Origin of the sequence: Paenibacillus sp. LHD-38, assembly GCF_031157315.1 — a bacterium.
In the GTDB taxonomy this organism is placed as follows: Bacteria; Bacillota; Bacilli; order Paenibacillales; family Paenibacillaceae; genus Pristimantibacillus.
Genome location: NZ_JAVIFU010000004.1, coordinates 173015 through 230685, shown reverse-complemented (window position 1 = coordinate 230685; position 57671 = coordinate 173015). Strand labels below are relative to the sequence as shown.

Annotated in this window: 44 protein-coding genes and 2 pseudogenes (1 of these 46 cut by a window edge); 3 read left to right on the top strand and 43 right to left on the bottom strand. The window is 48.2% G+C overall.

Annotated elements, in window-relative coordinates:
- Window positions 1-261 precede the first annotated feature (261 nt).
- A complete protein-coding gene (locus tag RCO25_RS34775; RefSeq protein ID WP_374992066.1) occupies window positions 262-420 on the top strand; it encodes a helix-turn-helix domain-containing protein in 159 nt (52 codons plus the stop codon).
- A gap of 652 nt (window positions 421-1072) precedes the next feature.
- Here the strand turns inward: RCO25_RS34775 and RCO25_RS05610 are convergent.
- From RCO25_RS05610 to RCO25_RS05495, 24 genes and pseudogenes are all read right to left on the bottom strand, one after another.
- Entirely contained in the window at window positions 1073-1333 is a 261-nt protein-coding gene (locus RCO25_RS05610) for a hypothetical protein (RefSeq protein WP_308995141.1), read from the bottom strand.
- A 273-nt stretch (window positions 1334-1606) separates the two neighbouring features.
- A complete protein-coding gene (gntK, locus tag RCO25_RS05605; protein WP_308995140.1) occupies window positions 1607-3148 on the bottom strand; it encodes a gluconokinase in 1542 nt (513 codons plus the stop codon).
- Window positions 3149-3178: 30 nt separating this feature from the next.
- Entirely contained in the window at window positions 3179-4525 is a 1347-nt protein-coding gene (locus tag RCO25_RS05600; protein WP_308995139.1) for a GntP family permease, read from the bottom strand.
- 77 nt (window positions 4526-4602) lie between these two features.
- A complete protein-coding gene (locus RCO25_RS05595) occupies window positions 4603-6219 on the bottom strand; it encodes a response regulator (RefSeq protein ID WP_308995138.1) in 1617 nt (538 codons plus the stop codon).
- Entirely contained in the window at window positions 6194-8029 is a 1836-nt protein-coding gene (locus RCO25_RS05590) for a sensor histidine kinase (RefSeq protein WP_308995137.1), read from the bottom strand. The genes RCO25_RS05595 and RCO25_RS05590 overlap by 26 nt, the downstream gene beginning before the upstream one ends.
- Window positions 7989-9308, bottom strand: a complete 1320-nt coding sequence (locus RCO25_RS05585; protein ID WP_308995136.1) for an ABC transporter substrate-binding protein — start codon at window positions 9306-9308, stop codon at window positions 7989-7991. Before RCO25_RS05585 ends, RCO25_RS05590 begins: the two co-directional genes overlap by 41 nt.
- 216 nt (window positions 9309-9524) lie before the next feature.
- Window positions 9525-10343: a carbohydrate ABC transporter permease gene (locus RCO25_RS05580; protein WP_308995135.1), complete on the bottom strand. Its 819-nt coding sequence runs from the start codon at window positions 10341-10343 to the stop codon at window positions 9525-9527.
- Window positions 10336-11220 carry a carbohydrate ABC transporter permease gene (locus tag RCO25_RS05575; RefSeq protein ID WP_308995134.1) on the bottom strand — a complete coding sequence of 295 codons (885 nt, stop codon included), beginning with the start codon at window positions 11218-11220 and terminating at the stop codon, window positions 10336-10338. Before RCO25_RS05575 ends, RCO25_RS05580 begins: the two co-directional genes overlap by 8 nt.
- Before the next feature lie 86 nt (window positions 11221-11306).
- On the bottom strand, window positions 11307-12665 hold the full coding sequence (locus RCO25_RS05570) for an ABC transporter substrate-binding protein (protein ID WP_374992065.1): 1359 nt from the start codon (window positions 12663-12665) through the stop codon (window positions 11307-11309).
- A 487-nt stretch (window positions 12666-13152) separates the two neighbouring features.
- Window positions 13153-14289 (bottom strand): DUF6155 family protein, encoded by a 1137-nt coding sequence (locus tag RCO25_RS05565; RefSeq protein ID WP_308995132.1) that lies wholly within the window; start codon window positions 14287-14289, stop codon window positions 13153-13155.
- Window positions 14286-14513: a hypothetical protein gene (locus tag RCO25_RS05560; RefSeq protein ID WP_308995131.1), complete on the bottom strand. Its 228-nt coding sequence runs from the start codon at window positions 14511-14513 to the stop codon at window positions 14286-14288. The genes RCO25_RS05565 and RCO25_RS05560 overlap by 4 nt, the downstream gene beginning before the upstream one ends.
- Window positions 14514-14536: 23 nt before the next feature.
- Complete coding sequence (locus tag RCO25_RS05555; protein WP_308995130.1) at window positions 14537-14980, bottom strand: hypothetical protein; 444 nt, start codon at window positions 14978-14980, stop codon at window positions 14537-14539.
- Between the two features lie 365 nt (window positions 14981-15345).
- Window positions 15346-15867 carry a DUF6933 domain-containing protein gene (locus RCO25_RS05550; RefSeq protein WP_308995129.1) on the bottom strand — a complete coding sequence of 174 codons (522 nt, stop codon included), beginning with the start codon at window positions 15865-15867 and terminating at the stop codon, window positions 15346-15348.
- A 328-nt stretch (window positions 15868-16195) separates the two neighbouring features.
- Window positions 16196-16867, bottom strand: a pseudogene (locus tag RCO25_RS05545) (glycerophosphodiester phosphodiesterase); the annotation flags it as partial.
- 507 nt (window positions 16868-17374) lie between these two features.
- Window positions 17375-17608 carry an SHOCT domain-containing protein gene (locus RCO25_RS05540; RefSeq protein WP_308995128.1) on the bottom strand — a complete coding sequence of 78 codons (234 nt, stop codon included), beginning with the start codon at window positions 17606-17608 and terminating at the stop codon, window positions 17375-17377.
- Between the two features lie 13 nt (window positions 17609-17621).
- Window positions 17622-17789: a hypothetical protein gene (locus RCO25_RS05535; RefSeq protein WP_308995127.1), complete on the bottom strand. Its 168-nt coding sequence runs from the start codon at window positions 17787-17789 to the stop codon at window positions 17622-17624.
- 357 nt (window positions 17790-18146) lie between these two features.
- Window positions 18147-19787: a mercury(II) reductase gene (merA, locus tag RCO25_RS05530; protein WP_308995126.1), complete on the bottom strand. Its 1641-nt coding sequence runs from the start codon at window positions 19785-19787 to the stop codon at window positions 18147-18149.
- A 268-nt stretch (window positions 19788-20055) separates the two neighbouring features.
- Window positions 20056-20472, bottom strand: coding sequence for a mercury resistance transcriptional regulator MerR (merR, locus tag RCO25_RS05525; protein WP_308995125.1), 417 nt, complete (start codon window positions 20470-20472; stop codon window positions 20056-20058).
- Window positions 20473-20726: 254 nt separating this feature from the next.
- A complete protein-coding gene (locus RCO25_RS05520) occupies window positions 20727-21014 on the bottom strand; it encodes a hypothetical protein (RefSeq protein ID WP_308995167.1) in 288 nt (95 codons plus the stop codon).
- Between the two features lie 69 nt (window positions 21015-21083).
- A complete protein-coding gene (locus RCO25_RS05515) occupies window positions 21084-22229 on the bottom strand; it encodes a DEAD/DEAH box helicase (RefSeq protein ID WP_483874704.1) in 1146 nt (381 codons plus the stop codon).
- A gap of 57 nt (window positions 22230-22286) precedes the next feature.
- Complete coding sequence (locus RCO25_RS05510; protein WP_308995124.1) at window positions 22287-22763, bottom strand: GCN5 family acetyltransferase; 477 nt, start codon at window positions 22761-22763, stop codon at window positions 22287-22289.
- A gap of 435 nt (window positions 22764-23198) precedes the next feature.
- Entirely contained in the window at window positions 23199-23756 is a 558-nt protein-coding gene (locus tag RCO25_RS05505; RefSeq protein ID WP_308995123.1) for a GNAT family N-acetyltransferase, read from the bottom strand.
- A 416-nt stretch (window positions 23757-24172) separates the two neighbouring features.
- Window positions 24173-25198 carry an ABC transporter substrate-binding protein gene (locus tag RCO25_RS05500; RefSeq protein ID WP_308995122.1) on the bottom strand — a complete coding sequence of 342 codons (1026 nt, stop codon included), beginning with the start codon at window positions 25196-25198 and terminating at the stop codon, window positions 24173-24175.
- Window positions 25199-25303: 105 nt separating this feature from the next.
- On the bottom strand, window positions 25304-26134 hold the full coding sequence (locus RCO25_RS05495) for a helix-turn-helix transcriptional regulator (protein WP_308995121.1): 831 nt from the start codon (window positions 26132-26134) through the stop codon (window positions 25304-25306).
- Between the two features lie 247 nt (window positions 26135-26381).
- Between RCO25_RS05495 and RCO25_RS05490 the strand changes: the two genes are divergently transcribed.
- Window positions 26382-28265 carry a family 43 glycosylhydrolase gene (locus tag RCO25_RS05490; RefSeq protein WP_308995120.1) on the top strand — a complete coding sequence of 628 codons (1884 nt, stop codon included), beginning with the start codon at window positions 26382-26384 and terminating at the stop codon, window positions 28263-28265.
- Window positions 28266-28357: 92 nt separating this feature from the next.
- On the opposite strand, the gene RCO25_RS05485 is transcribed toward RCO25_RS05490, so the two are convergent.
- The 11 genes and pseudogenes from RCO25_RS05485 to RCO25_RS05435 all read right to left on the bottom strand — a co-directional run bounded on the left by RCO25_RS05485 (window position 28358) and on the right by RCO25_RS05435 (window position 45438).
- The gene (locus tag RCO25_RS05485) at window positions 28358-29590 is read right to left on the bottom strand and encodes an MFS transporter (protein ID WP_308995119.1); all 1233 of its coding nucleotides are present in this window, start codon (window positions 29588-29590) and stop codon (window positions 28358-28360) included.
- 170 nt (window positions 29591-29760) lie between these two features.
- Entirely contained in the window at window positions 29761-29949 is a 189-nt protein-coding gene (locus RCO25_RS05480; RefSeq protein ID WP_308995118.1) for a hypothetical protein, read from the bottom strand.
- Window positions 29950-30078: 129 nt separating this feature from the next.
- Window positions 30079-30732 carry a M48 family metallopeptidase gene (locus RCO25_RS05475; protein ID WP_308995166.1) on the bottom strand — a complete coding sequence of 218 codons (654 nt, stop codon included), beginning with the start codon at window positions 30730-30732 and terminating at the stop codon, window positions 30079-30081.
- Window positions 30733-30836: 104 nt separating this feature from the next.
- Window positions 30837-34283, bottom strand: a complete 3447-nt coding sequence (locus RCO25_RS05470) for a glycoside hydrolase family 2 TIM barrel-domain containing protein (protein ID WP_308995117.1) — start codon at window positions 34281-34283, stop codon at window positions 30837-30839.
- Window positions 34284-34415: 132 nt separating this feature from the next.
- Window positions 34416-36488: pseudogene (locus RCO25_RS05465) on the bottom strand (alpha-glucuronidase family glycosyl hydrolase).
- 214 nt (window positions 36489-36702) lie between these two features.
- On the bottom strand, window positions 36703-38373 hold the full coding sequence (locus RCO25_RS05460; protein WP_308995116.1) for an ABC transporter substrate-binding protein: 1671 nt from the start codon (window positions 38371-38373) through the stop codon (window positions 36703-36705).
- Window positions 38374-38458: 85 nt separating this feature from the next.
- A complete protein-coding gene (locus RCO25_RS05455; protein WP_308995115.1) occupies window positions 38459-39331 on the bottom strand; it encodes a carbohydrate ABC transporter permease in 873 nt (290 codons plus the stop codon).
- Window positions 39332-39347: 16 nt separating this feature from the next.
- Entirely contained in the window at window positions 39348-40286 is a 939-nt protein-coding gene (locus RCO25_RS05450) for an ABC transporter permease (RefSeq protein WP_308995114.1), read from the bottom strand.
- A 204-nt stretch (window positions 40287-40490) separates the two neighbouring features.
- Window positions 40491-41258, bottom strand: a complete 768-nt coding sequence (locus RCO25_RS05445) for a hydroxypyruvate isomerase family protein (RefSeq protein WP_308995113.1) — start codon at window positions 41256-41258, stop codon at window positions 40491-40493.
- Window positions 41259-41489: 231 nt separating this feature from the next.
- Window positions 41490-43115 carry an extracellular solute-binding protein gene (locus RCO25_RS05440; RefSeq protein ID WP_308995112.1) on the bottom strand — a complete coding sequence of 542 codons (1626 nt, stop codon included), beginning with the start codon at window positions 43113-43115 and terminating at the stop codon, window positions 41490-41492.
- 43 nt (window positions 43116-43158) lie between these two features.
- Window positions 43159-45438, bottom strand: coding sequence for an AraC family transcriptional regulator (locus RCO25_RS05435; protein WP_308995111.1), 2280 nt, complete (start codon window positions 45436-45438; stop codon window positions 43159-43161).
- A 253-nt stretch (window positions 45439-45691) separates the two neighbouring features.
- Between RCO25_RS05435 and RCO25_RS05430 the strand changes: the two genes are divergently transcribed.
- Window positions 45692-46228, top strand: coding sequence for a hypothetical protein (locus tag RCO25_RS05430; RefSeq protein ID WP_308995110.1), 537 nt, complete (start codon window positions 45692-45694; stop codon window positions 46226-46228).
- Window positions 46229-46318: 90 nt separating this feature from the next.
- On the opposite strand, the gene RCO25_RS05425 is transcribed toward RCO25_RS05430, so the two are convergent.
- The 8 genes from RCO25_RS05425 to RCO25_RS05390 form a co-directional block, all read right to left on the bottom strand.
- Window positions 46319-47896 carry a SagB family peptide dehydrogenase gene (locus RCO25_RS05425; protein ID WP_308995109.1) on the bottom strand — a complete coding sequence of 526 codons (1578 nt, stop codon included), beginning with the start codon at window positions 47894-47896 and terminating at the stop codon, window positions 46319-46321.
- 59 nt (window positions 47897-47955) lie between these two features.
- Window positions 47956-49899, bottom strand: coding sequence for a TOMM precursor leader peptide-binding protein (locus RCO25_RS05420; RefSeq protein WP_308995108.1), 1944 nt, complete (start codon window positions 49897-49899; stop codon window positions 47956-47958).
- Complete coding sequence (locus tag RCO25_RS05415; RefSeq protein ID WP_308995107.1) at window positions 49896-51848, bottom strand: putative thiazole-containing bacteriocin maturation protein; 1953 nt, start codon at window positions 51846-51848, stop codon at window positions 49896-49898. The genes RCO25_RS05420 and RCO25_RS05415 overlap by 4 nt, the downstream gene beginning before the upstream one ends.
- 169 nt (window positions 51849-52017) lie before the next feature.
- On the bottom strand, window positions 52018-52236 hold the full coding sequence (locus RCO25_RS05410; protein WP_308995165.1) for a hypothetical protein: 219 nt from the start codon (window positions 52234-52236) through the stop codon (window positions 52018-52020).
- Window positions 52237-52762: 526 nt separating this feature from the next.
- Window positions 52763-53629 carry an SDR family oxidoreductase gene (locus tag RCO25_RS05405; protein WP_308995164.1) on the bottom strand — a complete coding sequence of 289 codons (867 nt, stop codon included), beginning with the start codon at window positions 53627-53629 and terminating at the stop codon, window positions 52763-52765.
- 95 nt (window positions 53630-53724) lie between these two features.
- A complete protein-coding gene (locus tag RCO25_RS05400) occupies window positions 53725-54144 on the bottom strand; it encodes an Rrf2 family transcriptional regulator (protein WP_308995106.1) in 420 nt (139 codons plus the stop codon).
- Between the two features lie 519 nt (window positions 54145-54663).
- A complete protein-coding gene (locus tag RCO25_RS05395) occupies window positions 54664-56280 on the bottom strand; it encodes a response regulator transcription factor (protein ID WP_308995105.1) in 1617 nt (538 codons plus the stop codon).
- On the bottom strand, window positions 56255-57671 hold the 3' portion of the coding sequence (locus tag RCO25_RS05390) for a sensor histidine kinase (RefSeq protein ID WP_308995104.1). It continues 365 nt past the right edge of the window; the window shows 1417 of its 1782 coding nt (coding positions 366-1782); its start codon lies off the right edge, out of view — the gene reads right to left on this strand; the stop codon is at window positions 56255-56257. The genes RCO25_RS05395 and RCO25_RS05390 overlap by 26 nt, the downstream gene beginning before the upstream one ends.

The window sequence follows — 57671 nt, the reverse complement described above, 5'->3', positions numbered from 1 at the left end:
CTAGCACCATTATAGTACTAACAGCCCAGGTTGAATATACAGAGTCTGACAAAAAACCTTATGTTTCACTACAACACTCAGAATGTGCACTTCAGCTTATACAAACAGATTTCCTTTGTCCAAGCGTGCAGTATCCCTAGGTACCCCTTTCTTGGTCTTGCCCCGAATAGATGGACACGAAGAAAACCTCTAAAATAAATCATGGAGGGGTTCTATGGGACAACGGAAGAAATTTGACAAGGCATTTAAGGGGCAGATTTTCTGCGTGTATTAGCTGAAGAATCAACAGCTTCTGAAACAGCCAGAGAACTGGGCGTGCATTATACGACGGTTATGGACTGGGTAAAGTTGTATAAACAAGACTGCGAACAATCATTTCCAGGAAGTGGAAATATTAGGTGGTCACTTTTACTCAATTGATCAGTAACGAACTAAGAAGCCTTCTTGCTGAAGGCAAGCGGAGCTCCTTCCATGGAGCCGCTGCGGTCAAGCACCAACGACACATTCATAGGTGCTCGATCTGTAGACACTCCTGGCGTATTTCCTTTTAGCTCGAGCAGTAGAAATGCCTGTCCGCCCCTCCCGTTTGCCAGAACTCTTTATTCCATGTAGCTGTCGTTAGAATGGTTGTACTCATATGTAGCATCCTCTCCTATTGGACTATTGATAAGAATGTAACATATCGTTTGGACACAGCTGTGTCAGGGAGTGGTTTTTCGTATAAAGTAAAAAAACTTAGCACCATAACGGGCTAAGTTTTCATTAAGCGTCTATTTAACTGCTGGAAATAACTTCAGGTGAGTAAAATTACTTCGGTATATAAGATTTTTTAGGAATTTCCACCATGTTTACATATGGAATAGCAAGGCCGTTTATATGCTGCAAGTATGATCGATTAAAAGGCGTTAAATAATTATAAATCTCAGATGGATAATTTAGGGGTTTTATATTTTGTAATAAAAGATCGCAAGATTGGTCAACATTTGTCAGTGATCCGACAGGTGGAATCATAAAATTATCACGTGCTACAGAGAGTTCCTGTACGGTATTCCGATATTCTACCATCGATGGGTCAATTTTTTCTGCCTCGCAAAGAATATATTTTATCAATCCATTTTTCAGGTGTGTATCCCTCTTCGTATGCTTCAAAAAATTGCTCAGCATATAAAGATTCATTCTCTAAGTAACCTTCTTCAAGAAGCTTCAAAACCGGCAGGTATAGATTATAGATACGAAGAGCTTCATCACGGTCTTTTGTAAGACTCTCCAACTCATCAATAACGTTCTTACTAAAGTCATTTAGTTCGTCATACAACAAATTCCGGGTACTCATAATGTATCTCCCACCCTCCGGCTATTTCGTTATAGGTATAATATCTAAAGATTCATTATATTGCTGTCTTAAATAAGAAAATTATAACATCTAAACTATCAAATGGAATGTTTTTCTTTTGAGGAGTCTTTTTCGACATTACGATCTAACAATGTTCGCGTACTATGCTAACTAGACCTCAGCCCATAAAAAAAGAAGCCATGCTTTCGCAAAGCTTCAAATGTTTACTATGCTTTCTACTGTTGATGTTTTACAAAATATTACAATACAAGTCTATAACCATTTTTTCTGAAATTCTGCAATATGCCTATACTCCTCAGTAAGCAACCGTGACAGACGTACATACATACGGCTCAATTCCTGATAAACCGGCCTGTTATCTTTATTTGGCATATGACGATGGGAGCCCCCTACCATGTTCGACACGGCATGGAGCGAATCGATTTCACCAAGGCTGTACAGCCCTAGAATAGCCGCCCCCAAACATGAGCTTTCCACGCTGATCGGGACATGCACCTCTTGGTCGAAAATATCCGCCATCATTTGACGCCACAATTCCGATTTGGCAAAGCCGCCTGTAGCCTGTATTTTTGTCGGCCGGCCGATGAGCTCCTCCAGGGCCATATACACCGTGAATAAATTAATAATCACACCTTCCATGACGGAACGGATCATGTGCTCCTTCCTGTGGTGAAGACCTAGCCCGAAGAAGGAGCCGCGTGCATTGGCATCCCATAAAGGGGCTCTCTCTCCTGCCAGGTAAGGATGGAACAACAATCCTCCGGCACCGGGCTTCACACGCGAAGCGATTTCAGTAAGAAGCTCATACGGGTCCTTCCCCAGCCGGGCAGCTTCTTCCACTTCCTCGGAACAGAAATGGTCGCGAAACCACCGGAAAATCATGCCGCCATTATTGACGGGCCCTCCGATAACCCAGTGGTTCTCCGTCAGTGCGTAACAAAATGTCCTTCCTTTCGGATCCGTAACCGGCCGATCTGTAACTGTACGAATTGCGCCGCTTGTCCCTATCGTCACTGCCACTGTACCTGGATCGATCGCGTCAACGCCAAGATTGGAGAGAACGCCGTCGCTTGCGCCGACAACAAAAGGCATCGAAACGGAGAGCTGCATTTCAGCCGCCCAATGCTCATCCATTCCCGCCAAGCGGAAGGTTGTAGGCACCGGCTCCGACAGTCTATCCGGCGTAACTCCGGCAACATTCAGAGCTTCCTCATCCCAGCTCAACGTTCCGAGAGCAAACATTCCGGTTGCGGAAGCAATGGAATAATCGACTACGTACCGCTTGAACAGCTTATGGAAAACATACTCTTTGATGGATATGAATTTATATGTCCGGGCAAAAAGCTCCGGTTCCTCATGCCGTAACCACGTCAGCTTGGATAACGGAGACATCGGATGAAGCGGCGTACCGGTGCGCAGGTAAATCTGATGGCCGTTCATCTCGTTTCGAATGCGCTCCGTCCAGACCGCACTGCGGTTATCCGCCCAAGTGATGCATTTGGAGAGCGGATTTCCCTGGGTATCCACGGCGATCACGCTGTGCATAGCAGAACTGAAGGAAACGCATAGCACATTCTCCGGATCCGCACCGCTTTTCAGCAGCGTGTGCTTGATTGTGCCGATAACCGCGCGGAAGATTTCGTCAGGATCCTGCTCCGCGATCGCGGGCTTCGGCGAGTAAAGCGGATATTCAATCGAATGGGTTGAAATCAATCGGCCATCGGTGTCGAATAAGACCGCTTTGGTGCTCGTCGTTCCGATATCCACGCCTATCACGTATGTTGAAGCCACCATGCATCTATCCTTTCTGTCTCCGCTATGATATTAAACGAATAAGTCCAACGTAAGGATAAACGCAAGCGCTGCAACGGAAATAATCGTCTCTAAAGCCGTCCATGTCATAAGCGTTTCCTTGACCGTCATGCCGAAATATTCCTTAATGAGCCAAAACCCGGAGTCATTGACATGGGATAAAATGAGTGAACCAGCGCCGGTAGCTAATACAAGCAGCTCGACATTTACACCAGGCACAATGGCCGCGATTGGAGCGACAATACCTGCTGCCGTCATCATCGAGACGGTGGCCGAGCCTGTAGCGACACGGATCATGGCCGCGATTCCCCAGCCGAGAAGAATTGGCGATAGGTGTGAGGCAGTGGCAATCTCCGCGATATAATCGCCGATACCCGAATCGAGCAGCACCCGGTTAAATGCGCCGCCGGCACCGATGACGAGCAAGATCGTAGCCGTAGGCGCCAAGCAATCATTCGTAAATTTGAGAATACGGTCACGGCTCATGCCGCGGAAGAAGCCGAGACTGAAGAAGGAATAAATAGTTGCGATAAGCAGCGCGACAATCGGGTCACCGACAAATTTGAATGCCTGAAACAGGATTGTGCCTTTCTCCAGAGCCAAATCCGCGATCGAGGCGATGAGCATGAGAAATACAGGAACCAGAATCGTGAATAACGTATTGAAGAAACCAGGCAGATTCTTCGTATCACCATTCTCCGTCAGCTGATCTCCCATTTCCTTAGGGACGGACTTATGGATCCGGTTGCCGATCCATTTGCCATACAACGGACCTGCGAGAATAGCAGTCGGAAGCCCGACAATTAGGGAATACAATATTGTTCTTCCAACATCTGCGTCGAAAATACCCACCGCTGCCATCGCAGCCGGATGAGGAGGAACAAGTCCATGTACAACTGACAAGCCGGCGACTAGCGGCACACCGATTTTGACAAGCGATACGCCAGTTTGTCTGGCAATCGTAAATACAAGCGGAATGAGCAGAACGAAGCCGACTTGGAAAAATACCGGAATGCCGACGAAAAATGCGACGAACATCATTGCCCAATGGACATTTTTTTCGCCGAAAAGACGGATTAGCGTCCGGGCGATGCGTTCCGCGCCACCGGATTCCGCCATCATTTTACCCAGCATGGTGCCAAGTGCAAGCACGACGGCAAGGAAACCGAGCGTATTGCCCATACCCGTTTTGATTGAATCAATGATACCCGTATGATCTTCGGTAGTGAACAAAGGCATACCGGCAGCAAGCCCGGTACCGATCGCCGTGACGATGAGGGCGACAAAAGGATTCAGCTTCACAACTGTAATCAGAAGCAGCAGCACCACAATGGCTGCTAGAACGATAAATAATAACACAAGTAAACCTCCCAATATAGTAAGAATTATTTACAGGTACAGGCCATTACAGCCGCATACCGCCGATACAAAATGTCTTAAGAGAATCGGTCTCTGTATTCCTGAGGGGTCATGCCGAATTTTTTTTTGAAAGCATAGTTAAAGGAATGCGGACGCTGATAGCCCAGGCTTGCAGCGATTTCAAAAATTTTGTCTGCGCTGTGCTTCAAAAGATACTCCGCCTGGTCCATGCGCACACGCTGCACATATTCGCTTAAATTTTCTCCGGTTTCGAGCTTATACACCTTCGAAACATAGACCGGATGAAGATACACATGACCGGCGATCGATTGCAATGAAACATCCTGCTGAACGTTTTGTTCAATAAAAGCATGGATTTCCTGGATCAGGTTCGTCCTTGAATCCTTCGTCTCGCGATCCATGTCCTCGCGGATCCTGTGCAGCGTCCTGAGCGACCATTCGCGAAGCTGATTCACGGAACGAAACGGAAGACCCTCGGTCATTTTTCCGTACTCAGCCCCGAGCAATTCCGACAACTGCCTTCCGTTTTTATGCGCTATATACGAATACGCGGAAGCGATCGTGAAGTAAATCTCAAGGAGATGCTCCTGCGAACCGGGCTCCATATCCTCCATATCGTCAAAAATCATCCGAAGCTTCTCTTCGATGTCACTCCACCTGGCCGCCTCGAGCAAATGAATCAAGGCCGGCGGTTCGTAGAGGCTTTTCAGAGACCGGATCCCTTCTTCCGAACGATCGTCTTCCAGCCGCATAAACAGCTCCTGCTCACTTCCGATCCGTTTGCGGAATGCTCCAATTGAACGGCTGTACAACGTTGCCAAATCATAAGGGAAACGCCCGTTATGACAGACCATGACGGAGATTTTACCCTTTAAATACGTGCCCACCGCCGTTTGCAGAGCAGCCGCAGTACGCTCGAACCAAACCGTGTCGTTATCCTCAACTTCCTTTCGTTTTGCCGTCATCGCAAAAACGAGATAATCATGAGCATCCTTGGCATACCAAATTGAATATTGCCCGCCGAACAGTTCTTCGACCATATTGCCGATTGCATATTCCTTCCAGGACAGATCTTGAAGATCAGACTGGAGAAACAGTTCGTCCAAACGTACCACCATCAACGAAAAAGATTGCCATTCGTAATCGGAAAGCTCCAGCATCTTCATTTTGTCCTGTAGGGCTGCTGTCTCCAATCTTCGGCCCTGAAGCAGCTCAAGGAGCAAATTCGTCCTCAGCAAAGGGAGATTTTCTTTAAAGGTATAGGTCAGTCTCTGATTAGAGATGACTTCCTCCCATTCCAATTCCAGCTTTGCAAGAACCCGCTCGACTGTGGCCAGCAAATCCTCTTCTTTTACCGGCTTCAACAAGTAATCCTCGGTCTGGTACAGAATGGCCTCTTTGGCGTAATTGAAATCCGAGTACCCGGACAATAATATGCATTTGGTTTTGGGCCAGAGCCGGCGGATCTCCGCGATTAATTGCAAGCCCGACATGCCTGGCATTTTAATATCCGTAATGACGATATCGATGGAAAATTGCCTAAGGAACGTGAGCGCTTCAATTCCGGAATAGGCCTTAAAAACCTGCTCTACGCCAATAGCCTTCCAGTCGATCGTGGTGGAGAACCGGTCAACGACATGAGCCTCGTCATCCACGATCAATAGTTGAGTCATGCTCTCCCTCCTTCTCTAGCCTGGTTTTCGCAAAGCTGCTCGTCCGGTTCCATGTCAGAACGGCTTCCAGCCCTCCGCCTGGCGCTTGTCTGAACGATAATCCCGAGCCTTCGCCAAATTGATATTGTAAACGCCGGTGTACGTTCCACGTCCCGCATCCGAGTTCATCGGTCATCGGTTCATTAAGTTGAATCATCAGCTGGCGCAGCCTGGAGTCAGAGAGCCCCGCTCCGTTATCGGCTATGGTAATCCGGTTCCACCTGTCATTCTGCTCGCCTGTTATCGTAATAATGCCGCCCTCCACCTGATGCTCGATACCGTGTACGATGGCATTTTCAACCAATGGCTGAAGAAGGAGACGCGGTACAGGCTCATCCATCATTTCTTCAGGGACGGTTATGGTGAATGCCAGACGATGCATCCTCAAATGATGGATATTCAGGTAGTGACGTACCAAATCGAGCTCATCCCGCAGGGTAACCTGCTGATTCTCTACCCTTGAAGTGTACCGATAATACTCAGCCAAGTTTTCGGCCATTGCGATTACCGCATCGCGATCCTCCAGCATAGCGGAATTGATAACAAAGAACAGCGAATTATACAGAAAATGCGGGTTTATCTGAGACTGCAGCTGCTTTAGCGTTGCCTCGCGGGACCGCAGCTTCTCCGTATAAACATCCTCGATCAAGACCTGAATGCGGCCGGCCATTTCATTGTAAGGTCGGATTAAATCATCAAATTCGTTCTTTGCTTCATATTCAATACGCGAGGATAAATCCCCCCGGCTCATCCGCTTCACGCCTCTGATCATTTTTTGGATCGGAATCTGAACGTTACGGTAAAGCAGAAACGAAGCAATGACACCGATCATAAGCAGAAAGGCGATTGAACCGTAGAACCAATTGCGTGCCGTTGTAATGGGAGACAAGATCCTTTGAACCGGAACATAATCCACCAAATACCAGCCCAGTTGGCGTGATTTCACATAACTAACCAAATACGATTGATTGTTGATTGCAGTCGTTTCCTGACCTGCATCCGTCAAGGACCTGTTCAACACATTCTGAACAATCTGATCTTCGATCAGCAAGTCAGGCGTGCTATTCCGAATCGGCTGGTAATCCGGATGATACAGGAAGGGATCACTGAGCTTATCCTTCCGGTAAATATCCAGCAGATCCGTAATGGTCTCCACCGGGAAACGGACCTGAAATACCGCATCAGCTTGTCCTACGGCTGCCGCATTCGCGGGTTCGCTAGTCTCCCGGATAAAGGTGCCGATCGTTGAGCCACGGGAATAATCCTCATCATAGACCCATGTCTTCCGGATGGGACCGTCCCAATCCCAATTCCCGATACCGTTAACATAAATATTAGAGGACAGCACCTTCTTACCTTCCGGCATTGCGATCGTCAAATCATTGCTCCAGCTGCTGGATACGCTTTGAAGGCTCAACTTCTCCGTTATGCGGGATTGTGCCTTTAACAGGTTGCCGGCCGCCTCGCCGGTTCCCCCGATAAAATCCCGGATGTGCGGGTCGTAGCTTAAGATAACCGGAAATAGGGACAAATTTTCAATGTTCGAATCCATCCGGTTCAAGAAAAACGATAATTCATTCAAATTGGAAGAGCGGAGCTGCTCCTCTACTACACTGCCCGCAATCCGGTTGGAGTAGCTGTATAAGAACAGAACGGGGATAAGCAGCAGAATGATCGTAATGATGATCTTGCCAAATATCGATATCCTGTAACGTATGACGATCACCTTCTCATTCCGCTTCTTTATCCAAAATCGCTTGCAGCGCGGCATTTGCTTTGTCCGCCGCCTGTTGAAGATCGGGAGCACCCGTCATCACGCGTTGAACGATTTCTCCGACTGTTTCCCGTGCCTCTGCCACGTTGACGACGGTAGGACGATCGTGGTCTACACCGCCTACACCGTATTGTTTGATCACCTCGACCATCTCTTTCGGGAACCCTTCCGTACCCCCTTGCATGTTCCAAATAGAATAACGGGCACCCGGATTACCTTTGCGCTGCGTTTGAAGCACGATCTCTTTACTAGTTGCCCACCGGATAAAAGCCCACGCCGCTTCTTTGTCGACGGCTCTAGGATTCATGGCCAATCCCCAGGATGTAATATTGTAGGTCCTCGAGCCGCTTCTACCGGCAGGGAAGGACGCAAATCCGATATGCTCGGCGACATTGGAACGCGCCGGATCGCTTGCGCTTTTATAGATTGAATTTGCATCCGTATAAAAAGCGGCTTTGCCTTCGGCAAAAAATGCGCTCGCTTGCGGCCATGACATGTTGATTACGCCCGGAGGCCCGTAATCTCTTAAAAGGCTTCCATATATGCTGAAAGCTCTCATCGCTTCCGGCGTATTAATCGTCGCTTTCTGCCCGTTCGTGAAATCGCCGCCCTCGGAATACAGAAAAGACGAAACCTGAGTGACCAAAGGGGAACGCTGGCCCCTAGCGACAAAACCGTAAACCCCGTTGCCCGGATCATGCAGCTTCCGGACAGCGGATACAAGCTCCTCTATCGTATCCGGAACCGGGATTCCAGCCTTCTGCAAAAGATCTTTCCGGTAGTATAAGATTTCCTGCTCCGTAATGACCGGAATACCGGCAAGCTTTCCATCTACGGTAGCGGAGCGGATGGCTGCGTCTGAAAAATCGGTGTACGCGTACTCAGCGTCCTTTCGAGCATAGTCATCGAGCGGCTCCAGCCAACCGTTTTCATAAAAAAGCTTCCCTTCCTGCGGTGGGCGGTACATAAATACATCGGGTGTTTCGGAACCCGTCGTCAACTGCAGCGTAAGCTTCTGGGTCAATTGGTCCTCGAAAAATCCTTGAACGATCACGTTCATGCCCGTTGCGGCTTCAAATTCGGGAAGCAGCGGCCTGATCGCATCCGCCCAAGGATGATTAGCCGTTACCAGCGTAATGGTTTTACCTTGAAATGGCTGCGCTAACTCTTCCCCTTTATCTCCGGAAGAGGAAATGCCTGAACACCCTGACGCCAAAACGGAAACCAATAGAGCCCCGATCACCGTAAGCATACACAGTCTGCGAAATCGCTTCATAGATATGTCCTCCTTGTCGCGATTCGATAATCATAACATTACCTGAGCACGTATGTTTCCGCTATAACTAATCCTTAACATCAATAACCATTCGTAAAGCAAATAAACATTAGACGTTAAACTTTCGACATTGTACTTTCCTATATTTTAAAAAAAGGTTGTCCCTCCGGCAGAAAAATATGCCAAAGGGACAACCTTAATGAATTCAAACGGCGTCTAGCCCTTCACGGCGCCGGCCGCCAAACCGCTGACGACATAACGCTGTGCAAGCAGTGCGATTATGAGTACGGGAAGGGTGATAATACATGCTGCAGCCATTAGCCCGCCCCAATTGATTTCCGAATAGGACATGAAATTGAATACCGCCACCGGAAGCGGCTTCGTTTTATCGCCGGCAAGAATGATGGAAAACATAAAGTTATTCCATGAGAAAATGAACGAAAGCAGGGACGACGTAATAATACCGGGGCCGGAAATCGGTAAAATGATTCGCATAAAAACTTGATGATGCGTACAACCGTCAATCAGACCCGATTCCTCGATTTCGGTAGGAAGCGCTTCGAAGAAGGAAATCATGATCCAAATAATGAATGGCAGTCCCACGAGCATATGACTGAGAATCAAAGACGGGAATGTGTCTATCAACTCAAGCTTCGAAAATAGGATAAACCAGGGGATCAAGAAGGTGATTCCGGGAATAATCCGGGCTACGAGTATGACAAGCCCCAGCTTTTGAAGGTTATGCCTGGCGATTGCGTAAGCAGCCGGCAGCCCTAGCAGCAGAGCGAACAGCGTCGATCCTAGCGCGACCACGAAACTATTTAAGATGTATTTCAGAAAGTCATATTCCTTGAATACATCCGTGTAATTGTTCATCGTAGGCTTAAACACAAACAACTGATCCGTCGACATGATTTGCCCCTGCGTTTTGAAAGAAGCCAGAAGCATCCAGAAGAAAGGAAAAGCGAATAAAAGCAGCACGATAATGGTTAAACCGCCGAAAATCAGATTTGCTATCTTCTTATGCTTATTCATAACGCCCCTCCATTCTTTTGCGCATCCAGATCATAACGATCGTCATGCCCATGACCAACGCGAAGAATAGGACAAGAAGCGAGGAAGCCATTCCCAGCTTAAAGTATTGAAAACCTAATACATAACCGTAAATGTTCAACGTCTCGGTAGCTAGATTCGGTCCGCCCTGCGTTGTCGCATAAATAATATCAAATGTTTTTAACACATCGATCAAGCGCAGCATCGCGGCAACCATGATCGTTGGCTTTAATAGCGGAAGCGTAATCGAAATAAACTTTCTCCATCTGCCAGCCCCGTCGACGTCAGCCGCTTCATAGGGGTCAGTCGGAATCGTAGCCAGCCCCGCCATAACAATAAGGGCAAGCATCGGCGTCCACTGCCAGACATCAACGATAATAAGCGAAGAAATAGCCTGATCGGGGGAAGCGAGCCACAGCTGCGGCTTCAATCCGACCGCTTTCAATATCATGTTGGCCGCGCCGATTGTCGGTTCATAAATCAACTGCCACACCAACCCCATCGCAACCGGAGTTGACACCATTGGCAGAAGGAAGATTGTTTTCATCAGATTTTTGCCCCGAAAATCCCGGGTAAGCAGCAAGGCAATGGCAACACCTAACACGACTTCAACAGCAAGCGCCGCAACCGTAAAATACATCGTGGAGCGTACCGCTCCCCAGAACCGGGTATCATTCAAGAGCGTCATGTAGTTGTCGAGACCGACCCACTTTGGAGGCGTAATCGCTGACATACTCCACTCAAAGAAACTTATCCGTACGGTATATAGAATCGGGAATACCATCATGATCAACACGAATATCACTGCAGGCATCGTATAGATCCATTTCAAATTTCGGTCAAACCAGTTGTACTGCATATGAAACTCCCCTTTCCCCCCAGTTCAAAATCATGAATCAAAAGGGCCACGAAATGACCCTTTTGATGGTAAGACCGCCCTCGCCTTTATTTTGTTTTTTCGTTATCGATAATCACTTGCAAGGCTTCATTCGCTTTATCGGCAACCGATTGAATGTCCTTCTCTCCAGTCATGATCTGCTGAACGATCTCGCCTACCGCATCGCGAGCTTCACCGACACTAATGACGGTCGGACGGTCATGGTCGACACCGCCCTTCACGCTTTCTTTGATGACATCTACCAGCTCGGACGGAAATCCGGTTGTACCCTCAGGGTTATCCCATACCGAAGAACGGGCTCCGGGATTGCCTGCTTGCTGGGTTTTCAGGACCATTTCCTTGCCAGTCGCCCACTCTATGAATGCCCATGCCGCTTCCTTATTGACTGCATTCGCATTCATAGCCAGTCCCCAAGAAGTAATGTTATACGGTTTGGAGCCGGCCGAACCGGCCGGGAACGGCGCAAATCCAATTTTATCGGCGATTTGCGACTTTGCAGGATCCGTTGCGTTCTTATAAATCGAGTTCGCGTCCGTATAGAAAGCTACCTTGCCTTGCGCGAATATGCCGATCGCTTGCGGCCATGACATGTTAAGTACGCCTGGAGGGCCGTAATCCTTCAATAAGGTACCGTAGGTTGTAAAAGCTTTAATCGCTTCCGGCGTATTGATCGCCGCCTTATCTCCGTTCGTGAAATCTCCGCCTTCGGAATACAAGAATGAAGATACTTGCGTGACCAGCGGCGAGCGCTGTCCTCTGGCTACGAAACCGTACAATTCTTTTCCAGGGTCATGAAGCTGTTTAACCGCCGTAACCAATTCATCAATCGTTTTCGGAACCGCGATCCCTGCCGCTTCCAGCAAATCCTTACGGTAGTATAAGATTTCCTGCTCTGTAATGATTGGAATGCCGGCAACCTTTCCGTCAACGGTCGCCGATCCGACAGCTGATTTGGACAAGTCGGCGAAATCGTATTCGGGATCTTTATTCACGTAATCATCCAAAGGATGTACCCAGCCGTTCTTGAAGAACAGCTTGCCCTCTTGGAGTGGGCGATACATGAACACGTCCGGCGTATTGGAGCCCGTGGTGAACTGGACTGTAAGCTTCTGTGTCAACTGGTCTTCAAAATAACTTTCAACTTTTACTTTCATCCCCGTCTCAGCCTCGAACTCGGGAATGAAAGGTTTAATCGCATCTCCCCAAGGGTGGTTCGCGGTTACTACCGTGATACTCTTGCCTTCAAACGGTTTTGCAGCCGGCGCGGCGTTATTTACGTTATCTTTCGCTGTATTCTCTTTACCCGCTGCCGTATTGCTTGTTTGCCCGCCGTTCGAGCACGCTGCCAGCATCGTTGCAGCAAGCACAATACTTAATCCCTGACCCAGCCAGCGTTTTCTGAACATTCTCATACTTAACCCTCCCGAATAAACTTTTTTGTATGCGCTTTCAATACAAATATACAGATTCAGGATGACGGATTATATAACGAAGACTAAACATCGATAACAATACGTTAAGGTATTTATTCGCCGGCAGTCTGCCGCTTAAAACTCGCTGGACAAAATGGATAGTGCACTAACCTTGCCCCGAATAGATGGACACAGAGAAAACCTCATTAATAAATGATGGAGGAATTCAATATGGGACAAAGGAAGAAATCTAACAGGAGGAAAGTACTCAAAAAAGGGCTCAACCCCGCGTGCTGCGAGGTTGAACCCAAGATTGCATTGCCTATTTTTTTGATTGAAGTTCTGCTCAGCATTTTAGATCTCCATCAGTCCATCTTTCCGGTTACTAACCTATTAATAATTAATGGACTGCTCGGTCATGAGCAGTCCACTTTTAGCATTAAACGGCGGCAAACATCTTCTCTCGCTTTATTAAATGCCATTAAATCCATCTTATTTGAGCGTGCATATAGGACAAAGTATCGTGAAAGCCCCAACCGATTCCGTTCGTATCCAACACGATCGAGCAAATTCGTTCCTCGTATTCTTCGAACAGTTCGGCAGTATCATCAAAATTTACCGTCTGAACCACATCTGCATACATCGATTCCATGCTTTCGTAAAACCGCTCGTCGATATCGCCATAGGTAAGGGTAAAAGAAACGCCCATCTCGACGTAGAACAGCTTTAGCTCAAAACTGTATTTCTCGCTGCCCGTCAGTTTTTCGAATTCGGATATTGCCTTCTTCGCTTCCTGCAGCTTCAGCTTTCCGTGGCCGCGCTGAGGAAAAAATTCATGTTCAACTTTTTTGCGATATTCATGAAATAGCGACTCTACCGCTTCTTCCCCCAACATTTTGACGGTGAGAAACCGCTCCATGTCTTTGCTGGCGCCATAGCATTCTTTTACCAGTTCCATCAACTGTTCCTGTCCCATTCGCTTCAAATACTTGTTCAGAGACGTCTTGGTCAGCTTTACCGGTTTTTTATCTTCGGCTTGCGGAATAAGTGATTTCGGTATTAGCTTGTTTCTCCGCTCGCGAAGCTTGTCATTTACTTCGTCATAGTGAAAAGTCTCAGGATCATATCCTTCTTTCAGCCATTCTTTAAATTCGCCATGTTCCGGATGATTCGGATTAAGCAGCGCTTCCATCATATTCTGATGACCCCATACGCCGCCAACATCCTCCTGCGGACAGCTGCGCTCTCCTCCTAAACAAATGGGAGAGACATCCGCAGATGCTGACGTATCTACTTTCTCTAGCTTAATCGTATGCCGCCAATTATCGCCAAAATCATAGATGTAGGAAAATTCCGTATTTTCCTTTTGCAAATACTTGGTCACCTTTTCTCTCCGCGCATTCAGCACTTCACGTGTTTCCATATCCTCGAATGTCGGGTCGGGCAAACCAATGACTTGTCCACCGATATGAAACTCATACAAATGGTAATCCTCCCAGCCCATCATCACTTGTATGATTTTATGAAGCTGATGAAACGTAATCTCCGGATGAAACTGAAATTGACGCCATATGCTCGGAGCCATATCATCCAGTTCAATTTTGCAAATATAGATCATCCACGTTCACGCATTTTCTTGATCTCTTCGGTCAATTCTTTTGCTTGCTCCGGGGTTAAAGAACCAGCAGATTCAAGAATATCGTCTATGGAATAGTCATCTTCGATTTCTATGGTGTTATTTTCCATATTAATTTTAATTTTACTCTGAGTCACGTTCATTCTCGACAATAAGGAACGCAGTTCGTTGGCTGTTTGTTTATCCATTTTTTTCGGTATGGACATAGCAATGACAGCCTCCTTCCGATTTATAATCTTGTCAACATTATATCATAGCTGTAACAGCTAAAAAAGGAAACAAACTTGCCCCAACAGTTTGTTCCAATTATTCGCAATAAACTTCGCACAGTACAAACTCGCTCGTTTACTTCACTGGGCAAGAGAAGAATACTTCCTTCAGGCATCTGGCCGAAGCGATAGAAAGCAGCTTCGATCTGTCCGTAATCCCTTCGTTTGCATGACCATCGGATACCCGATTCACGCTTCCCTGCTCTTGACCATGCTTTACATGCTGAATGCCCTGCTGCAATCATTTTTTTTGCTTCATCAACGCCTTGCATTGCATTTTGATGGGCGAACATCGTTTGAACCTGATCATCGAAGACAACTATGCTTAATTGGTCATTCCTATCCAATTGATCCGTGGCGAACTGACAAGCCTTCTTGCTATATTCAAGCGGAGCGCCTTCCATGGAGCCTCTCCGCTCTAAAACGATAGACAAATTTATTGGCGCTCGGCTATTGAACGTTCCCTTGCTTCTCCAGTAAGCTCTATTAGCAAAAATGCCCTCTCCTCTCCTCCCGTAGGCCAAAACTTTTTATTCCATGCAGCTGTTGCTTTAAGTGCTGTACCCATATGTATCATCCTCTCTCATCCATCTATTGATAAAAATTCAACATACGATTTGGTCAATGCTCTCTCAAGGAATAATTGTTCTTATAAAAAGAAAAAGCTTAGCCATTAATTCGACTAAGCTTAATTTTTTTCGTATATTTCACTTCAAAACCATTACAGCTGCTTCATAAAATAATTCCTCCGGCTACTCTTGCACCCGAGCTATTCTCCACCCACTAACTTCCCCAACGACTCCATCATTGTCTTACCTGAATAAGTCAGCGGCAATTTCAAAAAGACATATCTGTTCATCATCCGGTTAACGCTCTCAAGCCTAGGATCATTAAAATGATACAAATTATACACCAGTTCATCCCCCGCAACCATGATCATCTCATTGATTTGGCTAATAATACTTCTATTGCTGGTTGGAGTATAGCTGAATCCTGTAATCCCGTTTATGTATGCATCTATAAGTTGTTGATCTGCCCCGTCTAGACGCAAATTCTCTTGTATGTGCTCTATAATTAATTGATCCAAACGCTTAAAATCAGCCTTCACTAATCCATAAATGACAAAGTTATATCTGGATTCATTGTTCATAATCAAAATGCATTTTTTCCGTTTGCATATAAATAAATGTGCATGCCAGCCATATATCGATTTATCAAAGCTTGGCTGCACCGCGGATAACGGTACTTGAAGCTCGGCAGCGAGTATCTTTGTGCATTGAACCACTATCATGAAAATTACCTCCAGGCAAGTTTTAAACTACTCTCACATTCGCTCTTTCAAACTTCTATAAAATTGTCCAAATCAATCTGGTAATAATCGTACCACATTCTGGAACTCACCTAAATAAAATGATTTAAGAATTGAACAACTAGGGAGTAGTAACGAAGGGGAGTTTTGGAACTGGAGGAGCGTCAGCGTTCGCCTTTGTCTCCGGATTTCAACCACAGGCAGTGGTAAAATGAAAGAAATCAGGAGACAACAGCGGCCGGAAGTCCAAACTTTCCCGAAGTTGCGACGTTAACCGCGAATTAGTCCCTTAACCTCATTTTATCCCCCATCACCCCGGATAATCCGTAATCACCCCATCCACCCCAAGCTTCTTCATCCGCTCCATATCCTCATCGCTCTGGATCGTCCATGCGATCACCTTCCGGTTCCGGTCATGGATCCTCTGGACGATCTGCTCATCAAGTAGTTCCTTCGGATAATGAATGTATGCCGTGAACGAAGCCAGCACATCGAGCGTATCGTCCGACAAAGGATGCTGATCCTCGTGAATCAGCGCTGCGACGGGAATGTTCGGCAGCAGGTTGTGAATGAGACGCGTCGATTCGAAATCATAAGGTTGGATGATGATGCCTGCGCTGTTCTCGATTTCCCCTATACCTTTCAAGTGCCTTGTGCCATCTAAATCAGTTGTGTTCAAACGCTGCTCATATCTGCGTACGACCTCAGCCACCTGCTCTTCTATGCCTGGATAGAGCTTCGAATCCTTAATCTCGATCAACATCGCCATTTTCTCGGCAAAACGGTCCATGACATCCTGTAAGGGCAAGATCTTTTCGTCCTTCTTATCGCTGTTTGAGCTTTTCCCTGCATCCATATCTTCCAGCTCGCCCAGCGTATAATCGTCAACGGCTCCTGTATGCTTCGTCGTTCGGTCTACCGTATCGTCATGGATGACGACGAGCTTTCTATCCTTGCTTAGCTGCACATCGAATTCGATGAAGTCGGAGCCTAGACGCTCGGACTAAGCTTATCTTAGCCCTCATCTTGATGACAAGGTGGGGGCTATTTAACGTTTAAAAGAATTAGGCATGGAAAAAGCCGTGGTTCTCTATAGTGAATAGAAAATCACAGCTTTTTTCAGTACCCTATTGGGCAGTTTTTTCGTTAACACATTGGACAATCCGTCATTTCAGAAAGAGACGTGGCGCATTCGGAAACTCCGCGCTTCATTTCACGAGCGCACAAGGATATGCACTCTCCTTTGCTCATCTTAGCGCAGTCTGCGACATCTGCACCATTGGCAAACACCGTTCCCCCAAAAGATAGCATGGCCACGAAAGCAAATAATGCAAGGATCCTCTTCATCTTACACCCTCCGATATATAATTTGACAAGCTTAGACTTGCCAAATCAATCATACCCGAAAGTTTTGTTGATATTGTGAAGCCAACAACGTAATACCGAAGAATCTGAAAAAATGAGGGACAGAAATTGCATCTGCCCCCTATCAATCGTTTAAAGCCATTCGCATTTCCTTATACTCGTCTACGTTGATTTCGCCCCTTGCGTAACGTTCTTTCAGAATCATCAATGGGCGATCTGTCACCCTGCTATTTCTCATCAACAAGCGAATGACCAAATAAACTGTAATACCAAGCACAACTACAAAAGCGAGTGCGGCGAATATCATCATGACGCACATCCACATCATCGATGAATAACTCATCATCCCACCCATCATATCACCCACTCCTTCAATATATACCATTACCTTTATCGGCAATTTTCGTCCAATTCAATCCTAAGTCCTTGCTCAAATAAACGTCCTTTTTAAAGGTAGCTACGGCAATTTCATTTGCATCTTTTGGATTTTGAGCCATATAGGACACAGCATCATCATTATCTAAGACTGGCAATTTCATTTCCTTTTTCTCATTCGAAGTTAAATTGGTTTTTATAAGATTCGGGTTGTTGCGCCGGTGATTAATAATTCCCCATTTTCCCTAAAGTTCAAAGAAGTAATAAATAAGCCGGGCAACAGCTATTCAAAGCGGTTACCAAAATCATTCGAAAGAAGCAGACCGCTTTTTGTTCCTATTGCAATAGACTTTTCATCTGTCGGGTGAACGGCAAGAGCGGTTGGCTCTTCGTTTAATCCCGCCGCGGCGCTTATTGTCCAAGTTTTTGCTTCGTCTGTTGAATAGAAAAGTCCAGAACGATAATCTAATACTTTATTTTACTAGTTTATCAATAGCTAGTCGGTGTTATTAACCTTTATCTTATCCCGCACAACATGATAACTTGCTTACATCTTTATCAAAAGTGATAGCTGCCAATTTAAAACCTTCAGACATTGTCAAATACGGTGCAAGGCTCTCTCGTAGGTCCTGCACTGTTAATCCGAATTTGACTGCAAGTGTTGCGGCGTAAATCACATCTCCAGCATTTTCAGCGACAATATGAACACCGAGCACCTTTAACGTCTTGGAATCAGCAATTAATTTAAAAACGCCTGTTGTTTCACGATTTACAAGCGCTCTAGGTACCGCATCCAATGGAAGAACAGAAGTTATCACCTCATACCCCTTTGCTTTGGCTTGCTCTTCCGTAAGCCCTACGGTAGCAACCGATGGTGACGTGAACGTCACTCCAGGAACAACTTCAAGATTCACTTTCCGCTCTAACCCACCAATTGCATTATCCGCCGCGATGCGCCCTTCATAAGCTGCTACGTACACAAACTGAGGCCCCATCGTAACATCGCCTGCAGCATAAATCCTAGGATTTGAGGTTTTTAAAAAATCATCGACAACGATTTCGCCTTTTGAACCTATGATTACATTCGCAGCACGAAGATTGAGTGCCTCGGTATTTGGTTTTCTACCGGTCGCAATAAGCAGCTGCTCCGCTTCGATGACGTTCTTTTCACCATTTACGGAAATATGGACTTGTTTTAGGTTGCCAGTTGCCTCAACCCGATCATACGTGACACCCGTAATCAGATGAATCCCTTGCTCTGTTACTGCTTTAGTCACCGCTTCGGAGATTTCAGGATCGTATTCTTTAAAGACTCGCGGACTTCTTTGAATTAAAGTAACTTCAGTACCTAAATTGTGAAACAGTTGACCTAATTCGATTGCAATATAACCTGAGCCAATCACGGCAAGTGTTTTGGGTAATTGTTTAAGCTCAAGTAGTGATGTACTTGTCAAATAATCAATGTTATTTAACCCTGTAATATCCGGAATAAACGGTGAAGCTCCTGTCGCGATTAAAAATCGTTTCGCCGTAAGCTTTCGTCCACCCACCTCAATGGTTTTTTCATCAACGAATTTTGCTTCTCCACGAATGAGTTCAAATCCGTACTCACCAATCAAATGTTCATACTTTTGTTCACGCATTTTGGCTACAAGTTCATTTTTTTGTTCAACCAATTGAGTCAAATCAACTGCACCAGCGGATGTAGTTAGTCCCAAGAAAGGGTTGATTTTGGCTAAATGATTGATTTCACCGGCACGAAGGAGTGTCTTAGATGGCATGCAACCAACATTTACGCAGGTTCCGCCTACCGTTCCTCGCTCAATGATCGCCACTTTTGCACCATGTTCGACTGCTTGAATCGCGGCGGAAAACGCCGCCCCACCGGAACCAATGATCAGAAAATCATAGTCGCCCTCATCCCCGAGAACCGGAGCATCATGAGATTCGATAACTTGCGCATCTTTGGATTGATATTTTGCCTTGTTGATGGCTTTTTGGGCTGTTTCGATTGGTACTTCGTTAGGTAATTCAAACGTGGCTTCTCCACGGTGAAAACTCGCCTCAATATTCGTAGCTCCAATGTTTTCAAGTGCTATTGCAACGTGTTCTTCACAGCCGGTGCAAGTCATTCCTTGAATGTTAATTAGGTATTTTTTCATTTTTTATGCTCCTTTTATACCAAATCCATATTTTGCACGCTAAGTTTGAATCTGTTTTAAATCGGTTTTCTTATCATCAAGAAAATCGCAACTTTCCCTTTGCTTCCCATAGGTTCAATGTCTGCATTGCCGACCCCTTCTACCTTTTGAATTAAATCTTGAATCACACAGTACCGTTGCCAAGCTAGTCTTTTTTTCTCTCAAAATCATTCACCTCATTTTCGTTGCGGAACCGAGCAGCAATCGCGCTTTGCATCCATTGCACTATTTACTCCTTCTCCTTTTGGTTATTATCAATCAACGCTTCGATAATCGGACATTCATGTATCGTTTTTTCATCGGGACAACGTTCTTTTAAATCTTTTAGCATACATTCGATTCGTTGAAGGTCTCTAATTTTTAACTGAACATCTTCAAGCTTTTCAACAACGAAATCATACATATTGGCGCATCTCACATCGTCTTTATCAACTACACCAAGTAATTTATCAATTTCGGATAAGGTGAAACCAAGCTCCTGTATGCGTTTAATAAACAAAATCCGGTTTACCGTATCTTCCGGATACAGCCTATAGCCCGAATCGGATCTTACCGGTTCAGGAATCAGACCTTTTCGTTCGTAATATCTTAATGTTTCTTTATTAACGTTACACAATTTAGAAATATCTCCAGAGCGATACTCCATTTTCGTCACCTCCAATTAAAATATAAACCCTGTACCATGGTACAGGGTCAAGGGTTTTATATTATTTGTATTTTTATCATGTTAAAATAAGCTTTATTTCGTCCCCCCATCCTGCCAACTCCTCTTTTAGGTTCCGTATTCATTTGTGAAATATGTAGTCCTATTAACTTAAACACGTGCGGCACTGCCCGAAACACAAAAAAGGCCAGTGCCGCCTCTTGCCAAGGCTGCTCTGACCCTCTTTTACAGGAAAGTTACTTGCTCGAATACTCCGAAGTCGCAGTATCCAGCATCGTCTGCCAGTTTGGAAAATCCGTCTCCCGAGCCACATGCCGGTCAAAAAACTCATCCGGAATGTCCTTAATATCCTCACGCGTCTTCACTTGGAAGTTGCCCTTCTCCAGAAACGCATCGAAGCTGTTAAAGCTGGAATGCTTGCTCATGAACGATTCATGAAACAACGTTTCGAGTGAGATATGGCTTGGATCCTCCTGCACATCTTTTTGACCTTGCAATTCCTTGAGCAGATCTTCAAATGACATTGGCTTTTGCTTTCTCAAATGATCACCCCTAGTTCTAATATTGTATTCCTGTGTGCCTATCGTCGTTACCTATATGGTCAGCATTGAATCAGAATGATCCACGGCTACGGGAATCGTTTTTTTAATTTTTTTCTCAATATCTCTCAAGTAAGGCCGCTCTTCTGTCTCGCAGAAAGAGATCGCGATCCCGCTTAGTCCAGCCCTGCCGGTACGCCCAATACGGTGCACGTAGGTTTCTGGAATGTTAGGCAGGTTGAAGTTGATCACATGCGACAGCTCATCGATATCGATTCCTCTTGCTGCGATATCGGTCGCTACCAGCACTCTCGTTGCGCCGCTTCTGAAATTAAGAAGTGCGTTCTGGCGGGAGTTTTGCGACTTGTTGCCATGAATGGCTTGTGCGGTAATATTCACTTTGGTCAGCCCGCGAACGACGCGGTCCGCGCCATGCTTGGTGCGGGTAAAGACAAGCGCCGACGTGATCGACTTATCCTTCAGCAGCTCATTCAATAAGCCTTGCTTGCTTGCTTTCTCTACGAAATAAACCGATTGCTCGATTCGCTCCACGGTTGTAGAAGCCGGCGTAACCTCCACCTTTACGGGATTAACCAGCAGCGTTTTGACGAGCTTGGATATTTCCGGCGGCATGGTGGCTGAGAAAAACAAGGTTTGTTTTTTGCTCGGCATTTTTGCAATGATTTTCTTCACATCGTTGATAAAGCCCATATCCAGCATCCGGTCTGCTTCATCCAGCACCAAAATTTGAACAGCTTGCAGATCAACAAACTTCTGATTAATTAAATCGATCAGTCTGCCTGGCGTAGCGATAATAATATCTGCGCCTTGCTCAAGCGCACGCTCTTGTACCTTCTGTGAAACGCCGCCCACAATGGCCAAGCAGCGCAGATCGGTAAATTGTCCGTATGCCTTGATATTATCCGCAATTTGGAGAGCCAGCTCTCTGGTTGGGGTTAAAATCAAGGAACGCGTACGGCGTACCCGCCCCGGCTTGCTTTGCTGCTCAGTTAATAATTGAACAATCGGCAGGGCGAACGCGGCCGTCTTCCCTGTTCCTGTTTGCGCGCAGCCAAATAAGTCTCTGCCTGCCAGCACTACCGGAATCGCCTGCTCCTGTATCGGTGTCGGCGCCGTATAGTTCTCTTTACCCAGCGCTTTCAAAATCGCGGGGGTAAGCTTTAAATCGTTAAAAGTCATATTGTCTCCTTCATTATAAAAAGCATAAATGATTAATCAAGCTGCTTATTCATACGGTTAATTATAAGTCATCCAAACGGTGCTGCCCAAAACCTCAAAGTCCTGCTTAAACCAGAAATTTCTAGATTTCTCTAAGGAATAGACATACATTCTTTTATTCGGGTATTTCGCTTTGAGCCAATTAATAAAGGAAGCGGCATAACCTTTGCTTTCGAACTCTTTCAGCACATCGAGCGCTTCTATAAAGATGAAGTCCTTCTTGTTTTTGATATCGATATAGAAGTCCTTTTCCAAATATTTCTCATCATCGCTAAAATAATCTTTTTCCGCCTTCTTTATCAGTTGTTTCCCGTTTTCGTATTCCCATACGACCCCGTACCCCACCATCGCATCTTCTGCCTCAATAATGTAGATTTGCTCCGGTATTTCCGTCTTTTCTCTCTTGCTGAGCTCCGGTGCATGATAAGCCGTTGCGATTTCGCCTAAGAGGGCTTGCATGTCTTGATCAAATGGTTTTGCTACAATTGTAGGCATTTATGTTCTCCCTTATTTGCTGTCTATAGCGTATATCTTCTTCAAAATAAAAGAAGCAGGGTTTTATTTCGCCCCCCACTTCTCTCATTGATTGTGTATGGTTTATTGTCCTTAGCTATCTTACCATAAATGTGAGATATCAACTAGCTTGATGCGTTGAAATTAACGTAAATCTGGCTTATCACGCAAAAAAACTGCCGGATCTTCCGGCAGTCTTTTTATTATCGATTCTTTTTCGTAAAAGATTGTATCTTATGCTTGAGCTTGTCACGGGCATCTTTGTTTTTCATCAGATAGGTGACTCCCATCCCGATTGCAGTAAACAGCATTTTTTTCTTCATGGTTACTACCTCCTTGGATCTCTTTTTATGAATGTACCCTCTTGGACGATGTTTTAAGCAGCCGAGGCAAAAGTAAGTATTGGAGGCTTTCGTTTTACGTTAGCGTGCAAAGCTTCTCGTATTTATTGAATGTACTTATTTCGTTGGACGCAGAGCCTTTAAATTCATAACCGCAGTCCAGGTAAAATTGGTTCAGCTTGGCGTTGCTTGCAATGCAGTCCAGCCGAATGCGGTCTTTCCCCGGAAAATGAATACCGGAATCGGACCAGCGTACAATCGCTTCACCCAAACCTTTGCCCGCAGCTTCACGGTTGATATTCAGACGGTGCAAATAGACCGAGGATTCATGCCCCTCATCTCCCCAGAGCCCGCGGTCCCATGCACTCTCCTGCTGCATCAGCATCACCATTCCCGCTAACATGCTGCCCTGCAAGAATATGTACACTTCCCCGCGCTTAATTGCCTCCTGCGTCTGATGGGAGTCCTCGCCATGCAGCAAGCCGCTCCACTGCTTCGAGCCTTTGCTCCGTAACCATTCCGCTGTTTGGACGAGCAATTGCAATACGGCTTCTGTATCCTCTGGCTTCGCTTGAAACACTTTGATATCCGATTGAATGATCCCGATAGAGTCCGTTCGAGTAAATGCTGACATGTTTATTAACCTCCAAATGGAAATATGGCTCCTTTAATTATACCCGTTTTTTATCTATTTTCACCCAATAGGAAGTACAGTCTCCAAAGAAAAAGAAGCAGGATGCGCTTACGCCTTCTGCTTCCTCCAGTGTACTCATTATTCGTTCATCCCTTTATTTGGACCATCGTTCAAGTTTAGGGATGTTTCTAGTAAAGAGGCCCTGCCATTAATGGAAATACGCATTGTAATCATCTCAAGGGTGAAGACTAAGAATACGTCCTTCCTTCCTGATGAATCTCTTCATAGCGAGGGATGCATCTTAAAAATCTGTGCACGCAAAAAAAAAAAAGAGGGAACAATGTCCCTCTTCATCTTGCTAACTTATTCATCATCTCATTGTGTCATGTGAGGCCCGATGCTCTCTTGAAGGTTGCTTATTTCAGCGCGTCTGCAATGGCTTTCAAACCATTAATTCTGCTGATCGGTCCGTATCCATAGGAAAGCTCTCCATTTATGGCATACACCTGATCCTGCTGAACAGCCTTCAGCTTCTTCCAAACCTCGCTTTTTTCCCATTCGTCTGAAAGAGCCGGAAGCGATTTATCCGTGTAATTAAAATAACCGAGGAACAAATGGTCCGGATCAATTGCGCTCAGCCCTTCGAGCGTGAGCTCAATGCCATCGCCAATTGCCTCTTCAGGCGCCTTCAGCCCGATCGGCTCATAATAATCGCCTGCGTAGTTTGTACCCTGCAGCCAAATCGTTTTATCCCTAACCTGAAGATAGGCAACTGTGCCTTCCACGCCGCTTAATTGCTGGTTCACTTGTTCAACCTCTGCGGAAAATTCGTCAATTGTCTGCTTCGCAAGCTCCTCTTGGCCGAGGATCTCCCCGAACTTCGTAATGACAGACTGCCAATCGGTCCAGACATTCGTTTTCTCTTCATCGATCAAAATCGTTGGAGCGATCTGCGATAATTGATCGGTTATGTCTTTGTTAGTCACGCTGCCCGCCAAAATAAGATCAGGCTCGTATTCCAGCAGCGCTTCTAAATAAACCGCCGTGTTCTCGCCAACGACGGTCACTTCATCAAACTTTTCGACATATGGCTTGTACAGCTCGGTGTCTAGGAACGACTGCTTAGCCGTGAACGGCAGCGTTACCGCAATGGACGGCAAGTCGAAGCCTAACAAGTCTTGGGTAAGTCCCCAATGTACCAATGCAATCTTTTGCGGCTTTTCGGCAATCGTAATTTCTTCGCCGTTAGCGCTTGTAACGGATCTTGGAAAGCCTTGGCTTTCAGCCGCGTCTGCATTGGCATTGCTGTCGCTAGCATTTGACGGCTTTTCTGTCGCGTTACTCGCGTTATTCGTACCTGCAGCATTTGAGCATGCGCTGACAAGCATAACGATAAACAATAGCAGGCAAGCTGCTACCATGGGCATTTTACGTATCTTCATTTCACTCTTCCCCTCAATAACTTCTCATATGATGATAACGATTATCATTATCGAGGTTAATCATACCACTGCAATTATCCTTCGCAAATAGATTATTTCCCGATCTTAGGATGGATTATTTCTACTTTCGAGGTGTTTCACGGCTGTCGGCGACATCCCGTAATGCTTTTTGAATAATCTGCTGAAATAATAGGCGTCGGAGTAGCCTACGCTTCTGGCAATCTCGCGCACCGAAAATTCAGCGCTCATCAGCAGCTCATACGCAAGGTTCATTCGGAATTGAATCAAATAATTAATAGGGCCGATGCCCGTATATTTCCGAAACAAATGCGAAAAATATTTCGCCTTCATCCGGAGCTGATCTGCTAAGCTCTCCAGCGTGATCGGTTCCATATAGTGCTGCCGAATGTATTCAATCGTCTGCTCCATCATTGGCTGGCTCTCGCTGTTTTGCTGGTACCGTTCGAACAGAAGCGCCTTATTGAGCAGTCGGTAAAATAACGTCTTTTTCTCCAGCAGCTCGATATTGCCAAGAACCGTGGACAGCCGCCTGAGCTGCTCCATCAACTGCAGCAGCGCCGCATCCATTTCAACGTGAAGTTCGCTGACCTTTTCCATTCGAGCAAGTTGTTCCTGCTCCGCGTTTGCAGTTAGATAATGCACGAGAAAATATTCAAATTCGGCAGTATGAACGACAATTTCAAAATGCCGATTAGATCCGCCAAGCAAAGCCTTTCCAGGATACAGGGGGTAGCTTGTACCGTCGTAATCAAAGACAGCCTCGCCTTTCAACGCGATAAGCAGCGCGCACTTGGTCGTAGGCTGGTATTTATGTCCCTGGTAGACACCTGCACGAAGCAAGGTTTGATACACACCAAAAACATCAATCGGCACCTGCAAGAAGTAAGCAGCCAACTCATCGTATTGACTTTCCATACCAACACCCCTTCTTATTTCGGTGGCCCTTTTACTCCCTCATTGTACTCGAGAAATACAGGCGGCTCAAATATTATCAATTGACGTAATACAGCATTTAAAGCATAATGAATTTACGAATCGAGTAATAAATATATTAAACTATTGAAAGGTTGGTATCGCTTACATTCTGCTGTAAAGAGTCACTTATCCTTTAACTAGCCGTCCACCCTGTAACCCCATTTAAAATCAGAAAGGGATGTTTACGATGTTAAAGAAAAAATCAGCCTCCTTCTTTACCCTCAAACTTGTTTTTGTTTCACTTATTGTAAGCGCTTTACTTTTTAGTAGTATAGCATCTGCTGCCATCAACCAACCCCCAAACTATCCGATGTATGATACAGCTAACATTAATAACGAGTCGGCTTGGAATATAACGAATGTGCATGACCCCGAAATCTACAAGGAAGGCAGCACGTATTATCTATTCTCGACGGATTATAATGTCGGTGGCGCAGCAACCCCAGGCATACAGATTCGAAAATCAACCGATTTGATCAACTGGACATGGGTCGGTTATGCACTGAATGGAGTACCTACAGCAGCCAAAAACTGGACTGGCGGGGTCAATGTCATCTGGGCGCCGGAAATCGTCAAGCTCGGCAGCACTTATTATTTGTACTATTGCGTTTCCGCTTTCGGCACTCGCACCTCGTACATCGGTGTCGCGACAAGCAGTTCGATTACCGGTCCATGGGCCGATCAAGGCGAGGTCTTCAAAACAAAGGAAGGCGACGCCTACACCGCTAACGCGATCGATCCTAACGTTGTCATCGATTCCGCTGGACAACCATGGATGTCGTACGGATCGTTTTTCGGCGGTATTTTTATCACAAAGCTGAATGCAACAACCGGAAAGTTCGCGGCGTCCGGACAAGGAACGTTGATCGCGGCACGCAGCACCTCGGTCGATCGTGCTGTCGAAGCACCAAATATCATTTATAATGCATCCCAGAACAAATACTACTTGTTTGTCTCTTACGATTCCTGCTGCAATACGTCAAATATGACTTATAATGTCCGGGTTGGACGTTCCTCCAGCATTACGGGACCCTACCTGGACTACAACGGTAATGCAATGACAAATACAAGCCTATCTCCGCAAACCGAGGTTGGTACTAAGATCTTAAGCGGGTACGGCTTCGCAGGCTCTGATGGGTGGTACGGCCCCGGTCATAACACGATCCTGCAGGATGGAAGCAGCTGGTACATGATCCATCACGCACGCGGCGAAGCTAATAAGGACTGGACATACTTGCATGTGCGTAAAATGCTATGGTCTGCTGATGGCTGGCCTCTCGTATCTCCAGAGCGATTTACCGGCGAAGAGCAGCGTACCCTTTCCTCCAACGTCGTTGCGGGTACCTGGGAATCGATCATACTTGACCGCTCAAATAATGGGAAGATTGGATCCAGTAATGTCACCCTTCTGGCCAGCGGCAAAATTGGAACGGAATCCAGCTCCAACTACTGGACCTTCACCGCTCCGGGCACGCTCAAGCTCTACTGGTATGCACCTGGACAAGCGCCGGGCGACTACTGGATCGATACCGTCCAAATGATCGAGGCGTGGGATTGGGAGACTAGCCGCCCTACCTACGTTTATACTGGACTAAATCAATCAGGAACGGCCATATGGGGTAAAAAAATCTCGGCACCCATTCTATCTGGAGCGACGTACAAGCTAGTCAACGTAGCCAGCTGGAAATCTCTTGACGTGGCGAATGGCGGCACTGCGGACGGTACGAACGTACAGCTTTGGGCGGATAACAATCTAGCACCGCAAATGTGGAAAGTTACAATGAACACAGACGGAACGTACAAGTTGGTTAATCCGAATAGCGGGAAGGCACTCGATGTCGCGGGCGGGGGAACAGCAAATGGTACCAACGTTCAAATTTGGACGGATAATGGCTTGAGCGCTCAAAAGTGGAATATCTCTCTTCAATCCAACGGCACCTACAAGCTAATAAATCCGGCGAGCGGCAAAGTGCTGGATGTGGCGAACGGAGGCACGGCAAACGGGTCGAACGTGCAAATTTGGGAGCAAAATTCGTTTGATGCTCAAAGGTGGGTCTTGCTTCCACTTTAAAATAACGGAATGACAGACTTATCATCTTGGACGATAAGTCTGTCATTGTTTTACAAGGGTTGACAGCTGCACCTGGACAACAGAATAACTGCTTATGGGGTAGGCGCCTTATCATCCGAACGGAAGCGAAACAAAGGCAAACTAATCAAAGCGCCGATAATAAATAACGTTCCGGAAAAAGCATACATTCCGACGACCGAAAATAATTGTTTCATCCATCCCGCCGTACTAAGCGTGAGCACGAATGACCCTAGAAATAATGGACCCAAAATACCGTTTACTCGACCTATGAACGATTCCTCTGTATTTTTTAGTATCATGGTTTGTACAGCCACTTGAAACCCAGGTGTGACCAATCCCATGCAGAACTGTGCAGCAAGCGTCAGCCACAAATAAGTTGAAACCCCTGAAACGATCATACTCGCTGCGTTAACTAGCAATCCGAATAGCAAGAGCAATGGCGGAGATATCTTTTTGCTGAACATAACGGCGAGGACCCCGCCCACGACCATTCCAATCCCGTTAGCGGCCAGGAGCCACTGGAAATAATCTTCAGGTAAAGCTAAACGCTCCGTCACCAAGAAAATGGCCATCGGATGTATAAATCCGACTCCCAGCCCCGCGGCCGCAAAACATCCGCCCAATATCAACAATACTTTTTTAGACAATATGTATTGCAAACCCAAAGCCATCTCTTCCTTGAGATTTGTTTCCTTGTGTATATCCCGCGCTTCCCGATCTGGTGGAAGTAAGGTTAACACCGCAGCAGACAGAATAAAAGCAGCACACATCACTCCGATAGCCGCTTCAATCTCGAATTGTTTATAAATAAAGGTTCCCAATATCGGCCCCAATATTATAAATACAGCCATCATTGTCTGATACATCGACATACCTGTTTGCATAAGTTCCTCGGGAATATGTACTTTAAATAACTTCATCCCTGACGGTTGGGAAAACTGTGACAGAATGGACGAAACGAGTGTAGCGAAGAATACCGCCTTCCAAGATCCAAAAGTAAGTGCAAATAACACTAGTAAAATCGAACCAGCGCTCAATAGTTCGCACCAGATCATTGTTTTCTTCGGCTTCCAGCGGTCTGCAAATGTTCCACCGATGAAAGAAAATATAAAGATTGGAGCAAACTCAGCTACGTATATCAATGAAACCGCAGTCGCATTCTTATCGGTCTGTTCCATCACGAACAGCAAGACCGCAATATTGCGTACCCAGATGCCAATCTGCAAAAATAAGCCGGATAAAATAATGGCCTGAAAAAACCGGTTTCGATAAATGGATGGCGTTTTTCTTAAATGGCCGGTCATATGTTTCTTCCTCTCTTTATTTTAGTTAAACGATTACATGTAATCGTTTACGTAAAGATTATAACACGAGATTTTCACGTTTCAATATTCTCATTATCCCAGCTCGTTTTTTCGAATGGAGCATCCATTCCTTTTGTTTCCTTCGATGGCTGCTCCTTTCGAGGCTTTTGTTATTTGCGGCGTTTCCGGGCGATTCTAGAATAAACAACGATTGCCGTGATAAGCATGCAAATAAAACCGATATTTTCTGCCGGTCCCTGTTCCATCCCGAACACCATGCAAAGATTCGTAATCAGGCTCTTAACAAGCAGCGCCATTACGATCAGCAATATCGGACGCATAAAATTATATTTTCTCAATTGATATAACACTCCTGACTGCAGCTAATATTAGACGAGCTCCCTCTAAATCCGACAATTGAAATCGCTTTACGGGAGCAATCCCGGCAAGTATACCAGTTTCCTGCCCGATCGTCCAACCTTTCTGTACTATAGCGTCATCGCCTGTCCATACCTCGCCAGAAATGCTTCCTTTTCTTTATAATCCGGCATGATACTACCAACGCGTCTCCAAAAGGATCGATCATGGTTCATATGGTGCAGATGACAGAGCTCGTGGATGACTACATAGTCGATCACTTCAATTGGAGCCATTGCTAAACGATAATTAAAGGTTAAATGCTTATCCGAGCTGCAGCTCCCCCACTTCGTTCTAGACTCTACGACCTCAATCGTTTTAGGCCTCACCTTCAGCTGTGCTTGATAGATTTTGACCCGCTCCGCGACGATCTTCTTGCAGCTTAAGAAATAAAACTTCTTCAGATTACTTTTCAGTTCATCCTCATTGAGCTCTTTCGTGTCGATTAACTCATGGAGAAAATAATATTTTCCGAGGTGAAGGAACTTTCCTTCGTCCTGATATTCCCTTGTCTTAGGCACCTGGCGGGCAGCAGCAATCGCTTGCAATTTCTCTAAAATCCTTTTCCCGTGACGCTCCACAGCGCTCATTACCGCTTCATTGTTCGTATCATTAGGCGCTTTAACGGTGATGTGACCCGTAGAGTCGATATGAATGGAAAGCTTTTTTCTAGTGCCGTAGAGGACATTAAATTCGATCGTCTGGTTTTCAAATTCGATTTTCATCATCAACATCATTTCTGTAAGGTTATTTCGAATCACATAAAAAAAGGAACGAGCCGAGGGGCAAGGATTACTCCCCGCGTCCCTCTTCTCCTTCCCCTATTGTATCAAACCCCCCGCATAAAGCGGAACCAGCCGAAGTCGAAGTTGCTCCCCGGCAGGAAGATGAATGTCACTTTTTGCAACCCTGTCACCTGTTCCAATTCAAACACCCGTTCTTCGTATCCAGCGGATTTCTCAAATTCCACGAGTTGATTGGTTTCACCGTTATCGCCGGCAAACCGGATATGAATCGTATTCTTGTCGATTGGCGATCTCCCGTTTACGACTAGCTTCGAAACACCTTCGCCGGTAAACGCCATCTGCGAAAATTCAAGTGAGACGTTATTCCCGATGCCCTCCACACGATCATCTGCGAAGGTAAACGTATCCCCATAAATCCGGTCGCAGGACGCCGCCGAATTTCGTTCGAAAGCCCGGTTCTGACGTTCAAAGGAAAATCCTTTGATGTGCACCTTCTGACGAAGCACGAAGCAGATCGACGTAATTCCGCGAAGTCTCTTGGTCAGGCGATACGTTTCTTCTTGATATACGTTCCACTTGGACGGCTTCTGATAAATCACGTCGGCAACTAAGGAGCTGGCCTCTTCGCCGGGCATCCCTTCCCAAATTTGCATCGTATATTCTTCACTGGATAACGCGAAGATTGGAATCGTGATGGTGTCGGAGCCATACGGACCGAAGTCGATATCGCGGAAGCCTACGTGCGTCTCGCCGTCTCTGCTCGTCGCTACACCTCTTTCGTTGCCGTTCCCGGCATCGCCTTTACTGTAATCGTAAAGTCCCGCCGAGATGAATCCATAGGGATCCTTGTAGGCTGTTCCTAGACCTGTTGCCTTAAACTCCAACTGGGAGATAAACTTCGTCTTGTCCGTGCCGTTCTTGGTCGTACAGCGCAGACGGAAAGCACCGTCGCCGATGGCGGAGATCTTCGCCTCAAGTCCGTTCGCTTCGACCCTGGCAATATTCGAGTCGATACCTTCATCCGTTACGGCGCGCCACTCGACGTCTCGATAGGTGGAGTTTTCCGGCCATAATTTGGCTCGAACGGTTATCTCCTTTGTAGATTCATCTAAGTCTTGTCCCGAGTCGCTGATGATTTCGATCTTACGAAGCGGAATTTCATCGCAGCCCCCTGTCACGCAGTGCAGCTCTTGATTTCTAGCGTTCGCTGAAATTCCTTGCTGAATTCCGTTTTTCACGGGATGCGACTCAAATTCCGCCGCCTCGGTTCGCATACCCTCAGAGGATACTTCGATTCGGACTTTGCCCGGCTCCAGCGTCGCGCCGATGATCACCATCAACTTACCGCTGAACAATCTTCTGCTTTTTCCCTTATACGGATCAAAATCCGTGCTGTCGCCGTTATCAAGCCCCAGCAACCGGCCTGCCCCCGTCACCTCGACATGCACGCGATTGTTCGCGTTGTCTACCGGATGACCCTCACCGTCCAACATACCGATTTCCACGAAAATCAAATCAGTACCGTCCGCCGCAAACACCTCTTTATCCGCTTGGAGACATATACTGTTCGCATCCCCGAAGGATCTTCGAGCATCGGTCACTATGACTTTGCCCGTTTCGTCATAGGCGATGGCCTTGATTTCCCCTTCCGCATAAGGAACCTTCCACCAACCAATAAGCTGCGACCCATGCTCGTGATCGATTTCGTGTGTTCCAATCGTAGTCCCATTGAACTGCAGCTCGATCTTAGGCGCGTTCGAGCATACACGAACATCGATGATTTGCCCGTCATTGAAATCCCAGTATGGGAAGACATGCACCATTGGATTCGTTCTATAATCGGTCCAAGCAGCTTGATAGATGTAATAGGAATCTTTCTTGAACGTAGCCGTATCGATCTGACCGAAATAGGAATTCTTGGTATGGTACGGCGTCGGTTCCCCGATATAGTCGAATCCGGTCCACAGGAACTGACCAAGAGAAAACGGCGTATCCCGCTCCGCCAAGATACAGGCTTCCGCCGATTTGGCTCCCCAGCTTGTCGAACTGTTCCCTAGGGCGGAGCATTGCTCGTCATCGTCGGCAAGAATCGATTTCTCGAACGGGAAATGATAAATCCCTCTGCTCTGGACGACCGAAGCAGTCTCACTGCCGTAGATGATCCAATCCGGATGCTCTTCATGATGCTTACGGTAATATTTCTCCGCGTAATTGTAGCCGGCAACCTTTACGATATCGGCGCATTTCTGCGCATTCTCCCACGGCATATAGTTCGACCCGATCGTAACCCGAGCATTCTGCTTCGGATCGAATTCCAATACATATTCCATGAGCATTCTGGTGACTTCCTGGCCTCGTTCGTCAGCATGCGTATCGTAAATCTCGTTCCCGATGCTCCACATCAGCAGGCTCGGATGATTCCGGTCTCGCAGCACCCAGCTTTTCACGTCAAGATATGCCCAATCTTTGAAAAATCTTGCGTAATCGTAAGTTGTCTTCGATCGTTCCCACATGTCGAACGCCTCCGTGACGACGAACAGTCCCATTTCGTCCGCCAAATCCATGAGCTCCGGAGCCGGCATATTATGTGCCGTGCGGATGGCGTTGACGCCCATTTCTTTCAGGATCTCGAATCTTCTTCGCAGCGCATAGATGTTAAACGCCGCTCCTAGAGCACCCAAGTCATGATGCTCGCAGACGCCATTCAATTTCAGCTTCTTCCCGTTCACCTGAAGTCCCTGCTCCGGGTCGAGAACGATGCTCCGGAAGCCTAGAGGCAAGGTGATCTTCTCTAGTTCTTCGCTGCACTGTTCCTCGGCCGATTCGGCCGCTGCTCGATGCATTCGCGTGACGATCAGGTACAGAGTCGGCTCGTCCGTGCTCCATAACATGGGATGATCTACGGTTAACGTTTGGCGGTTTTTCGTGATCGAGCCGCGGCTTGCTGTTACCCGCTCCGAAGCGGCAGCGACCGTCTGGCCCTGGCAGCTGATATTGTGCGAAAGAAAAACGTCTTCTTCGATTTGTAAGTCCGAGTCGATTTCCACCAACCAGCCGCCATCTTGCTGCTTGGATGTGACATACAGGCCATCCGTGAGAATGTGATTTTTGTCCCGTTCCTTCAACCAGACGTTCCGGTATATCCCTGCTCCCGAATACCATCGGCTGTTTGGACTCTGATGCACGACTTTCACGATGATTTCATTTTCACCTTCGATGACCGCGTCCGTAATCTCGTGTTCGAAGGAAGAGTATCCGTATTTCCATTCGCCTGCAAGCTGACCGTTTATGTATAGGGAAGAATCCATGTACACGCCGTCGAAGCAGAGCAGGAGCTCGCGATCGCGCTGTGTCCAGATAAATTTCTTACGATACCAGCCGATACCGTTCTCGTAAAGTGCCAATGTATTATAGATCAACCAATCATGAGGAAGATCCACCGGTTCGAAGTGCAGCCCGGCATGGTCCGTAACATCCAGACCGCTTTTGGAAAATTCCCATCCATCGTTGAAAAGTAATTTCGTATTCATGGTCGAACAGCTCGCTTTCGCAGGTATTGGGATAGAGCGTATTATTCGTTTACGCCTGCACCCTACTATTCCAAGATTGAAATGCGGTGCTTCGCATGATCGCGATGCCCCGCATTTCTTGTCCGTGCTGCATCAATAGATTAGGCGGCCTTGCGAGTCCGCAATGCCTGACTTCCGATAGAAATACGTATTGATCATGTCCCGCCATTCTTTGGCGTGTTCGTGCTGCTCTGATAACCGGGAGGCGACAAGCTCGAAATCCTTCTCGTTGACCTTGCCTCCGACCGATCGCCAATCGTCCAGCAAGGCCGCCGCCGCTTCCGCGCCTTCGAAATGCGTGTCGTAAATATGCTGGATCACCGTCTTGCCGCTATGCAAAACATGAGTATACGGGACATGGTGGAAGAACAGCAGCAGTTCATCGGGACAACTTTCCAATGAATTATACATCTCGCGACGAGGCGAATGGTATTGTGCAGCGTACCCGGTGCCTGTTTCCATCGTTCGATCGACCCCGATGCCTTGGTGATCCGCGAAATGGTACGTCCCCCACTTCGAATACTCGTATCCGTCTACGTTCGGGCCGTAATGATGATTCGGATTCACCATCCAACCGACGCCGAGCGGAGCGGTGTAGCTTTCGTATATGCCCCAAGACTTCATTAAGATGTTCGTGACGACTTCTTCGACCGCCCTATCGCGGCCGAGACTTAGCCGAATCCACTCCGACGTGATCCGTTCGGCGGATAACGAAGGACTCCACGTCAACCGTCCATATCCGTATAGGTTTGCTTGAGCCAGCGGATGCCCGGTCCAGCAAGCGTCGTCCCCGATGTTCGACACGGCCGCAATTCCGCCGTACGGACGGCCCCACATGGCGCCTTGCGCGATCTTGGCAATGGTCGACCCCTCACCGGCGGCATGCGTATCGGTGTCGAGAATTTCTTTCCACTGCGGCACCAGATAGCAGACATGCTTCTGCTGCCCCGTATATTCCTGGGTGATTTGCAGCTCCAGGATTTGATTCGTTTCACGGAGCCCTCCGAACAAAGGCGATACCGGTTCGCGGACTTGAAAGTCCATCGGCCCGTTCTTGATCTGCAGAATGACATTATCGGCGAAACGTCCATCGAGCGGCATAAAGTGGTCATAGGCCGCCTTGGCCCGGTCCGTCGAACGATCACGCCAATCCTGAAGACAGTTGTATACGAAGCAGCGCCAGATGACCAGCCCGCCGTGCGGCGCCAGCGCTTCGGCCAGCATGTTCGCTCCGTCCGCATGATTCCGTCCGTAAGTAAAGGGGCCGGGACGAAATTCGGAGTCGGCCTTCACCAGAAAACCGCCAAAGTCGGGAATCGCAAGATAAAGGGCGGACGCCCGTTCGGCCCACCAGTCTCTGACCGCCTGATCCAAGGGATCCGCCGTAGGCAGACCGCCAACCGCGATCGGACTCGCGAAGTTAATGCTAAGGAATAATTGAATGGCGTATTCTCCGAATACGTCCGCCACTTTCGTTAACGTCTCTTCATACTCCGCTGTAATCAATTTCGTCTCTTCCCGGTGAACGTTCACATTATTGATCGAGATCGCATTGATTCCGACGGAAGACAGCAGCCGGGCATAGTCCCGGATGCGGGTTAAGTCTTCCACGAAACCATCGTTCCGGTAAAAGATCGACTTTCCGGCATAGCCGCGTTCGATCGATCCGTCCATGTTGTCCCACTGATTGATCATCCTCAACCCGTTGGCAGGCGTCTCGACGATATGCAGCTCGCCGATCGGCTCCCTCATCTGCATCAACCGGATCAAGTGAAAGGCTCCATACAGTGCGCCGCGTTCCGACTTCCCGACGATCGCGATTCGGTTCGGCTCTCCCTCCGGGCCGTTCAGCGACCGGATCACGTACCCTTCGTCGCCGATCATTGCGGCTTAAGCTCCTACTTCGCGGTCGATCCCGGCATCCCCGCTGCCTAAGACCCCGATGATCACGCTTGGAACAAGGTGATCCCGAATCGTAACGAGATCAGGCGAGTATCCGGTCATGGCCTGTACAGCTTCCGCCAGTTCTCTTTCCGCGGTGCGCAATACCTTGGTTTGCTCCGTGATTGCAATGGCCGAGCAGCGAACCCGGTACTCCTCCCGCAGCCCTTCATCCTCAATGACATTATAACGAAGCCACGCTTCATTTTCGATTGTTTCGCTCATCTCCGTCACCTGACAATACCTCCGTTCTAAACTTAACCACGCTTATATTTCTAGAAAAGAGGGCTAGGTGCATCCTCCTTCGGAAGACCGCACACCTAGCCCCTTTTTTAATATATAAGAATTTATAAGTTTTCACTTATAAATGTGCTTATATATCTCCGCGAAACGATAGCTTTTGCTACTGAGGACGGCGACAGCCGTTTACGCTTGACCATTAATAACCCAGCAAGCTCTTGGTCTTCTCGAAAATATCATTTGCCATGTCCGTATACCGCGTGCTGCCGTTCGCTTCAACCTGAGCCTTATAGTTGTCCCATTTATCGAAGCTTTCTTGACCGGTAACAAATTTTAACGTCATCGTTTTCACGTAATCCATAAGCGGTGTCGAGATGAGATTCATCTGTTCGCTTTCCTCCGGTGAACCCATAATCGGCGGCGCCAGCTTACGCGGCTCCCGTGTCGACTGGACGCGATTCACGAAGTCCTTCTCACCTTCTGTCATCTTGGACATTCTGAGCTTTGCAGAACCCCCGTAGGCGAACACCCCTCCGGCGAAGCCGTAATCGACGTTCAGCTGCTTCGTTGCGCCTTCGTTCATCCCGTTGTAATAGATATCCGGCTTGAGCACGATATTTCCGTCTGCATTCAGATCATATGTTTCGCCTTCTACGCCCCACAAGCTGAGTGTTTGACCTTCATTGGAATACCAGAGCCAGTCGACGAAACGAAGCATCTTGATAAAGCCTCCCTCGCCCAAATCGTCAAGCGCGTTCTTGCTGATCATGACCCCGTTCTCCAATCGGGAAGTCTCGACCTGAAGCTTTCCTTTTGGTCCGCCGGGTTGTGTGATCATATACAATTCGGCATTCGGATCTTGCATTTTGCTTTTGAAATCCGCCAGTACCTGATAGATTCCGCTTATCACGTAGGTATCGCCTTTGAAGAACTTGGCTTGTGCCGCATCGTCTTCTTGCGTGAAGGATTCAGGATCCATAATGCCATCGGTAATCAGCTTATTGAAATAACCAAGGTAGTTCTTGAAATCATCCGATGCATTGGCAAAAGTGAACTGCTTCTTCTCATGGTCAAAGACCAGACCGTTCGACAGTCCCCATCCGCCGGTAACGCCATATTGAACAGCGGTAATGTTGAGCGCTGAATCACCTTTGAATTGATCAGAGAACACGTATTCCGAGCCCGTATGCTCTTTCACCTTCTTCATCGCTGCAGAGAATTCCTCGTACGTCCAGTTCCCTTGCTCACCCTCGACGTCCACGCCCGCCGCTTCGAACACATCTTTGCGGATGATATAGGAATAACCGCCGCCGGCGATCTCCCACATGCCTGGAAGGACGTAATATTTCCCGTCATTCTTCATCTTGGCCTTCAGATCCTCTTCCATTCCCCAATCTTTCACGGCTTTCATGTAGTTCGGCATATACTGCACCCAATCGCTGACCGGCACGATCTGACCGGATGCCACGAAAGCGGATTCATCGTACGTTTTCGGAATGATGTAAGGCGCATCACCGCTGTTCACCAGCAGAGATTTTTGATTCTCATATTCCGTTCTTGCCGTGATGGACAGGTCGAAGCTCACATTCGTCTTTTCTTTAATGGCGCTCCATAGTCTCCAGTCCTCTTTCGTAGGATAATTCTCATGGTCGCTGTACATCATGGAATAGGTTACCGGCTCATTGGAGTGGAAGGTCTGCTCCTCCCCGAAAGCGTAATCCTCCGCTGCATCCGCACCGCCTGTGCCTGCATTGCCCGATGCGGGCGTTTCGTTGCCCGACGCGCCTTCGTTATTAGATGAACACGCTGTCACAAACACAAGCATCAATGCCAGCATCATCATGAATGCCGCTTTACTGAATTTCTTCATACCGCTGCCTCCCTTTATTTGGTTCCTGCGATTTTTTATATAACGGAAACGGCTGCAGCCCTTCCGGTTATATCGATTACATCGATTACCCTTTGACTGCTCCGATCATCATCCCTTGTACAAAATACTTCTGCACGAAAGGATAGATGCAGATAATAGGCAGCGAGGTGAGTACCATCGCCGTCGATTTGACGCTTGCCGCGATTTGGCTGGCCTGGTCGGACGTAGCCCCGATCTCGGTCGGACTGACCGCGTTGTCGATAATTTGCTTCAAGTACAAGGCGACCGGCCACTTCTCCTTCGACTGCAAAAAGAGCGAAGGCCCAAACCAGTTATTCCACATGCCGACGATGACGAACAGCATAATCGTGACCAAAATCGGCTTCGACAGAGGAATGATAATTTTTGTAAAAATCCCGAACACGTCCAGACCGTCGACGCGTCCCGCTTCTTCCAATTCGTTCGGAATGCCGGCGAAGAACGTCTTCATTAGAATGACATTGAAGGCGCTGATCGCCCCCGGAATGACGATAGCCCAGATCGTATCCCGCATGCCGAGTGTCTTCGCGATCAGGATGTAGTTCGGAATGAGACCGCCGCCGAAATACATCGTAAACAGCACGAACGGGATAAAAAATTTATTGAGGCGCAGCCTCTCTTTTGAAAGCGGATAGGACATGACGGCCGTCGCGGTCACTGCGATGAGCGTGCCGACCACGGAATAAACAATCGTATTCCAGTAATAACGGAAAAAGTCAGGCTTGCTCAGAATGACCTCGTAGGTTTTGGTTGTAAATTCGACCGGAAAGAACGTCACCTTGCCGGCATAGATAGCAGCTTCCGAACTGAGGGACTGCGCCACGAGATAGACAAACGGGTATAAGGTGAATAAGACAACTAGAAGCATGAATAAACCGTTTACAACAGTGAATGCATTAAAGGAAGAGGTTCGATTCACTTCGTTTGGCTCCTTTCTACCATAAGCTGGATTTCGTTGTTCGCTTCGAAACTTCATTCGCGATCGTCACCAGAATCAGTCCGATGACGCCTTCGAACAAGCCTACCGCCGTCGCATAACTAAAGTTGCTGCCGGTGATACCCATCCGGTAGACGTAGGTGGAGATGACATCCGCACTTTCATAAGTCAGAGGATTGTACAAAAGCAGGATTTTCTCGAAATTCGAGCCCAAGATGCTGCCGATATCCAAGATCAGGAGCACCATGACCGTCGGCAAAATGCCAGGAATCGTGACATTCATCGCGAGCCTGAACCGATTCGCTCCATCGATTTTCGCCGCTTCATAAAGCGACGGATCGATGGCGGTCATCGCCGCCAAATAAAGAATCGTTCCCCAGCCGAGGCTTTGCCAGATGCCCGAAGTGACGTATATCGTCGGAAACCATTCCGGCAAGGAAATAAACGATATTTTACCGAGTCCCATCCAGGCCAATATATTGTTAATCGGTCCCGTCATAGAAACGATCTCCTTGATCATCCCCGCCACAATGACCATGGAAATAAAATGTGGAAGGTAAGAAACCGTTTGCACAAACTTCTTCCACTTGACTCGCCGCAATTCGTTCAGCAGCAGCGCGAACAGCAAGGTGATGGGAAATTTGACTACGAGATAGCTTACGCTTAAGGTCAGATCGTTGAAGAAGGCTCTCCAGAACGTAGGGTCCTTCATAAACATCTCGAAATACGAAAATCCGACCCATTCCGAACCGAAAAAGTTCGTTCCGCCTCTATACTTCCGGAAAGCGATGATGTTCCCGAGCATCGGCGTATACTTGAAGATGATGAAATAAATTACAGGAAGAATCAGGAACGAATACAGCTTCCATTCCTTTCTAACATGTTTCCACAGCGGACTTGTATCTACAGCCTTGTTGTCTTGCGCATGAGCTGCCATTCCGTCATCACTTCCTTAAGAAAAAATTTATCCTGGCCGGACTTGGGTGGCCTGACGTTCCATCGCTCCATCAATGTATCGGAGAAGCCCCCCGCACAGCAATGTTCAATAACGAAAATCATGTACACTTCCGAAGATATCGCGCTCAACAATTTGAATCCAATTGTTAATTTCACGAATCGTGCGTGAAGCGCTTACGATCTCCTAGCACTTCGGCAGTAAGTTCATGCAAGCGCGGAGCCCCTCTTCAGGTGTCGTCTTCGGGAAAAATTCCAAGCCTACGAATCCTTCGTATCCAAGCTCCTGAAGTTTGTTCATTAGAAAGGGATATGCAATCTCGCCCGTTCCGGGTTCATGGCGTCCCGGATGGTCGGCTGCATGAAAGTATCCGATCTCTAGGAAATGAGCTTCGATCGTTCGAGCCAAGTCTCCTTCGGTTACTTGCTGATGATAGATATCGTACAGTACCCGCACCATCGGGCTTCCGACACGCTCAACAATCTCGAATGCCTCGGACGATTCGCTCAAGAAATACCCCGGATGATTGATCTTCACGTTAAGCGGTTCCAATACAAGGTGCACATTCGCACGCTCCAGCATAGGGACACAGCGCTTCAGCCCTTCGATGGCGCTCTCCCGCTGCTTCTGTCGCGAAACGCCCTCCATTTGATTGCCCGACATGGCAATGAGGTGTCGGCAGCCCAGCCTTTTTGCCACCTGAATGCTTTCTTGAGCGCCCAGCACAAAATCGTTGCGAAGGTTCGGATCAAGCAACGATATTGGCTTCGAGCAGAACGAACCGACTTGAAGGCCAAGCTCGTACGCGACCCGCTCGATTGTTTCTATTTCTTTGTTCCACCATCCCCAAAACTCGAACGCCTGAAACCCCATCTCGTGTACCGTCCGAATCATCTGTTCAACGCTGTAACCGCTTCCGCGAAATACAGCTTCGATCGATGGCGAATATATCATGCTGCTCGCTCCCTCCGCCTTACGTCATGAACTCGGCTTCGACATTTTCAAGCACAGAACGATGTGCCGTCGCTCCAACAATGTATCGGAGAAGCCCTTCGCGCAGCAATGTTCAATAACGGAAATGATGTACGATAACAAATAAATCGCGATGAACAGCTTGAAACAAAGTGACCGTTTCCCGAATCGGGCGTTACGGAGCAAAAAAAAAGACCTCCGAGCGTTCGGAGGTCATCGATTGACATATCGTTCATATGCCGCTTGTTTAATTTCCAGGATCCGATCGATCCCGAGCCGTTTCAGCTGCTTCACCATATCCTCGTAAGCGTCAATGGCATCCATGCCCAGAATGATTCGAAGCTCCGCATCCTTAACGTACTCGCCGATCCCGTCCATCAGCGCGGACAACTCGCTGGCCTCTTCCGTCGTCGGCGTAATTGGCGGCAGCAAATAGTCTTCGTGCTTCGTCTTTCGCCATACCTCAACGGCCTGGTTCGTTTCTTCAAACTTCCACTCCAGCTGCGAGTCGCGCTGGATCATCGGGAAGTTCGTTTGGTGTGCGTACTGAAGCATCACCAGATCGCTGGATAATCCGCCTTTATTCGCCATGACCAGATCCGTGTATTCCGGTTGTCCGTTCTTCATTGTATACGTGACGCCTTCAATGCCGTACGCGTTCAGCAGGCTGCCTTCTTCCGAATAGCCGTAATCCAGCCACCGGACCGCCGCTTCCAGGTTTTTCGTCGTGGCCTTGATCGCCGCCGAGCTGGTCCCCGCATACGCGTTGTCGAGCTGCCCGAATTTCGGGATCTCTCCTTGTCTGAGCGTCGGATAGGGAGCGGCAACATAACGAGCGGCCGGGTCGCCCGAATGCGCCGCAAGATTATATTTCTCAATGTAGGAAAACCAGCCGACCGTCGCACCGCTTGTTCCGGAAGTCATCTTCTTGTCTACGGATTCCAAATCCAGAACGGCAAAGTCTTTATCGATCAACCCTTCCCGGTACCACTTGCTCATCGTCGCCAAATATTCCCGGTACTCCGGCTCCAAGTAACCGTATTTTACTTTCCCGTCTTCCACGTAGAAATTTCCCATGACGCCGAACGCCCCTGCGAAGCCTGCCGTCCGTTCGCCCATGAATAAGGTTCGGAGCGTTAACGGCGCCGTCGCCCCCTTCTTCTCCTTGAATGCCTTTAAGGTTGTATACCACTCGTCGATCGTCGTTGGGACAAGGAGTCCCAGCTCGTCAAGCCAATCCTTGCGGATGATCGGTCCGCCGTACACCTTGCCCTCCTCCGAACGAATGAACGGGAACGCATAATAGATGCCGCTGTCCGTCTTTACCATTTTATCGATCTCGGGGTTTTCTTCGAGCATCCGCTTGAAATTCGGCGCATACCGGTCGATGACATCGTTCAGAGGCAGAATATACCCCTGCTCGATCGCCTTCTCCGGCCCTCCCGGAAATTGAAGCCAGTTATTCATAAAGATGTCCGGCAGGTTTCCCGAGGCAAGGAGATATTTGAATTTATTATCCTGCATCGGAACGCCTCCGAGATGCCGAATCGCGATGCCGGTTCGTTTCTCGTATTCTTCGTCAATCGGTCCCGCATTCGGCGTCCCCATGTCGGGGAACTCCGTCATTAACGTCAGCTCCGGCGCACCCTGCATCGGATATTCGAACGGCCCTCCGGACGCTGCGGGACTGTGGCGTTCAGGGATAGCCGTCTCTGTCTGCCCATTCGTCGACAGGTTCTCTTCCGCGCTATTCCCCCCGAAGCATCCGGACGTGAATAAGGTAATGACGGCGATTGCCACCCAACCCTTCCTTAGAAAACCGAACTTTCGCGCTTCCATGTAAGCCGTCTCCTCTCAAAGCGACGTTCCGATTCTTGGCCCGTCATTGGATCGTCTTGAATTTACCGGGCGTGATGCCTTCGTATTTCTTGAATACGCGAATAAACGCATGACTGCTGGCGAATCCGACCCGGGTCGCCGTCTCCTCGATACCGGCCCCTTCCAGCAGCAGCGCCTTGGCGGCTTCTATGCGGGTCTGGCTAATATAGTCGTGCAGCCCCACCTGCCCCGTCTGTTCGCGGAACAAGCGGGATACGTACTGCGGAGTCAACCGGAAGCGGTCGCCGATCAGCGACACGCTTAAATCTTTGTCGCTGTAGTTCTCCTGCACGAACGCCATCACTTTCTCCCCGATACCGGCACTCGTCTGAACGTTCTGCTTGCTGCGGAGCACGCCGCATACCCGATCGAAAATGACGAGAAGCTCTTGTTGGAATTCCAGCTTCGTGGAGCATGACAGCAGTCTCTTGAGCGGACGCCATTCATCCCATGCGATGCCGGCCTGCTCCTGATCGGGAATCGTCTTGATCAGTGTCGTCGCTACGTCAAGCAGGACGCACTTTGCGATTTCATGCGACATATCCCGCTGGAACGCTTGCTGGATGACGTTGTCGATCATGTCCTTCGCTTTCTCGAACTCGTCGGCCTTCAGGAAATTGATCAGAATCATCTGGTCGTTAACGGTGAAGAAATAACTGCCCTCGTTCGGTTTGATGTCCCCGTACCAGATTAGCATGCCTTCCCCAAGCACCATCCTATATTCTTGGGCTTCCAAGGCTTGAAGGAATGCTTGATGAATGCCGTCCAAGCCGGTTTGCAGCTCACTTCCCACCGTCGTGAAGCGAAGCTTGTATCTAGCCGTGATGAAATCGTAAGCTTGAGCTAATTTGTCCTCTATATCGTCCTTCCAATGCTCCGCGCGATCCGGATCGACATTCACGACCGCCGCCAGCATCCCGTCCATATCCGTAAAATGAATCGTTAAGCGGTCGACAATTGAATCCGCTACGATATTGGACACAATAAACTGCGACAAGGCCAGATCCTTTGTTCCTCCCTCGTCGTTGTCGATGTAAAACAACAGCACAGCGAAACGATCGCTTGTCCAAGTCAAATTGTGAGTCTTCGCCAGCTCCGTTAACGGGATGTTCCGATCCGCCTGACCCTTCAACAGCCTTCCCAGGTAATAATCCTGCAACACCCGAAGCTGCTGAACATGTTTATTGTTCATGTCATCCCGTTCACGAATGGTCTCGAGCACACTTCTCCGGATGAACGTATATTCATCCAAGTCTGTTCCTTTTCCCTGCAGCGGACTCCGGGAAAAGACGCTGACCAACTGCTTGACCGGATCGTAGTTTTTACGGGCAAAATAATAAATAACCGCGCCGCCGATCGCAAAGCAAAGCAGCAGCCCGAATAGGTTCATCGTCCGAATGGCCCCGGCACGCTCCCAAAAGACGTCGGTCGGAAACACGCTGATGTACTTCCACCCCGTCGTATCGGACGATTCGATCGTAATCATCGACTCGATGCCTTGGAACGTGCCGGTAAAGGTGCCCGTCCCGCGGTTGTTCCATTCCTGGTACGACGAAGTCTCAATCGTCGTTTCTTTGGCGTTCTGAAACAGAATTTGGTCATTCGAATCCATAATGAACACTTGGCCTTGCTCCACCCAATCAATGGTTTCGAGCATAGTCCTCATCTTCTCGACATTGAGCGGCATGATAAGCGTGCCCTCCGGATCGGCAGCCGATTTCATCGGCAGCGACCGAATGTAGGAGGGCGTATTTTCGATCCTCCCTTGGTTCTCGACCGGAAGCAGCACATACTCCCCCGACTGAAACCGGTTTATCAACTTAAGCCAGTCCTCATAAGTGAAATTTTGCGTCTGATGCTTAATCTCGTAAAAGATCCTTTCCTTAAGATAGGTTTCATTCGAGAGTACCGACTGCAGTGGCTTCGAATAAAGGTATATTTCCTTAATAAAATCGTTCGTGGATAACAATTTATTCAGTTCTTGTTTCATTCCGTAAATATTGTAAGCGCTCTCTTCTGAAGGCGCAGTCAGCAATCTCCGGACATCCGGATGAATGGCTAGCTGCGCGGCCAGGCTCTCCGTCTGAAGCAGCTCCCCGTCCACGATATATCTCACTTGCTGCAGCATGGCGCTGCTCGCCCGTTCGATCTCGTATTTCACGATTCCCCTGGTCTGGCCATAAATGATTACACTAAGAATAACGGGTATGCATAAGATCACGGCGTACGACACGATCCACCGAAACGCCACACTTCGTGTGAAGTTTCCCCTTCCCCAATTCAATTCGAATCCCCCTACATCGTTTTTCTTTTTGTACATTTTCTATCATAACACGAACCAGATGGGGGCTTCATATGTACAATTTGAACCTCAATGTACAGTTTGTGCACTCTATGACGATTCTTAACGGATCTCGATCAGAATTACAGTCATAAAGAATGGAATATAAGCTTGATGCTTGAGCCCAATTTATAGGGATAAGTGCCCTTTTATCGATTTAGGCATATTGTAAAGTATGATAAAAAGGAGGCACACCATGATACCTAATCGGCCATTTGTGCAACAAACGGCAACGGCTGCCATGCCGGAGTATTACCAGCAAAATCTCACGAGTCCTAATCAGGCTGAAATAAATAAACCGGCCAAGAGCGAAAATGCTCCGAAAACCCATTGCCATTGCTGCGTGGATCTGAGTCACATGGAAGATTTCCATTACATGGACGACTTCCACCATATGCACGACCATCATCATATGCACGATTATCATCACATGCATGACTTCCACCACATGCACGATTATCATCACATGCATGACTTCCACCCGATGGATCATTACCATCCCATGCATGACTTCCATCCTGCAATGCAAGGGTCATGGGATCCCCATATGCATGGTGATCACCATCATCCCCATGAAGGATGGGAATTTACATCGATCGATTATCATCATGAATCGTTTCATCCCTATGTTCATCCGCATCATATGCATCACATGCATTATATGCATCATCCTATTTGCTACCCTGTCGTCTGTTACCCGGCTGACAAAGACCAAAAAGGCCAGCCAAGATAAGCGGGCAGCTCTCCCATTAACAATACGCAGAAACCAAAACGGACAGATGGAATGTCATCGACATTCCATCTGTCCGTTTTGACTTGACCGCTAATGCGCCAAGCTCCCCTCAAGCCGAGAGCGGCTCCGGCAGTGACCGACTGGAATTTGAATCAGGCTCGTTAGTCCGCGGGAAACCATGCCATAGAGTTCATCGCTTACGTTTGCATCGAAACCGAGCAGCGGACGTCCTCCCAAACGGGAAGCGGTTGCCGCAAGCAGTAACCGGTGGACAAGCATCCCTGCCTCCATTTGCTGGATCCGGTAGCCGCGGTAACCGAGCTTCGCATGGTGGTAATTCAAATCGCCAGCAATATGGAAGCAGAGCGGCACTTGATGCAAATTTACGTTGTCCAGCGACATCCCGTACTGAAGCCAGCCCCTATGGTCTCCCTCACGAAGCAGCTGCAAGGCATGCGCCGAGCCATCATAACGATAAGCGCCATTCGCGATGCCTTCAACCCCGTAAAAGGAGCCATACAAGGCTATGCGGGACGCTGGACCATTCTGATTACCGTCCAAATCGTTTCGATATTTAAAGGATAATAGAGCCTCATTCAATAAAGCAGCGAGATTAGATTGGCTAACCTGCAGCAAAATGAATTCATTTTCCGGCGAGTATCTCTCTTGAAGCACCGACGCCAAATCATAAGACAGCCTATTTACACTCGGCAGCTTATACGCAGCGCTATTATCAGTGTCCTGCTTTTCTATTCCGATAGGATGAAATGAATCGGAACTATCCAGCATTGAAGCTTCGTTCAGCTTCAAGAGCATCGGAAATTCCAACACTCTCCGTGAGCGCATATAGTGCTCATGCTGCAGCACCGCAAGCTCCTCGCACAAATCGGCCGCCGCAACGGCATCTTCCTTCTTCTCGTTGGAAAACCAATTAATCCCCGGTTCATTCGAAAGCGGAATGACCGCATAGGCGCTTTCTTCATGCTCGGATAACCCAAGCAGGCGATTAATGGCACGATCGAGAAATTGGAAGCACACGCCCGCCTCAAAGCCGAACCTTTTTGCCGTTTCCAGCAGCTGCCCCATTAATAGACCGGCGTCCATCCCCTGCAGGCGATAACAAAAATAATTATATTTAAAGTAATTTTTCCAAAACATCGTCGACACGAAAGCAACGCCGAAAGCTGCGGATAGGTCGCATCGGTTCCCCAGCGCCTTGCTCAAGTAATCGTCAAATAAGCCTTCGCGGAGTAAAATCAATCGATGATGCGCCACATCATAATGGTAAACGCCATAAGGCAGCTCCTCCAGCTTCAAATACAAATAAAGCTCGCTTGGATACAGCCCGCCGCCTGATGGCACAAAGCGTCTGCAAAGCTGTAGCGAGCTTCCCCAATCGTCTCCCGCATCCGGGCCGTAAACGGATTGGCTAAGCTGCGTAAGGCCGAACGTATACCATAGAAAATGGCCAAGCTCCCGAAGCTTCGGCTTCGCCATTTCACGCTCTCCTACCAGCGTGAGCGGAACCTCGGAGCAGAGCGGAAAAGACGGCAAGCCCCGGTAAAGCTTATACGGGAGCGGCGCGTCTTCCCAATCGGTCTCCCAATCTTTTGATTTCACCTTATCCGGGTCGAATTGCAATTGGTGCAGAAATGCCTTCAGACTCATCCCTTCTCCTCCCAAAAGGCTTGCATAGGGAAACGCCGCATTGAATCGTCCAATCATGCTTATGGGAACGGATGCGGGTAAGCATTAAGCTGATCTGGCGAGAGCGGCTTCTTCGCATATCCAAGCTCCGCAGGAACCCGCAGTACTCGCTCCAAGCCTGTCAACCGAACCAGATGTTGTCCGAACGTCATGGGCAGCATGCCCGGAATCAGCACCTTCACGCAATGTAGTCCGTTGCGCAGCGTCTCAGGCGTGGTCTGGTCCACTACGATCACATCCAGGCTTAACTCGCGTAACGCGTGAAGGACGTCTTTTAAATCATCGGTTAAATCCGCATGCTTGGCCTTTGGCTTAAACGCCTCCTCGAAATTGCGGCAAGGACGGCCGTTTTGGAGCAAAAAGTGCAGCCGTTCCTCCGACTGCTTCAAGCTGTACAGCATGGAATGATCATCCATCTGCCGGACGAGAAACGGATCATGCAGCATTTGCTCGTACTGCTCCCGATTCTCCTCCAATTTCTCGTTCAACGACAGCATCATGCCCGATAGCTCGTGGATTGCGCCTTTGGCAGCGCGTACCGGATCCGGATGGGCACCTGCCGCGCAAATCAGATTAACGCCCTTATCCGCCCTGTTTTTGGCGATCGCCCAAACGCTTGGAATGCCATGCTCCATCGTAGAGTTGTATAAATAAACGTCATACATGGCAACCTCGCGCAAACGCTCAATCATTAGGTTCAATTCGAGATCGCCGGCCGAATAAGGGTCCAAGGGTGAAAGCTCCAGCTGCGCATACCAGGTCATAAGGAACGAATCGCGTTCTACCACTTCCATAATGCCGTAAAATATAGCTTCCTCCAGACTGCCTCCTAATGCACAGCCGTTCGAAGTTTCGTAAACGAACCCGTGTCCGCAGCCTGAGCTATAATAGGCGAGCAGCTCAGGCACAAGAATCGGCCGCTCCTGTAAAAACGAGTACCCCCACACCCAATCGATTGGCCTGGCGGGATCAAACGGGCGGAAAGGGAAGTCGGGCCGCTCATACATCTCCTTCTCATGTACGCCAACCAGAACGGGATTTAGCGCCTGGTCCTTCAAATTGCGATAGCTGTCATGGACTGCCGTTTGCTTCCCGCGCGGCGACATGCCGCAATATCTTTCCAACCCTTCCAAAATGGCGGTCATCACGCTGTCCGCATAGGAGTGCGTACGCCCAGCGCAGCCCTCATCTCCCGAGAACAAAGGCAAATTTATGCTCGCATCGGCGAATGGGGACAAGAGGTCGATCATTCTCCCGTTCAAAAATCCTGTCCGAGCGTCCAGATAATCATCTGCGAGTAGTCCTTTCAGTTCCGTCATCGAACGGCTGCGGTAGCTGTTTTCGCTCACTTTTGGGCTTGGCTGCAAAAGGATCCGCGATGCTTCCGCAGAATCTTTAGTGACTTGCCCGCAAATTGGACAAAGCGGGTCAGGCAAGAAGAAATGGAGCGAGCTGTTCAGCGTTTGCAGATGGATTAACATTAACCGATTTTCCGTTTGCGCAGCGAATCCTGCAAGCACTCTTCGAACCTCGGCTGCAATAACGTGAGCCATGTGCAAAAGCCCATTAGACGATGACCAGATATCGGGCAAAGTCCCTCCGTGCATGTAGTGCTGCTCCTGGATTTCCCACATTTCCTTGCGGTCATTTCCCGCCATTAAGCGCCGGAGATCGGCGCAGCCGGAGCATCCCGCCGTCCCCGGAACGACCAACGGCCCGATTACGCCCTCCCCGAATGAAACAAATCCGCGCAGCCAAGACACTCCGGAGCGTTGAAACACCTCTTCCGCGAGCTGATGGTCTGAAGGGTTATAACCGTCATGTAAAACAAGTGCAAGCTCAGTGGTCTCCGGCACTTCGGTTGAAAAATCCTTTTGCCTTACCAGCTGATGGTCTTCGGCTAATTCGCCGCATACGAAATCTGCGAGCTGACCCTCCCCTATAACGGCCAAAATTGCACTCACGTTTCATCCTCCTCCCGAAGCAGCACGCCGAACGCGCCAGCCAGCTCTTCTTTCAAAAATGCCTCGGCAGTAAAATCAAACACAATTAGTCGCTTGCGGCTGCGTTTTAATCGATCAAGAGCGGATTGCAAAGTCTCGCGATGTTTGATTGGTTCACTTGACGGAATGGCTACGTTCTGCGCAGACCCTTTTGTCACATTTACAGAAGACCTGCTGATCGCATTCGCCGTCGCGCATGCAGCACCATTTTGGACTTCTAGCAAAGCATGCTGCAATGCGCCACGCAGCGCCTTCGTTTTGTTAAAGCCGACCGCGCCATACCAGCAGCCGTTTGCGCGAACCCATGCGACCGGGAATCCGAATGTTTCCTCGCCGAAACCGATCGCCGGCTCACCCTGCATGGTCGTTAGCGCACTCAAATAAAAGCGGCTGCGCTCATCATCATTTTGGACAAGCTGTGCTAAACGGACCGATGGCTCTTGTGCTTCAAGCTTCCGTACAAGAGCTGCCGTCAAGCATTTTTGCAATCCGCGGCAAATGCTTTCCGCGATCGACTCCCCCGCTCCAACGCCCACGAATTCGCTATGGAGAGCGGTGTCAGAGCCTTCTTTCCCCTCTTTCGCTGGACGTATAAGCCGATAGCCCATTCTCGACACATAGGCTTCAATGCCGGCAAGCCCAGCTTCTCTACGCGCTTCTTCATGATTGATGCCATTGCAGATGATTTCCGGCAGCAAGTCGGCAGGTCCATCCGTCAGCGGGTCAGCCGGCTGCACACGGCACTGGGACAGCGGAAGCTGCCGCAATTCCCCTTCCTCCCATACGTGAAAAATACCGGTTTCGCTTGATGTTAATCGGCTGAAATTTTCAATTAATAATGATTGGGCCTTTTCTTCCGGCTCTCTTTCTAGCAGTAATTCCAATTGTTCAATTCGGCTGATCGAAGGATGACCGCTCGCAAGCGGGTGGGGGAGAATCGGATGCCAATTCCCTTCCAGCGTCTCCAAATCAAGCAGGAACAGTTTATTTTTTAGCGCTGATGACGCAACTTCGGTTGCCGTTTTGAGCCATTCGAAGACGATGACATTCGCAAGCATCGCTTCTGCCGTGGCAGAGACAACGTGATGCCGCGGATCTTTGTCAATCGCCTGGCGATGGAGCCTGCGCCTTGCGGATTCCCAGCCTCCCTCCGAATCCGGGTGGATGAGAGGCCCTGCAATTCCCGCTTGCTTCAGCATCATCGCCGGTAGCAGCACCTTATTCTCTTCCTTGCAAATCTGTTGCAGCACCCGCAGCTCCGGCTCGCCGCCTTCATCCGATACGAACAATACCGCATCAAACGGCTGCACAGCCGTTCGCCAATCCACGTTTCCGTTTGGCGGAAAAGCAATCTCATCCACCTTAACCTCTTGGTCCAATCTGCGGGCATGCTCTGCCAGCTCCAAAATCCGCTTGCGATTCGTCGTTTCCGGATTCGTAATCCGCATTTGAATGCGAGGCAAACCGGACTCCAATAAACATTTCACTAGCGAAACAAAAAAAGAGCCAGATCCGATGGCCAGTACGGTTGACTGTCGATAGAGCTGAAACCGGTATGCTCCCGAGCCTTCAAAGCTGTCCAAAAATTCGATCTGAGATGCATATTTCTTCAGTACGCTTTCTTGCAGCTGATGCGGCAGGTCCCTGCTTACATCCCTGACATAACCATTCGCATGCAGCACTTCCGCGATTTCATAGACATGCCTTTGGTATTGGTCCGGCAACCCATCCGTCAATTCATGCATCGAATGCTCACCGTTAAATACCGGCATTAGTTTTTCAATCCATTGACCGATGGTGCTGCCTTCCATACGAAACGATCCGATATTGTTCCGAAAATAGACGCTGCCGTCAGAGCTCGGGAGAAAAAAAGTGTCCCCCCTTACTTTAAGCCGCATAGAAGGATCCAAATGCCATTCCTCCTTATCGTGAATTCACACAAAACGTTGTAACTATTTAAAGGTATGTATAGCTATTTGTCCGTCATGCCAATTCTTATTGCAGAAAAAAAGCCCCTGTCAGCTGAATCGCTTACAGGGGCGCTTAGGATAGACTATTCGCTTGATTATTTATGCTGCATTAGCGGCAGCGCGCACAGCCCGCACATTGAGCGCAGCGAGCGCAGCCTCCGCAGCGCGCACACCCTCCGCACCTGAAGCAGTTGCCGCACCTGAAGCAGTTGCCGCACCCGGCACAGCCTCCGCAGGAACAAAAACCGATACAAAATCCGATGCAAAATCCGATGCAAAGCCGTGCATTGTTAGGATCAACTTGGCCTTGACCGGCGTTTGGCGTCATTCCGCTTGATTTGTAAGGGTCAATATTCAAATTTTGAAGATCGTTTTTAAACTCATCCATCGCTGTAGCCTCCGTTATGTGCTCATGATTTTTTCAACGGCTTTGTCTTTATCGGATATTTACTATTAGAGCGTCAGGAACTGGCCTATGCCGTTGATCGTTCATGACATATACGTATGAAATTACCTCCGCTAGTGTTACTGCTGCATCCGCCTATAAGCAAAATTACTACGTCTATAAGAATACAGACAAAGAGGCTGCCTCCAAGGTCATACCTTGAAGACAGCCTCTCTCCACGCTTCATTACTTTACATATTGAGCTACTATTACAGTTCTCCAGACTTTCTATACTCACACAAGCGTAAACGGCTGACGCCGTCCTTGCGGCAAAAGCTCGTTTCGCGATGAAATATAAGCATAGTATAACGTTAAAATTTATACTTTCTTATATTTTAAAAAGAGGTTATCCTTCCGGTCATACTAGACCTTCTGGGTACAACCTCATTTGTTTGATTCACGCAGTTAATTAAGATTGGATTTCGTTTACAATTTGACGGAGGCCCTCTTCGATCGGAGTGGCCGGACGCCCTAGCAGCGTTTGAAAATCATTGCTCTCGACTTCCAATGCTCCCTCTCGAATCGCGCTCTGAATGCCAACCAGAATCGGAATAACCGGTTCAGGTACGCCAGCACTGCTCATGATGCTGGCATAAGTGGCGTCATCCACTTGTTGAACGGGAACTTCCCGGCCTAAGACGCCTGAAAGTATCGAAGCCAACTCTTCTTGTGTAGCAGGCTTGCCGGACAGCTCATAAACGGAATTCTCGTGGCCTTCGCCAGCCAGAACCGCTGCAGCTGCCTGTGCATAATCGCGACGGGTCGCCCAACCTACCTTGCCTGATCCAGCCGAAGTCAACCAAGGCGCTCCTCCGAGGACAGCTTGAATGCTGCTGATCTCGTTCTCCAGGTACCAGTTGTTGCGCAGGAACGAATAAGGAATCCCCGTGTTTTTAATGGCTTCCTCAGTGGCACGATGCACCGGCGCGAGAAAAATCGGGTTCTCGCTTGCATTTCCTAAGCTGGTATAAGCAATGAAACCGACATTAGCGCGCTGAGCTGCTGTTATGGCAGCGGTATGCTGGCGAATCCGCGTTTCGTTGTCGCCGTCCGTGGACACGATCAAGAGGCGGTCAATACCTGCGAACGCTTTGTCTAGCGTTTCCGGTTGGTCAAAATCCCCATGCCGCACGTCCACGCCGCGGGCACGAAGGCTTTCCGCTTTCTCCGGGTTGCGAACGCTGACGGCCAGATTGTCGGCCGGAACGGTTTCCAATAACGTCTCTATTACAATCGATCCCAATTTCCCTGTTACACCTGTCACCAAAATTTTCATCATAATTCCTCCATTTTCAGTAATCTATTATTCATCCATCGTTATAATGACTTTGGTTACAACGATGGTATAAAAAAAGCTCTATGAGCTTTTTATTACACAAAATGATCTGCCAATTGACTTAAGTTCACTTGAGCCAGCCTTTGTTCCATCGCGGCTTGGGCTTCCTTCATTTCCGTGCGAAGAGCTGCTTCAATGTTCCGGCCAACCGGACACTTGTGATTCGGTTCATCGTGAAAATTAAACAGTTGACCATCCTCGATGACTTCCACTGCGCGGTAAATGTCCAGAAGCGTGATCTGATCCCTATCCTTCAGCAACGAAGCGCCCCCCACTCCGGGACGAACGTCCACCAAACCCGCTTTCTTGAGCATCCCCATAATTCTGCGGATGATTACGGGATTCGTATTCACGCTGCCTGCAATGTAATCGCCGGTACAATCTTTGGAGCTGCTAACGGCGATTAAAGAAAGGATGTGGACAGCAATGGAAAATCTGCTACTAATCTGCTTCACTTAGCATCACCACCGTTGTAACCATTGTAGTTACTACTTGATTGAATGTCAACCCGTAACCCGGGGGGGGCGGGGAAGTTAATGCCTTAAGAAAATAAAGGTTTAAACTGATTTGAGTGAGCTGCATTGCACATTGAGTGAGCTACAATGCACTTTATACAATGTATCTTCACCCAAATGTGCTTTTGCTCAGCTACAGTGTACTTTGTACAGCAGTAAGGATCATTTCCCGCTCAGAAGCTGTGTTATAGGCGGAAACTGTTGTATTTTTTGCAATGTAGCTCAGCAGTTGAGTATCCATGTTAGGTTTCTGTTGTACTTTCTGCAATGTAGCTCCTTACTTAAAGTGTTGGTGCAGCGCTGCTGCACCAACAGGATGGCTAGGTGGTTGAGTGAGCGATAATACACTATTGAGTGCACTACAATGCACTTTTGAGTACGCTACAATGGACTTATTATTGTTGGACTACACTGCACTTTATAATGTATCTTCACCCAAGGCTGCAACTGTGGCAGTCCTTAGGACAACCCCGTTCGATCGCGAAATTCTTGCGGGGTCATGTACGTAAAGGCCTTAAACAGCTTAATAAAATGCGGCACTGCCTGATAACCGATGATTTGGGCAATCTCGTAAATTTTTTTGTCGCTGCTGCGCAGCAAATCCAAAGCCAATTCCATCCGATATCGAAGGATATAATCGCTCAGATTGTTTCCCGTTTCTGCACGATACGCTCTCGACAAGTAGGCGGGATGAAGACCGATGTGCGCCGCGATCGTCTGCAGCGATAATTTGTCGTTCATGTTCTCCATGATGAATTTATGGACCTTGTCGGCTAAACATGACTGCTTCTCGGAAGAGTCTTCCGATTGCTCTCTAAGACTTCGGAGCATGAAGAATGCCCACTTCTCTAACTGCTTAAGCGAAGGAGCGGCCGGCATGAGCCCGAAGGAGGACGAGCCGAACTCACTAAGTAACTTTCCTTTCTTGTGCGCTATATACTGATAGGCGTTGGCAATGGCGAAATAGGCTTCATTGGCATGCTCGGGAGGATGGTTCACACTTTTCAGTTCAGCGAATATTTCGATTAGCTTTTCCTCTGCAAGTATCCAGTTCCCCGTATCGAGCAAATGAATCAGGAGGGGAGGTCGATACAGCGACGTCAGCGTTCCGATCCGAACCCGAGCGAGATTTCCCGCGATCCGCAAAAATGCGCCTTGCCGCGTCTCTTCAATCCCCCTCATTCCATCGATTACCGATCGATACATTACAGGAACGCCTTCGGGAAAGTACCTCCAGTTTTCGGCCAGTACGATGGAAACGTGGCCGCTCAAGAGGGATTCCGCCTTTTTCTTTAGCGCTGCCGCCCGGACGTCCATCGCGTTCTGAATGGTCTGCCCGTTCTCGTCGGTTCTCTCTTTGGCCGAAACGATAAAGACGAGGTATTCGTTATGATCGCGGCAGAACCACAAATGAAAGGCGTCCTGAAACAATTCCTCCGCCATATTCATAACCGCGTATTCGATAAGCTCTTTATCCACTTTTTCGTATTCTTGAAGCCTGCCCTCCAGCCGAACGATGAACAAACCTACTTTCTGCTGCAGGGAGAATGGCAAGTTTAACAGGAAAAGCTTTCGTTCCAACTCCGCGCCCGGGATGTCGTTACCGTACAGCAGACGATTCAGCAGCTCGCCCTGCAGAGCGGGCAAATTTTCCCGAAATGCGTATACGTCGCGTTGTTGCTGTTGCTGCAGCTTCATTTCGCAAGCGATTTCTTCGGCTAATTTACCTAGCGTCTCCCGCATCTGATCCGGGTTAACCGGTTTCATCAAGTAGCCGGATATATTATACGGGACTACGCTTTTCGCATATTCGAAATCTGCATACCCCGAAATAACGATAATTTTGACTTTACGCCCCATCTCGCGGATTTCCCGAATCAGCTCGATTCCGCTCATCTCCGGCATCCGGATATCTGTAATGACGATGTGAATGTTTTGTTCCTGATAGAGCTCTAAAGCTTCCTTACCGGAGTAGGCTTTATGTATACGGCCAATACCAAGTTCGTCCTTCGGAATCGTAGCAGCGAAGCTGTCAACTTGAGAGGGGATATCATCTACGATCAGAACTTCCAACATCGGAATCACCTCCGTCCTTAATCATCAACCCCACGCGCAGCCCACCTAGAGATGAATGTTCGATCAAAAGCCCTGAGGATTGTCCGTAGTAATGCCTTAGACGCTGATGAACGTTTCGCAGCCCAAGGCTATTATCCCCGCTCGCCTGCAATGACAAGGAGTTCCTTAAAGATTCTATATCATCTTGATGCATTCCGACACCATTATCTTCTATGATGAGTTCCCAACCATCCTCGGACATGCTGCCCGTTATGACGACTTCGAACTTCCCTGCCTTTCCTTCCATACCGTGTACGATCGCATTCTCGACCAGCGGCTGAAACAGCAGCCTTGGCATAAGAATAGACATCATTCCTTCTTCAATATGTTCATGAAAATGCAGGCGCTCGGACTGCATCCGATGGATTTCCAAGTAATTGCGAATCAATTCCATTTCTTCGGCCAATGAAGTCAATTGTTGTTCCGTCCGGGTCGTATAACGGTAGTATTGGCTCAAGTGCTGCGTGAAAGCGACGATCACTTTCGTCCGTTCCAGCTGCGCCATGCTTTGAATAAAGGCGAAGTTATTATACAGAAAGTGCGGGTTGATCTGCGCTTGCAAGTGCTTGAGTGAGGATTCTTTGGCGTGAAGCTGTTCCGTGTACACCTTATCGATCAGCGTCTGAATATCTTCGGACATCAGGTTAAACTGCTCGATCAAATAATGGAACTCATTGTGGGGTCCGCGCTTGATCCGATGATCGTACGCGCCCCGCCGGAGCGATCTCACCGCCCGGATCAGATCGTTTATCGGTTTCTGCACGTTGCGGTACAGCAATCCCGCGGAGGCGATGCCCATCAGCAGCAACAGCAATCCCGCGGCATAAAACATCCGCTTGCTGTGATTGATGGGCGCAAGCACCTTTTTCATCGGCTGGAAATCGACCAAATACCATCCCAGAGAGGTTGAGGTAACGTAATTGACAAGATACGGTTCATTCCGAAAGGTGATTTTGACAGCCCCTTCGGTCGGGTTCTGCGCTTTGATGATATCGAATTGCTCCGTCATGGCGCCAATCAGCTCGGGATCGAGATCCCGCGGCATGATCGGTTCAAAGTCCGGATGGTAGAGGAACGGCTGTCCGACACTGCCTTGCATAAACCTTTCGAGCATTTTCATAAGATTATTCGAAGTGAACGTGACTTCGACATACAAGTTCGGATCTCTCTGTTTGGAAAGCTGCTCGAAAGGCGTAATCAAATCTCGTACGAACGCTTTCTCCGGTCCCCGGTCCGTCACGATTACGCGATAATCCCAACGTTCCTGGCTCGCATTCCTGAAGTAATCCGCATCGTAATTTTGCTTCAAATTCGTAGAAACGACGACATCCGATTGCGGAGAATATACGGTA

Excerpts from the sequence above, each read along its gene's own strand:
- RCO25_RS05470 (WP_308995117.1), bottom strand. The coding sequence starts at position 34,283 with ATGAATACGAAATTACTTTTCAACGATGGATGGGAATTTTCCAAAAGC.
- RCO25_RS05515 (WP_483874704.1), bottom strand. The coding sequence starts at position 22,229 with ATGACTTTTAACGATTTAAAGCTTACCCCCGCGATTTTGAAAGCGCTG.
- RCO25_RS05595 (WP_308995138.1), bottom strand. The coding sequence starts at position 6,219 with ATGACTCAACTATTGATCGTGGATGACGAGGCTCATGTCGTTGACCGG.
- RCO25_RS05440 (WP_308995112.1), bottom strand. The coding sequence starts at position 43,115 with ATGGAAGCGCGAAAGTTCGGTTTTCTAAGGAAGGGTTGGGTGGCAATC.
- RCO25_RS05535 (WP_308995127.1), bottom strand. The coding sequence starts at position 17,789 with ATGAAATTGCCAGTCTTAGATAATGATGATGCTGTGTCCTATATGGCT.
- RCO25_RS05500 (WP_308995122.1), bottom strand. The coding sequence starts at position 25,198 with ATGAAGATACGTAAAATGCCCATGGTAGCAGCTTGCCTGCTATTGTTT.
- RCO25_RS05460 (WP_308995116.1), bottom strand. The coding sequence starts at position 38,373 with ATGAAGAAATTCAGTAAAGCGGCATTCATGATGATGCTGGCATTGATG.
- RCO25_RS05410 (WP_308995165.1), bottom strand. The coding sequence starts at position 52,236 with ATGACGCCAAACGCCGGTCAAGGCCAAGTTGATCCTAACAATGCACGG.
- RCO25_RS05495 (WP_308995121.1), bottom strand. The coding sequence starts at position 26,134 with ATGGAAAGTCAATACGATGAGTTGGCTGCTTACTTCTTGCAGGTGCCG.
- RCO25_RS05520 (WP_308995167.1), bottom strand. The coding sequence starts at position 21,014 with ATGTCATTTGAAGATCTGCTCAAGGAATTGCAAGGTCAAAAAGATGTG.
- RCO25_RS05590 (WP_308995137.1), bottom strand. The coding sequence starts at position 8,029 with ATGCCGCGCTGCAAGCGATTTTGGATAAAGAAGCGGAATGAGAAGGTG.
- RCO25_RS05565 (WP_308995132.1), bottom strand. The coding sequence starts at position 14,289 with ATGATCTATATTTGCAAAATTGAACTGGATGATATGGCTCCGAGCATA.
- RCO25_RS05490 (WP_308995120.1), top strand. The coding sequence starts at position 26,382 with ATGTTAAAGAAAAAATCAGCCTCCTTCTTTACCCTCAAACTTGTTTTT.
- RCO25_RS05485 (WP_308995119.1), bottom strand. The coding sequence starts at position 29,590 with ATGACCGGCCATTTAAGAAAAACGCCATCCATTTATCGAAACCGGTTT.
- merA (WP_308995126.1), bottom strand. The coding sequence starts at position 19,787 with ATGAAAAAATACCTAATTAACATTCAAGGAATGACTTGCACCGGCTGT.
- RCO25_RS05555 (WP_308995130.1), bottom strand. The coding sequence starts at position 14,980 with ATGGAAGGCGCTCCGCTTGAATATAGCAAGAAGGCTTGTCAGTTCGCC.
- RCO25_RS05405 (WP_308995164.1), bottom strand. The coding sequence starts at position 53,629 with ATGAAAATTTTGGTGACAGGTGTAACAGGGAAATTGGGATCGATTGTA.
- RCO25_RS05560 (WP_308995131.1), bottom strand. The coding sequence starts at position 14,513 with ATGTCCATACCGAAAAAAATGGATAAACAAACAGCCAACGAACTGCGT.
- RCO25_RS05430 (WP_308995110.1), top strand. The coding sequence starts at position 45,692 with ATGATACCTAATCGGCCATTTGTGCAACAAACGGCAACGGCTGCCATG.
- RCO25_RS05475 (WP_308995166.1), bottom strand. The coding sequence starts at position 30,732 with ATGAAAATCGAATTTGAAAACCAGACGATCGAATTTAATGTCCTCTAC.
- RCO25_RS05395 (WP_308995105.1), bottom strand. The coding sequence starts at position 56,280 with ATGTTGGAAGTTCTGATCGTAGATGATATCCCCTCTCAAGTTGACAGC.
- RCO25_RS05610 (WP_308995141.1), bottom strand. The coding sequence starts at position 1,333 with ATGAGTACCCGGAATTTGTTGTATGACGAACTAAATGACTTTAGTAAG.
- RCO25_RS05585 (WP_308995136.1), bottom strand. The coding sequence starts at position 9,308 with ATGAAGCGATTTCGCAGACTGTGTATGCTTACGGTGATCGGGGCTCTA.
- RCO25_RS05450 (WP_308995114.1), bottom strand. The coding sequence starts at position 40,286 with ATGGCAGCTCATGCGCAAGACAACAAGGCTGTAGATACAAGTCCGCTG.
- RCO25_RS05425 (WP_308995109.1), bottom strand. The coding sequence starts at position 47,896 with ATGAGTCTGAAGGCATTTCTGCACCAATTGCAATTCGACCCGGATAAG.
- RCO25_RS05550 (WP_308995129.1), bottom strand. The coding sequence starts at position 15,867 with ATGATAGTGGTTCAATGCACAAAGATACTCGCTGCCGAGCTTCAAGTA.
- RCO25_RS05570 (WP_374992065.1), bottom strand. The coding sequence starts at position 12,665 with ATGTTCAGAAAACGCTGGCTGGGTCAGGGATTAAGTATTGTGCTTGCT.
- RCO25_RS05445 (WP_308995113.1), bottom strand. The coding sequence starts at position 41,258 with ATGATATATTCGCCATCGATCGAAGCTGTATTTCGCGGAAGCGGTTAC.
- RCO25_RS05510 (WP_308995124.1), bottom strand. The coding sequence starts at position 22,763 with ATGCCTACAATTGTAGCAAAACCATTTGATCAAGACATGCAAGCCCTC.
- RCO25_RS05540 (WP_308995128.1), bottom strand. The coding sequence starts at position 17,608 with ATGATGGGTGGGATGATGAGTTATTCATCGATGATGTGGATGTGCGTC.
- RCO25_RS05575 (WP_308995134.1), bottom strand. The coding sequence starts at position 11,220 with ATGCAGTACAACTGGTTTGACCGAAATTTGAAATGGATCTATACGATG.
- RCO25_RS05505 (WP_308995123.1), bottom strand. The coding sequence starts at position 23,756 with ATGTCAGCATTTACTCGAACGGACTCTATCGGGATCATTCAATCGGAT.
- merR (WP_308995125.1), bottom strand. The coding sequence starts at position 20,472 with ATGGAGTATCGCTCTGGAGATATTTCTAAATTGTGTAACGTTAATAAA.
- gntK (WP_308995140.1), bottom strand. The coding sequence starts at position 3,148 with ATGGTGGCTTCAACATACGTGATAGGCGTGGATATCGGAACGACGAGC.
- RCO25_RS05580 (WP_308995135.1), bottom strand. The coding sequence starts at position 10,343 with ATGAATAAGCATAAGAAGATAGCAAATCTGATTTTCGGCGGTTTAACC.